The organism is Stutzerimonas stutzeri (assembly GCF_024448935.1).
Classification (GTDB): Bacteria; Pseudomonadota; Gammaproteobacteria; order Pseudomonadales; family Pseudomonadaceae; genus Stutzerimonas; species Stutzerimonas stutzeri_AO.
In genome coordinates this window covers 1-57671 of record NZ_JAMOIE010000007.1, presented here as the reverse complement: position 1 = coordinate 57671, position 57671 = coordinate 1, and the positions used below count along the sequence as shown (strand labels likewise).

46 protein-coding genes and 4 pseudogenes (1 of these 50 running past the window's edge) are annotated in these 57671 nt (G+C 61.8%); 21 read left to right on the top strand and 29 right to left on the bottom strand.

The annotated features are described in order from the left end of the window. A protein-coding gene (lptG, locus tag NA637_RS03510; RefSeq protein WP_256071036.1) for an LPS export ABC transporter permease LptG crosses the window boundary here: on the bottom strand, positions 1–544 show its 5' portion. The gene continues 536 nt to the left of window position 1, outside the view; only the first 544 of its 1080 coding nucleotides appear in the window; its start codon is at positions 542–544; the stop codon falls past the left edge of the window. Continuing rightward, on the bottom strand, positions 541–1608 hold the full coding sequence (gene lptF / locus NA637_RS03505) for an LPS export ABC transporter permease LptF (protein WP_256071034.1): 1068 nt from the start codon (positions 1606–1608) through the stop codon (positions 541–543). Before lptF ends, lptG begins: the two co-directional genes overlap by 4 nt. Positions 1609–1756: 148 nt before the next feature. Between lptF and NA637_RS03500 the strand changes: the two genes are divergently transcribed. Then, a complete protein-coding gene (locus NA637_RS03500) occupies positions 1757–2530 on the top strand; it encodes an NTP transferase domain-containing protein (RefSeq protein WP_256071032.1) in 774 nt (257 codons plus the stop codon). 5 nt (positions 2531–2535) lie between these two features. Here NA637_RS03500 and NA637_RS03495 read toward each other — a convergent pair whose 3' ends face one another. Both NA637_RS03495 and NA637_RS03490 read right to left on the bottom strand, forming a co-directional pair. Beyond that, on the bottom strand, positions 2536–3354 hold the full coding sequence (locus NA637_RS03495) for a nucleotidyltransferase family protein (RefSeq protein WP_256071030.1): 819 nt from the start codon (positions 3352–3354) through the stop codon (positions 2536–2538). A 55-nt stretch (positions 3355–3409) separates the two neighbouring features. Further along, a complete protein-coding gene (locus NA637_RS03490; protein WP_256071028.1) occupies positions 3410–4561 on the bottom strand; it encodes an N-acetyltransferase in 1152 nt (383 codons plus the stop codon). A 443-nt stretch (positions 4562–5004) separates the two neighbouring features. On the opposite strand from NA637_RS03490, the gene NA637_RS03485 reads away from it, so the two are divergent. The 5 genes from NA637_RS03485 to NA637_RS03465 all read left to right on the top strand — a co-directional run bounded on the left by NA637_RS03485 (position 5005) and on the right by NA637_RS03465 (position 10979). Continuing rightward, positions 5005–6732: a fatty acyl-AMP ligase gene (locus NA637_RS03485; protein WP_256071026.1), complete on the top strand. Its 1728-nt coding sequence runs from the start codon at positions 5005–5007 to the stop codon at positions 6730–6732. 2 nt (positions 6733–6734) lie between these two features. Further along, entirely contained in the window at positions 6735–7646 is a 912-nt protein-coding gene (locus NA637_RS03480) for an NAD-dependent epimerase/dehydratase family protein (RefSeq protein WP_256071024.1), read from the top strand. Positions 7647–7677: 31 nt separating this feature from the next. Continuing rightward, positions 7678–7941 carry an acyl carrier protein gene (locus NA637_RS03475; RefSeq protein WP_256071022.1) on the top strand — a complete coding sequence of 88 codons (264 nt, stop codon included), beginning with the start codon at positions 7678–7680 and terminating at the stop codon, positions 7939–7941. After that, a complete protein-coding gene (spt, locus tag NA637_RS03470; protein ID WP_256071021.1) occupies positions 7925–9157 on the top strand; it encodes a serine palmitoyltransferase in 1233 nt (410 codons plus the stop codon). The genes NA637_RS03475 and spt overlap by 17 nt, the downstream gene beginning before the upstream one ends. Before the next feature lie 106 nt (positions 9158–9263). Then, positions 9264–10979 (top strand): ABC transporter ATP-binding protein, encoded by a 1716-nt coding sequence (locus NA637_RS03465; protein ID WP_256071019.1) that lies wholly within the window; start codon positions 9264–9266, stop codon positions 10977–10979. A 244-nt stretch (positions 10980–11223) separates the two neighbouring features. Here the strand turns inward: NA637_RS03465 and NA637_RS03460 are convergent, their stop codons facing one another. The 4 genes from NA637_RS03460 to NA637_RS03445 all read right to left on the bottom strand — a co-directional run bounded on the left by NA637_RS03460 (position 11224) and on the right by NA637_RS03445 (position 13870). Further along, the gene (locus tag NA637_RS03460) at positions 11224–12225 is read right to left on the bottom strand and encodes a 2-hydroxyacid dehydrogenase (protein ID WP_256071018.1); all 1002 of its coding nucleotides are present in this window, start codon (positions 12223–12225) and stop codon (positions 11224–11226) included. Positions 12226–12344: 119 nt separating this feature from the next. Next, the gene (locus NA637_RS03455; protein ID WP_256071017.1) at positions 12345–12764 is read right to left on the bottom strand and encodes a hypothetical protein; all 420 of its coding nucleotides are present in this window, start codon (positions 12762–12764) and stop codon (positions 12345–12347) included. Between the two features lie 9 nt (positions 12765–12773). Further along, complete coding sequence (locus NA637_RS03450) at positions 12774–13025, bottom strand: hypothetical protein (protein WP_256071016.1); 252 nt, start codon at positions 13023–13025, stop codon at positions 12774–12776. 197 nt (positions 13026–13222) lie between these two features. Further along, on the bottom strand, positions 13223–13870 hold the full coding sequence (locus tag NA637_RS03445) for a hypothetical protein (RefSeq protein ID WP_256071015.1): 648 nt from the start codon (positions 13868–13870) through the stop codon (positions 13223–13225). 168 nt (positions 13871–14038) lie between these two features. On the opposite strand from NA637_RS03445, the gene NA637_RS03440 reads away from it, so the two are divergent. The 7 genes from NA637_RS03440 (at position 14039) to NA637_RS03410 (ending at position 20035) form a co-directional block, all read left to right on the top strand. Then, positions 14039–14299 carry a hypothetical protein gene (locus NA637_RS03440; protein WP_256071014.1) on the top strand — a complete coding sequence of 87 codons (261 nt, stop codon included), beginning with the start codon at positions 14039–14041 and terminating at the stop codon, positions 14297–14299. Then, complete coding sequence (locus NA637_RS03435; RefSeq protein WP_256071013.1) at positions 14271–14504, top strand: hypothetical protein; 234 nt, start codon at positions 14271–14273, stop codon at positions 14502–14504. Before NA637_RS03440 ends, NA637_RS03435 begins: the two co-directional genes overlap by 29 nt. A 286-nt stretch (positions 14505–14790) precedes the next feature. Then, positions 14791–16053, top strand: coding sequence for a zinc-dependent alcohol dehydrogenase (locus tag NA637_RS03430; RefSeq protein ID WP_256071011.1), 1263 nt, complete (start codon positions 14791–14793; stop codon positions 16051–16053). 16 nt (positions 16054–16069) lie between these two features. Further along, entirely contained in the window at positions 16070–16987 is a 918-nt protein-coding gene (locus NA637_RS03425) for a DUF72 domain-containing protein (protein ID WP_256071010.1), read from the top strand. Further along, positions 16984–17787 (top strand): endonuclease/exonuclease/phosphatase family protein, encoded by an 804-nt coding sequence (locus tag NA637_RS03420; protein WP_256071008.1) that lies wholly within the window; start codon positions 16984–16986, stop codon positions 17785–17787. Before NA637_RS03425 ends, NA637_RS03420 begins: the two co-directional genes overlap by 4 nt. Continuing rightward, positions 17784–19019 carry a cardiolipin synthase ClsB gene (clsB, locus tag NA637_RS03415; RefSeq protein WP_256071007.1) on the top strand — a complete coding sequence of 412 codons (1236 nt, stop codon included), beginning with the start codon at positions 17784–17786 and terminating at the stop codon, positions 19017–19019. The genes NA637_RS03420 and clsB overlap by 4 nt, the downstream gene beginning before the upstream one ends. Continuing rightward, positions 19016–20035, top strand: a complete 1020-nt coding sequence (locus tag NA637_RS03410) for a lysylphosphatidylglycerol synthase domain-containing protein (protein ID WP_256071006.1) — start codon at positions 19016–19018, stop codon at positions 20033–20035. Before clsB ends, NA637_RS03410 begins: the two co-directional genes overlap by 4 nt. 120 nt (positions 20036–20155) lie before the next feature. On the opposite strand, the gene glgB is transcribed toward NA637_RS03410, so the two are convergent. The 3 genes from glgB to NA637_RS03395 all read right to left on the bottom strand — a co-directional run bounded on the left by glgB (position 20156) and on the right by NA637_RS03395 (position 27843). Further along, a complete protein-coding gene (glgB, locus tag NA637_RS03405) occupies positions 20156–22372 on the bottom strand; it encodes a 1,4-alpha-glucan branching protein GlgB (protein ID WP_256071005.1) in 2217 nt (738 codons plus the stop codon). Continuing rightward, a complete protein-coding gene (gene treS / locus NA637_RS03400) occupies positions 22369–25692 on the bottom strand; it encodes a maltose alpha-D-glucosyltransferase (RefSeq protein ID WP_256071003.1) in 3324 nt (1107 codons plus the stop codon). Before treS ends, glgB begins: the two co-directional genes overlap by 4 nt. A 138-nt stretch (positions 25693–25830) precedes the next feature. Further along, positions 25831–27843, bottom strand: coding sequence for an alpha-1,4-glucan--maltose-1-phosphate maltosyltransferase (locus tag NA637_RS03395; RefSeq protein WP_256071002.1), 2013 nt, complete (start codon positions 27841–27843; stop codon positions 25831–25833). A gap of 342 nt (positions 27844–28185) precedes the next feature. On the opposite strand from NA637_RS03395, the gene NA637_RS03390 reads away from it, so the two are divergent. Beyond that, positions 28186–28350, top strand: coding sequence for a hypothetical protein (locus NA637_RS03390; protein ID WP_256071000.1), 165 nt, complete (start codon positions 28186–28188; stop codon positions 28348–28350). On the opposite strand, the gene fdhE is transcribed toward NA637_RS03390, so the two are convergent. The 8 genes from fdhE to NA637_RS03350 form a co-directional block, all read right to left on the bottom strand. Continuing rightward, complete coding sequence (gene fdhE / locus NA637_RS03385; protein ID WP_256070999.1) at positions 28347–29288, bottom strand: formate dehydrogenase accessory protein FdhE; 942 nt, start codon at positions 29286–29288, stop codon at positions 28347–28349. The two genes, NA637_RS03390 and fdhE, sit on opposite strands and share 4 nt — an antisense overlap. Next, entirely contained in the window at positions 29285–29974 is a 690-nt protein-coding gene (locus NA637_RS03380; RefSeq protein WP_256070998.1) for a formate dehydrogenase subunit gamma, read from the bottom strand. Before NA637_RS03380 ends, fdhE begins: the two co-directional genes overlap by 4 nt. Continuing rightward, on the bottom strand, positions 29971–30906 hold the full coding sequence (gene fdxH / locus NA637_RS03375; RefSeq protein ID WP_256070996.1) for a formate dehydrogenase subunit beta: 936 nt from the start codon (positions 30904–30906) through the stop codon (positions 29971–29973). The genes NA637_RS03380 and fdxH overlap by 4 nt, the downstream gene beginning before the upstream one ends. After that, on the bottom strand, positions 30906–33986 hold the full coding sequence (fdnG, locus tag NA637_RS03370; RefSeq protein WP_256070995.1) for a formate dehydrogenase-N subunit alpha: 3081 nt from the start codon (positions 33984–33986) through the stop codon (positions 30906–30908). The genes fdxH and fdnG overlap by 1 nt, the downstream gene beginning before the upstream one ends. A gap of 151 nt (positions 33987–34137) precedes the next feature. Continuing rightward, entirely contained in the window at positions 34138–35058 is a 921-nt protein-coding gene (ligD, locus tag NA637_RS03365; RefSeq protein WP_256070994.1) for a non-homologous end-joining DNA ligase, read from the bottom strand. A gap of 17 nt (positions 35059–35075) precedes the next feature. Beyond that, on the bottom strand, positions 35076–36086 hold the full coding sequence (locus tag NA637_RS03360; RefSeq protein WP_256070993.1) for a Ku protein: 1011 nt from the start codon (positions 36084–36086) through the stop codon (positions 35076–35078). Between the two features lie 30 nt (positions 36087–36116). Further along, positions 36117–36974 carry an SDR family oxidoreductase gene (locus NA637_RS03355; protein WP_256070992.1) on the bottom strand — a complete coding sequence of 286 codons (858 nt, stop codon included), beginning with the start codon at positions 36972–36974 and terminating at the stop codon, positions 36117–36119. 107 nt (positions 36975–37081) lie between these two features. Continuing rightward, a complete protein-coding gene (locus NA637_RS03350) occupies positions 37082–38098 on the bottom strand; it encodes a zinc-dependent alcohol dehydrogenase family protein (protein ID WP_256070991.1) in 1017 nt (338 codons plus the stop codon). A 268-nt stretch (positions 38099–38366) separates the two neighbouring features. On the opposite strand from NA637_RS03350, the gene NA637_RS03345 reads away from it, so the two are divergent. From NA637_RS03345 to NA637_RS03335, 4 genes and pseudogenes are all read left to right on the top strand, one after another. After that, positions 38367–39284, top strand: coding sequence for a LysR family transcriptional regulator (locus NA637_RS03345; RefSeq protein WP_256070990.1), 918 nt, complete (start codon positions 38367–38369; stop codon positions 39282–39284). A gap of 94 nt (positions 39285–39378) precedes the next feature. After that, positions 39379–39563: pseudogene (locus tag NA637_RS03340) on the top strand (efflux transporter periplasmic adaptor subunit); the annotation flags it as partial. Continuing rightward, positions 39559–39843, top strand: a complete 285-nt coding sequence (locus NA637_RS25615) for a hypothetical protein (RefSeq protein ID WP_423836697.1) — start codon at positions 39559–39561, stop codon at positions 39841–39843. The pseudogene NA637_RS03340 and the gene NA637_RS25615, both read left to right, overlap by 5 nt. Positions 39844–39862: 19 nt before the next feature. Continuing rightward, on the top strand, positions 39863–40855 hold the full coding sequence (locus NA637_RS03335) for a TRAP transporter substrate-binding protein (protein ID WP_256071058.1): 993 nt from the start codon (positions 39863–39865) through the stop codon (positions 40853–40855). A gap of 146 nt (positions 40856–41001) precedes the next feature. Here the strand turns inward: NA637_RS03335 and NA637_RS03330 are convergent, their stop codons facing one another. The 4 genes from NA637_RS03330 to NA637_RS03315 form a co-directional block, all read right to left on the bottom strand. Then, positions 41002–42477 carry an efflux transporter outer membrane subunit gene (locus NA637_RS03330; protein WP_256070989.1) on the bottom strand — a complete coding sequence of 492 codons (1476 nt, stop codon included), beginning with the start codon at positions 42475–42477 and terminating at the stop codon, positions 41002–41004. Beyond that, on the bottom strand, positions 42474–45578 hold the full coding sequence (locus NA637_RS03325; protein WP_256070988.1) for an efflux RND transporter permease subunit: 3105 nt from the start codon (positions 45576–45578) through the stop codon (positions 42474–42476). Before NA637_RS03325 ends, NA637_RS03330 begins: the two co-directional genes overlap by 4 nt. Positions 45579–45696: 118 nt before the next feature. After that, positions 45697–48777: an MdtB/MuxB family multidrug efflux RND transporter permease subunit gene (locus tag NA637_RS03320; RefSeq protein WP_256070987.1), complete on the bottom strand. Its 3081-nt coding sequence runs from the start codon at positions 48775–48777 to the stop codon at positions 45697–45699. Further along, positions 48774–50018, bottom strand: a complete 1245-nt coding sequence (locus tag NA637_RS03315) for an MdtA/MuxA family multidrug efflux RND transporter periplasmic adaptor subunit (protein WP_256070986.1) — start codon at positions 50016–50018, stop codon at positions 48774–48776. The genes NA637_RS03320 and NA637_RS03315 overlap by 4 nt, the downstream gene beginning before the upstream one ends. A gap of 271 nt (positions 50019–50289) precedes the next feature. Here NA637_RS03315 and NA637_RS03310 point away from each other — a divergent pair, with 271 nt between their 5' ends. Beyond that, the gene (locus NA637_RS03310; RefSeq protein ID WP_256070985.1) at positions 50290–51756 is read left to right on the top strand and encodes a lipid II flippase MurJ; all 1467 of its coding nucleotides are present in this window, start codon (positions 50290–50292) and stop codon (positions 51754–51756) included. A gap of 16 nt (positions 51757–51772) precedes the next feature. Further along, positions 51773–52051, top strand: a pseudogene (locus NA637_RS03305) (transposase); the annotation flags it as partial. 294 nt (positions 52052–52345) lie between these two features. On the opposite strand, the gene NA637_RS03300 reads toward NA637_RS03305, so the two are convergent. From NA637_RS03300 to NA637_RS03290, 3 genes are all read right to left on the bottom strand, one after another. Further along, complete coding sequence (locus NA637_RS03300; protein WP_256070984.1) at positions 52346–53794, bottom strand: acetoacetate--CoA ligase; 1449 nt, start codon at positions 53792–53794, stop codon at positions 52346–52348. A 348-nt stretch (positions 53795–54142) separates the two neighbouring features. Next, complete coding sequence (locus NA637_RS03295; protein WP_256070983.1) at positions 54143–54616, bottom strand: hypothetical protein; 474 nt, start codon at positions 54614–54616, stop codon at positions 54143–54145. Between the two features lie 131 nt (positions 54617–54747). Further along, positions 54748–54960: a hypothetical protein gene (locus NA637_RS03290; RefSeq protein WP_256070982.1), complete on the bottom strand. Its 213-nt coding sequence runs from the start codon at positions 54958–54960 to the stop codon at positions 54748–54750. Positions 54961–55154: 194 nt separating this feature from the next. On the opposite strand from NA637_RS03290, the pseudogene NA637_RS03285 reads away from it, so the two are divergent. Next, positions 55155–55529, top strand: a pseudogene (locus tag NA637_RS03285) (IS66 family transposase); the annotation flags it as partial. On the opposite strand, the gene NA637_RS03280 reads toward NA637_RS03285, so the two are convergent. The 3 genes and pseudogenes from NA637_RS03280 to NA637_RS03270 form a co-directional block, all read right to left on the bottom strand. Further along, the gene (locus NA637_RS03280; RefSeq protein WP_256070981.1) at positions 55520–56500 is read right to left on the bottom strand and encodes an aldo/keto reductase; all 981 of its coding nucleotides are present in this window, start codon (positions 56498–56500) and stop codon (positions 55520–55522) included. The pseudogene NA637_RS03285 and the gene NA637_RS03280 sit on opposite strands and share 10 nt — an antisense overlap. Positions 56501–56510: 10 nt before the next feature. Next, positions 56511–57335: an aldo/keto reductase gene (locus tag NA637_RS03275; protein ID WP_256070980.1), complete on the bottom strand. Its 825-nt coding sequence runs from the start codon at positions 57333–57335 to the stop codon at positions 56511–56513. A 166-nt stretch (positions 57336–57501) separates the two neighbouring features. Continuing rightward, positions 57502–57671: pseudogene (locus NA637_RS03270) on the bottom strand (transposase); the annotation flags it as partial.

The following is a 57671-nucleotide window of genomic DNA, read 5'->3' as shown; positions in this document are numbered from 1 at the left end:
GGTTGGGGTCGAACCTAAAAATCTCGATCTGGTTTGGGGATTGGTTCGAGTTCAGGCCTCCGATTCGCACCATCTGGTTTTCCCTGATTGCCCAGATGCTGTGGTCTTTGGCGGAGCGGCTATCAGTTATGGCCAGGGCCAGCGTTCGTATACGCAGGGCCTTCTGTTGCAACGGTGAAGCCACCCACTCGTCGGTCGCCGCAAGAGCCAGGGCCAGGAGCACACCGGCCATGAGCGCGGCGAGCCCAATACGGGCGACCGATATCCCCGCAGCGCGCATCACCGTCAATTCCTGAGTGATTGCCAATTGACCAAGGCCGGCTATGCCGCCCAGCAACGCGATGAAGGGACCGAGGTCTACCGCGCGGCGGGGCAAACCGAAGAGTACGACGGTCACTGCCTGGGTCAGGCGATAGCCGCCTTCATGCAGGTCATCCAGCTCTTCTACCAGCGCGAGCGTACCGAATAGCGGTAGCAGTAGCGCCGCGGCTGCCACGAAGCCGACGAACAGGCTGCTCAGCAGGTAACGGTCAAGATGCCTCATCGCAGCCGTACGCTGCCGACGTCACGCAGCAACAGCATCAGCAGCGCGACGGTCATGATTGACGGGACGAGCCACAGCCCCGGAAATGCGGGAAAACTGCCATTGCTGACGAGGCTCTTGCAGATATCGCCGCCGAAGAAAACCAGTGCGTAGATCGCCGTGACCGGAAAAAGGTTGGCGAAACGTCCTCGCCGTGGCGCCGTCCGGCTCAAGGGTACCGCGAGCAGGGCAAGCAGCAGCGTGCTGAGGCCTCGTGATTGCCGCCATTGCAGTTCGGCTCGATCCGGCAGAGACAGAGATTCCCGTAGTTGGCCCGTTGGGGTGGCTTTCCGGCGCAGTTCGCTCGATGAGTCGATGGGGGCAAGGTGCATCGCCATCGCGCCGAACGAGACGGACTCGTCTCGAGTTCCGGCATGTTCGAGCGCATAGCCGTTGCCGTTGGTGAGCCTTATGACTGGATCATCCGGGTTCGGGTCGGCGATCCATGCCTGTTCGGCCCGAAACACACGGGTACGACGCTGACTGGCGTCATAAATGAATGCGTTGTGTAGCTTGCCGGTTTCATGGTCGATAGTGCGTGCCCAAATCATCCGGCCATTCTCACGGTTGATGTTGAACCGCTCCGGAAGCAGATGGTTGACGTCCAGATCAGTCTTGGATTGTTGCTCGAGAGCGAAGGCCCTGGCATAAGCCCAGGGTCGTGCTTCCACGGAAATAGCAGCCACCAGGAACGAAACGGGTAATGCGAGGAGCGCCACCGCGAGGTAGATTCGCAGGGGACTCACGCCGGAGGCGCTAAGCACGGTCATCTCGGCGTCGTGATACAAACGGCCCAGGCCGAGTACAACCGAGACGTACACTGCCACCGGAATCAGCACTTCCAGTGCAATGAGCACCTTGTAGTAGACAATGTCGAAGACGACGTTCAGGGCAAGATTGCCACTGGCCGCCTGGGCCAGATAACGTTGTGTCGAATAGGTGGCAAAGACAAAGATCAGTATTCCGAGCATGATAATGAGCGGTCGACGTGTTTCGGCAATGACGTATCGCTCGATGAGCAGCATGAACTCAAGGACCTTCAATGGCTCCAATCCGGCTAGCCTAGCCGTTTCGCCTTCGATGCGAAACCACCGGCTGGCGCAGTCTGAAATGTGCGCAAGCACGGGCTATCGACTGGGCAGAGATGTCCCGGTTATTTTATTAGGAGACGGCATGACGCAGAGGAACGGGCTTAATCGTGTGGTAATCCTCGCTGCTGGTCAGGGAAGACGGCTTCTTCCGTACACTGAAAGCAGCCCCAAATGTCTGATCGAACTGGACGGCAAGACAGTCATCGAATGGCAGATCGACGCGCTCCAGGCGACCGGCTTCGATGACATCAATGTGGTCGCCGGTTACGGAGTAAGCCAGGTCGAGCGGCTGCTCGCGCAGCGTTACGGTCAGGGCACCGTTTCTGTCCATTACAACCCGTTTTTCGAGGTGGCCGATAATCTGGCCAGCTGCTGGATGGTGCGGCATGTGATGGTCGGGCAGTTCGTCTTGCTCAACGGCGACACCCTGTTCGATCTTCCGGTACTTGAACGCTTGCTGGCAGCGCCGTCTCGGCCCATCACGCTGGCCGTTGATCAGAAGAGCAGCTACGACAGCGATGACATGAAGGTATGCCTAGAGGGTGATCGGCTCACGCGGGTAGGCAAGACCCTGCCATTGGCCAGCGTCGACGGCGAGTCGATCGGAATGATGCGCTTCCAGCCGGAGGGCGCCGAACTGTTCCGCCAGGTACTGGAGGCCAGCATGCGTACGCCCGAAGCGTTGCAGCGCTGGTACTTGAGCATTATCGATCAACTTGCGCAAACCACCGGTCAGGTATTCGTCCAGTCCATCGCCGGCCTGGGCTGGGGAGAGCTGGACTTCCCGCATGACTTGGAGGCGGCAAGGATCAAGGTCGGGTCATGGAGCCAGCCGCAGGCGCGATCCTATGCCTGACGCGGCTACTCCGTAGTGGGATCTGAGGCGGCCCTCGCGGCCACGATGCGCTCGACCAGCTGCAGATCCGCCGGCGAGTCGACATCGATGGCCGCTTCGGCGAACGGCAGGACAACCGCGCCTATCTTCACGTCGAGTCGATGCGACAGGCGGGCCAGTGCCTGGTCCAGCGTCAGGCGGCCGAGCAGATAGCGAATCACCGCCAAGGGACCAAGTGCCCCGGAAATGACGCGCCGTGGGTGCTTGCGTTCCTGTTCGATTCGTTTCCAGAAATCGGCCAGTCTGCGGCTCCGTTCCGTGGTGAAGGCGAACAGGTTGCAGCCCGAATAAGGCCCGCCTCGCAGGCGTACCGGCGTGCGACGCGTATCGGGGAAGCGCGCCCGGACGGTCTCCAGATGAGCGACGGCCACTACGAAGTCGCAATTGCTGGCGGTAGCCTCGCGCAAGAAGTAGTCGACCATGGCCGTGCTGAGCAACGCATGGTCCGCGGTGGTGACCAGAGCCGGCTGCTGCTTGGGTAGGCTCTGCAGCGCATTCAGCGCGCTCGCGCTGGGCGAGTTGGCGTTCGCTTGCCAGCCGAGCATGTCGGTTATCAGTCCCTGCTCGATGAGTGGGTCCATGCGCAGCAGTTCGCGGTCCGGGCCAATCAGCATCGTTCGGCTGACCTGAGATGAGCCCTGCAATGCATCCACGACCCGACGGATCATCGGGACGCCGCCGACCGGGGCCAGCGCCTTGCAGGGAACGCCAGCGGCGCGTGCGACTTCGTCGCCGGCGTGCCTGTCAGCCGCCAGCACTAGTGCAATGTATCGAGCATCTTCCAATTCATCTATTCCCGGTGGCATGAGGAACGCACAATACGCGCGCTGGACGTCAACTTCAGATTCGCTTCTGGTAGAGGCGATAACGCTTGTATTCGTGTGCACCGATGTGCTCGAGGATGTTGCGCATACCCGCGTTGCCCTCGAGGATCCATGACATTTCAAGCGCCTCTATTCCGCGCCTGACGAAGGCCGCCCTGAGCGCTTCGATCAGGCACAGCGCCAAGGTTGGACCGAGACGGCTGAATTGGTGCGCCTTGCGCACTCCCATCAGCGGTACGCGAGCGCTTTTCGCGCCGCGCACTTTCAGTTTCCAGAGCAACTGCAGCCAGCCGAAGGGCAGTAGGCGCCCCTGCATCGGTGCGATCAGCTCGTTCAGGTTCGGGAGCGCAATGATGAAGGCGCTCGGCTCGCCGTCGACCTCGGCGATGTACAGCAGGTCTTCCGGCACCAGCAGCTTCAGGTTGTTGCCAAGCTCCTCGAATTCCTCTTCGGTGAAGGGAACGAAGCCCCAGTTTGCTGACCAGGCGTCGTTGAATATTTCCCTGAGCAGCTGCATTTCCTCGCGGAACCGGCTGCGATCGAGCGTGCGCAGGCGTATCCGGCCGTGCCAGCGGTCCATCATGCGCCGTAGCGCGGGTGGGAAACTGACCTCGTCGGTACGCATCCAGTACGCCAGCAGGTCGGTCGCCGGTGAATAGCCAAGCGCGGCGATGCGTGAGTCATAGTAGGGCTTGCCGTGGCCCATCATTGCGCTGGGCGGGCTGTCAAACCCTTTTACCAGCAGGCCGCTTTCCTCGTTGATGGTCAGGCTGAAGGGGCCCGTGATGCGAGTTGCGCCACGCTGCCGGAGCCAGCTCTCGGCAGCGCCTAACAAATCCTGGAATACGGCGGGGTCGTCGATAGCCTCGAGCATGCCGAAGTGTCCAGTGTCTTCGCCGTGCAACTGGCGGTGCAGACGGTCGACCTGAGCTGTGATGCGGCCCACAGGACGGCCATGCATCCAGGCGATCCAGCCCTGCCAGTCGACGTGGTCGAACACGGGATTCTTGCTTGACAGATGCAGGCTACGTTCGAAGTGCAACGGCTCGATCCAGTGCGGGTCGTCTCGGTAGAGTAATCCCGGGAGACGAATGAAAGTGTCCAGGGCCTTCTTGCCCGATACCGGTTCGATAGTGGCAGGCGTGTTTCCGTTCGAGGGTTTATCCATGGGCGGGTCTCCGGACTCTTGGCCCGATGATAGGAAGGATGACCGCTTTCGGTCTAGGCTCAGCATGCCGGCCGGCGAGCCGTCGCTTCACGAGCTTGCGAGAAATCGACTCTTGGCCCGATGATAGGAAGCATGGCCACTTTCGGTCTAGGCTCAACCATGCCGGCCGGCGAGCCGCCGCTTCACGAGCTTGCGAGGATCAGCGAGGGCGTCGGCGAAGGAACTAACGGGTTGCCTGGCCAGTCGACGTGTTTAGCTTCTTACGCATATGATATATGATCGCTACGCTCGAGTCGGTCGCTTGTTCAGCCGCTAAACCGGCTTAATGGCCTGTTTCTATTCATAGATCATGTTTCCAATTTTCGGAGACCAAGGGTCTGCCGGCAATTGCGCTGCCGAGTTGCCGTTGCGTTTATCAGGACCGTTTGATGGCTGAACTTTATATGTCTGCAACTTGTACTAGGCATGCGCTACCCCAGCGGCTCGCGGATTTCCCAACGCTCTCGGAAGCTCTCGATTACGCTGCTCTTGGCCAAACCGGCCTGAATTTCTACGACGGTCGATGCCGCCTGACTGCCGTTGTGCAATACGCCACCCTGCGGCGGACGGCGCAGGCGATCGCCAGGCGACTGTGCGGGCTGGGCCTGCAGCGAGGCGACAGAGTGGCGCTGATCGCGGACACCGAGCCAGGCTTCATGGAGGTATTTTTCGGCTGTCAGTACGCTGGGCTTGTGCCCGTTCCGCTCCCGATTCCGTCAGGGCTGGGCAACCACGCGCCATACGTAGAGAAGCTTCGCGGAATGCTGGCCGATTGCACCCCGAGCGCTATCCTGGCACCGAAGGAACTCCTTGCCCTGGCCCGCGAGGCAGCGCCCGCAGGTCTTGGCTTCATCGCCTCGGTCAGCGAACTCAGGTCGCAACCCGTACCGCAAATCGAGCTGCCCCCCTCATGCCCCGAGGATATCGCCTATTTGCAGTACACATCTGGAAGCACGCGTTTCCCGCGCGGCGTGGTCGTCACGCAGCGGGCCGTGATGGCCAACCTGCAAGGGATGATCCGGCATGGTCTGGGCGTGACCCCGCTTGACCGCTGCGTATCCTGGTTGCCGTTCTACCACGACATGGGCCTGGTGGGATTCGTTCTCGGCCCGATGGCATCGCAGCTTTCGGTCGACTACTTGCGGACCCAGGATTTTGCCATGCGCCCCAGGCAGTGGCTGAACTTGATCGACCAAAATGGTGGCAGCATCTCGTTCGCTCCGCCGTTCGGCTATGACATTTGCGTGCGCAGGGCTCGAGCCAGCGATGTCGAGCAACTGAACCTGAGCAGCTGGCGTATCGCCGGCATCGGCGCAGAACCCATTCGAGCCGAGGTGCTGGAACGCTTCGCCCAGCAGTTTGCGCCGACGGGTTTCGATCGCAAGGCGTTCCTTCCCTGCTACGGGCTCGCGGAGAGCACGCTTGGGGTCACCTTCGGTCGCAGGAACAGCGGCGTGCGGGTGGAGGTGGTGGATCGTCGGGCACTAGAGCTTCGTTCCGTTGCGGTGTCCGTGGCTTCCGACGAACAGGCGAGCAGCTTCGTCAATTGCGGCCCAGTCCTTCCCGGACACCAGTTGCAGATTCGTGACCAACAGGGGAAGGCAATAGCCGAGCGGCGTGTGGGCCGTGTAGTGGTGCGAGGGCCTAGCGTGATGTCCGGCTACTACCGGAATCAGCTGTCAACCGCTCATGTGATTGATGCTGATGGCTGGCTGGACACCGGCGACCTGGGTTATCTAAGCAATGGCGAGTTGTTCGTTACCGGCCGTCAGAAGGACGTCCTCATCATCAGGGGGCGCAATATCTGGCCGCAGGATATCGAGTATCTGGTCGAGTCGCGGCCGGAGATCCGCCCTGGAGATGCAATCGCGTTTGTCGTTTCGGCAGATCCCGATCCTGTGGTGGTGGTGCAAGTGCAGTGCCGCCTGACCGAGCCCGAGAAGCGCAATCTGCTGGTCCGTACCTTGGTTAGTCTGATTACCACCGAAATCGGCATCGCGGCGACGGTCGAATTGGTGCCGCCACATTCGTTGCCGCGAACATCGTCAGGCAAGCCGTCGCGCGCGGAAGCGAAGAAGCGTTTCCTGCGGCAGATTCCAGCCGATCCTGGGCTGAGCCTGGCAGCCACCTGACCATGTCGCGAACCGTGGCGTTGACCGGAGCGACCGGATTTATCGGAACTGTGCTGCGTGATCGACTGGTCCGCGCGGGCGTCCGGGTGCGCGCCTTGAGCCGCCAGCATCAGCGCCCGATTGAAGGCGTCGAATGGGTAGTGGGCAGGCTGGAGGACCGAACTGTGCTGGCTGCGCTGGTCGCGGGTGCTGACTCGGTCATACATTGTGCCGGTGCGGTGCGTGGGAGTCGAAAGGAGGATTTCCAGCGGACCAATGTCGAGGGCAGCCTGCGAATGATCGAGGCGGCACGGCTTAGTGGGCAGTGCGAGCGGTTTCTCCTCATCTCGTCGCTGGCAGCCAGGCACCCGCAGCTCTCGTGGTACGCGATGTCGAAGCGTGAAGCCGAAACGCAGGTAATGCAGGCCGCTGGCGACATCGCCGTGACGATCTTCCGGCCTACCGCCGTGTACGGGCCGGGTGACCGTGATGTGCGCCCCCTGCTGGAATGGCTACTGCGCGGCTGGTTGTTCCCGCTGGGCCGTTCGAGTGCCCGGCTCAGCTTCCTGCACGTGGACGATCTGGCTGAGGCCGCGGTGTGCTGGCTCGAAGCCGCACCAGCCCCGACGGGCACCTATGAGTTGGATGATTGCCACCTTGGCGGATATAACTGGAGTGCCATCGCGGCCATGGCAGCACGGGCCCGCAATGGGCCGGTCCGTTGCGTCGCGGTGCCCGTCGGGCTACTGAAGGCGATTGCGCGCATTAATATGTCGCTGGCACGTATCGGCCGCTACTCGCCCATGCTGACTTTGTCTAAGGTTGGTGAACTGGCCCACCCTGATTGGTCCTGCGACAGCCAACCAGCGCAAGACGCGCTTGGATGGCGCCCGCGAACAACCCTGAACAAGGCCCTTGAAGAAAGATTGTTCTGAAAGAGCCACTGATGAAAGTCGAGAGTTTCTGATGATTGCCGAGCAACAAATACTAGAACGGCTCCTCTCCATGATCCGTCGGCTCGCCCCGCCCGGGACCGAGGTTCGAGCGGACGTCGCGCTGGCCGATGAGCTTGGGCTGGACTCCATCAAGGTCATGGACCTTCTGATGGAGCTCGAGGATGAGTTCGACATTTCGATACCGCTCAACGTGCTGACCGATGTCCGTACGCCTGGCCAACTGGCGCAAGCCGTTTTTACCCTGATGGAGCATGCAGATGGCGCTGTTCGATAAGTTCACCAAGCTGGCCCAGGAGCGGGCTGCGCTGGGGCAGAGCGGATTGAACCCCTTCGGTACTCGCATCGACGAGATTCTTTCTCCGACCTTGGGCCGCATCGGTGATCGAGAAGTCGTCCTCGCCGGCACCAACAACTACCTGGGGCTGACTTTTGATCCCGGGTGCATCCAGGCCGGGCAGCAGGCGCTGGCGCTGGAGGGCACGGGCACGACAGGGTCGCGGATGGCCAACGGCAGTTACGGCAGCCACATAGCGTTGGAGGCCGAGCTCGCCGAGTTCATGCAGCGCCAATCGGTTATCGTGTATTCCACCGGCTATCTCGCCAACCTGGGGGTTATCGGCACCCTGGCGGGTCCGTCAGACATCGTTCTGCTCGATGCAGACTGCCACGCCAGCATCTATGACGCCTGCAGGCTGGGTGGCGCCCAGGTCATTCGTTTTCGGCACAACGATGCGAAGGACCTCGAGAGACGCATGTTGCGCCTGCGGGAGCAGGCACGCAGCGCGCTGATCGTGGTTGAGGGCATCTACAGTATGCTGGGCGACCGGGCACCGCTTGCGGAAATTGTCGAGGTGAAGCGCCGGCTAGGCGGATACCTGTTGGTCGACGAGGCACATTCGGTCGGCGTACTGGGGCCGAACGGCCGCGGGCTTGCGGAGGAGCTGGGGGTCGAGGGCGACGTCGATATCGTCCTCGGGACGTTCAGCAAGAGCCTCGGTGCGATCGGCGGCTTTGCCGCGAGTCGCCACGCGGATATGGAGCTGCTGCGCTATGCGAGCCGGCCTTATATTTTCACTGCGTCGTCTTCGCCTGCGTCGATCGCATCGGTGCGCGCTGCGCTGCGCGCCGTGCAGAACCAGCCCGAGTTGCGTGATCGTTTGTGGTCCAATGCACGGCATCTGTATCAGGAACTGAATGCCCTTGGCTATCGCACTGGACCAGAGCCGAGCCCTGTGGTCGCCGTGTTGCTGGGGTCCCCCCACGAGGGGATGGCGTTCTGGCAGCGCCTGATCGAGCTGGGGGTGTACGTAAATCTGGTACTGCCACCGGCGACGCCCGGCGGTCAGGCGCTGGTCCGTTGCAGCGTGAGCGCCGCCCACAGCAGCGAGCAGATCGATCGGATCATCCAGGCATTCGCTCACTTGCGCGATTGTCTTCCGCGGACTGCCGCGGCGGGTGATGATCTGGTGCGGACGGGCGGCCTGGCTTGACGGTGCCCACTCGGAGCTTGATGCAACGCATGTCGGCCGCACTAGACGCTGGCGGGGCGGTACCGCCTGCCTGTGCCGTCCGACCCGAACGTCACGAGCCATAACTATGCGCATGCTCTTCGCCTTCGGCCGCGCCTATCCGGCGCGCACGACCCTGATGCTGGTCAGCCTGCTGCTTGCCGGTCTGGCGGAGGGGGTCGGCTTGACCACCCTGCTCCCGCTGCTGTCGGTCGCCTTGGGAGACCAGGCCCAATCGGACTTTTCGCTCAAGGTGATCGGCGTCCTGGATGCGGTAGGCCTGGAGCCGACCATAGTCACCATGCTGGTCATCATCGTGGCAGGAATGACCGTCAGCAGTATCCTTGTGTTGCTTGGCAATCGCCAGGTCGGTTACACGGTGGCGCGCGTCGCCACCGATCTGCGCCTGGCGCTGATCCGTGCCTTGCTCGGCAGCCGCTGGGAATATTACCTGCGCCAGCCCACTGGGGCTCTGGCCAACGCGGTTGCTACCGAAGCCTACCGCGCCTCTAGGGGCTACGAGCATGCGGCGAACATGGTGGCGCTGGTCATCCAGGCGCTGGTCTATGCCGTCATCGCGCTTTTCGTATCCTGGCCGGCCACGCTGATCTCACTGATGCTGGGGCTCTTGCTGCTCGTCGCCATGCGCCGGCTGGTCAAGGCATCACGCAAGGCAGGCAAAAGCCAGACCCGACTGATGCGCGAACTGCTCGTCCACCTCACCGATACCCTGGGGTCTGTCAAGCCACTCAAGGCCATGGCCCGTGAGGATGTTGCCGATTCCCTGCTGCGTCGCGAGGCGGCGGAGCTCAACACCGCTATGGAACGGGAGGTGATGAGCCGGGAGACCCTGCGGGCCCTGCAGGGACCGATGCTGGCGATGCTGGCGGCCGGAGGCCTGTACGCCGGGCTGATCGTATTCGAGTTGCCGCTGGCATCGGTAATGGTGTTGATCTTCCTTGTAGTCCGTGTCCTTGGTCTGTTGCACAAAGCCCAGCAGCGCTACCATCGGATGGCCGCGCAGGAAGCGGCTTATTGGGCGCTGCAGGGCGCGATCGAAACGGCGACGGCTGATACCGAGCCTCGCGGCGGCGAGCGTAAGCCCACACTGGAACAGGCGATCGTTTTCGAGGGGGTGTCGTTCGGCTATGGCGACCGGTTGGTTCTGGATGCCGTGGATCTTCGGCTTCAGGTGGGTACTTTCACCAGCCTGATTGGCCCTTCTGGCGCCGGCAAGACCACCATTCTCGACCTGCTCAGCCTGTTGCTGGCGCCCCAGGCTGGCAGGATTCTGGTCGATGGTGTTCCGATAGAGACGCTGGACCGGCGACTCTGGCGACGCTTCATAGGCTACGTACCACAGGACACTCTTCTTCTGCATGACAGCGTGCTGGCCAACGTCACCCTGGGTGATCCGGCGCTGACCCGGGAGCAGGCCGAGGCCGCTCTGCGGCAGGCCGGCGCCTGGGCGTTCGTCGAACGGATGCCCGACGGTATGGACAGCATCGTTGGCGAGCGGGGCGGCAAGCTCTCGGGCGGCCAGCGGCAGCGGATCGCCATCGCCCGTGCGCTCGCTCATGGTCCACGGTTCCTCATCCTGGACGAAGCTACCAGTGCGCTCGATCCGGAAGCCGAGGAAGCTATCAGTCAGACCATTCGACGACTGACGCCGGCTATCACCATCATTGCGGTGTCCCACAGACCTGCACTCGTCAATGTCGCCGATCAGGTGTTCCGCCTACGCGATGGCAAGCTGGCGCCTGTAGATCGAGGCCTCGCCGAGCGGGCGTTTAGCCCCGAATAGACGGCCTGCTGTGCTTCAGGTGGGTGCGGCCGCAGACGATTACCTTGCCGCCCAATACCAGCGTACCCACATCGAACGAATGCTCGACAGCGGCGCGGTGATTGCTGAACGAGCGCCACTGACGATCAGACGTGGGAATCAGGTTTATCAGGTGGCATGCGGGATGCTGTTCAGCGAGCAGAGCCCACGCTGATCCGGCCAGGGCTCCGTCTGGCAATCCAGGCACCGAAGCGAACCGTGATGGCTACACCAGCTTGTCGACGGTCACCCGATGCAGGGCACCGCTTCCCTGCTCGAAGGCGCTGATATTCGCCAGCGTGGTCTCGGCGATATGGGTCAGCGCTTCCGCAGTGAAGAATGCCTGATGCCCGGTTATCAACACGTTGGGAAAGGTCGTCAGGCGCATGAACAGATCGTCATTGATGACCTGCTGTGAAAGGTCCTGGAAGAAGAGGTTTTCTTCCTCCTCGTAGACATCCAGCCCCAGCCGTCCGATCCTTCCGCTCTTGAGGCCCTCGATGACTGCGCGCGTATCGACTACACGGCCCCGGCCGGTGTTGATCAACATTACGCCCGGTTTCATCCGGGCGATCGCGCCGGCATCGATCAGGTGGTTGGTTTCCGGGGTCAGCGGGCAGTGCAGCGAAATGATGTCCGCTTCGCCGAACAGTTTTTCTAACGGCACATAGCGGACGAATTCCTTCGCATCGGCGCTGGGAAAGGGATCGCTGGCCAGCACTCTGCAACCGAAGCCATGCATGATGTCGGCGAAGATAAGGCCGATCTTACCGGTCCCGATCACGCCCACCGTCTTGCCGTACAGGTCGAAACCGAGCAGGCCATCGAGGGAGAAATTTCCTTCACGCACGCGGTTATAGGCACGATGGGTCATCCTGTTGAGCCCGAGCACCAGTGCCACCGCATGCTCTGCCACCGCGTGAGGCGAATACGCCGGCACTCGCGCCACCGTCATGCCCAGCCGCTCCGCCTCGGCGAGGTCGACGTGATTGAAACCGGCCGACCGCAGGGCAATGAGCTCCGTACCGCTGGAATGCAAGCGTTGCAGCACCTCGCGGTCGAGCTGGTCGTTAACGAAGGCACATATGCCGGCAAAACCCGCCGCTAGCGGCGCGGTGTCCGCGGTCAGTCGAGCGTCCAGATAGACCAGTTGATGCTGGTGCGCCTGGTTGGCCTGGTCGAGATAAGTGCGATCGTAGGGCTTGGTACTGAAGACGGCGATGCGCATGAACAGGCCTCCGGATGAGACGGATGAGGGGCCAACCAGCCTGTCACTTGATCCATCGAATGACACGGCAAAGGCCATTGACCGACGGCTTCAACGAGGCAGGCGGATACCGTATGACCTCACGCCAGCCCGTCGAACCGGGCGTAAGGGTTGCTGCAGGGCAACCGGTAGCCAAGAAAGCTGACCTTGGGATTGGTCTTGTTCTGCTGCCGCAGAAAATCAGTCGAAACCATGAAATCCGTTAACAAGCGGCGCTCGAAGTTGTCGAGCCGAAGTTCAGTGTAGGCTGTTCCGACACCGGTTTGCTGGCGGATCTTGTAGAGCCCCATCAATGCGGTCAGCTTCTCCGAGCCGTAGTGGTCCGCCATCGCATCGACGAATTTGCGCTGATCGTCGGGATCCATCTGGAAGTTTCCCACCAGCCGTTGCAGCAACTGCGGAACGAAGACCTGACGGTCCTCGAAGACCCAGGCGCCAGACCCGACCGCCACCAGGCCCAGTGCGGCGGCGGACGAAATCAACAACGTACGACGTTTCATGGGCAATCCTTAGCTATAAAGCAGGTCGGCAGCACGGATGGACAAGGCGGCAGCCGTCAGGCTGGGATTCGCCGGCGAACAGCTCGGGTAGGTCGCGGTGCCCACAACGACGAGGTTGCGCATCTCAAGGATCAACGCGCGCCCGGTGAGGTGTTTCAAGGCTTCAGTCAGAAAGAAGCCCGAACCAAAACCTGACCCGACTACAACCAACTCATAGTGTTCTTCGTTGATGCCCTTTGCGCTTACCCGGTTGATCTCCATGACCGATTCCCTTACTGCTGCAGCCTCGCCGAATCCAAGCTGCCCAATCATTTACACGTCAGCAATGTCCTGCTGCGCAGCGCATGTCACGGCTTGAACCCGGCGTATCGCTACGACACGCGCTGGGAAGCCAATTCTACGTGACCTTTGAAACGAAGCGGAGTTCCCAGCCTGCTTAAGCCCATGGGTGCGACGGGTTAGTCATTCAGCCCTTCCGCTAGCCATCCCCGTACCCGGCGACGGTCGCGCCAGGAGCTCAGCTGCTGGGTGAACGGGCTCTCCGGCACCAGACGGCATTGCGGATCGGTGAGGTCGCCCAGCTTGAAGCGGCGCAACACACCCAGCGGGTGGCGCTCTGGCCCGTAAAACGCCACCGCGCGGATTTCCAGGCAATGGAACTGCCAGTCGCCCACTGGCTGATGGCCTTGAAGCTCGATGCCGTTGAGCTCGGCGACTCGCCGCAACATGCCCTGAAAGGTGCCGACGTGAATGAAATCACCACTGCTTAACGGCCCCTGGTGGGTGGTCTGGTGGATGGCGAGATCGGCTGGCACGTCATCTTCCATGCTTTGGCGAATGTCGGTGATATCCACTTCCAAGGGCCCCCGTGACGTCACCACCGAGACCATGAGCTGATTGATGAACATCGGCTCGGCACTCATGTTGGAGATGATGCAAAGCGAGCCGAGTCCTTTGCCTGCGCCTCGATTGATAAGCAGGCTCGGCTGACGCTGCCGTCTGAAGTTTCGCAAGAGCAAATGCGCATAGAACATCCACACCAGAAGCGTGCTCAGGGAGATCAGCAACGAAACGAGCTGCTGGTTGTTCATTAACCAATTGATCATGTGGCGCCTCGGTAAGTGATTCCCGGCTGAGACAGTCCAAACACGACTGGGTGCCACCCCTGTCGGTAGGCGCCGCTCCATGCACGGCCCGTCCAGCAGCAGACACGAACGAACGCAAGCCGCGGCAGGTCCGAAACAGGGAGCCCGCAAACAGTCGAGGGATATCAAATGAAGAGCTTGTGCATCGCTTCATCAGTGTTACTGGCCTTGCTGGCAACCGTCGCATCGGCCAATCAGGAACCGACCGAACCTGAGCCGGCTGACAGAAACAGCCAGACCCAGCAGGACCTCAATAACGAGGCAAGCGCGCATGGCTATCAGAACCCTACCGGCGAAGACCCGCACCCGCGCTTAACCGAGGACACGATCGAAAACGCTCACGGAGACGACGAGCGCGTGGATGACGAAAGGGATTCTCAGAAACGCTGATCGGCTGTCCCTCGCGCTAGCCAGCGCCATCGAACGACTGGCCCGCGAGGGTGGGCCGATGGCGCCCAAAGACCTCGCCAAGTTCGAGCCGCAGCGGCGCTACCCGACCCTGGTCGCCGTGGTACGGGAGAGCACCGCGACCGTGATCGACTACCTGGTCGAAGCCTCTGCCGGCGACCTGCCATGGGATCGCCCGCTCCGTTGACCTCGCCGAAGCTGTAACCCGCCTCCCGAGCCTGAACAGGCGCCCGATACCGAGCGGCCCCGGGTGCCATGCAGCCGAAAAAAAGATGAACCGGGCAAGCCACCATCAGTCCGAATGAAGGGAGCAACGTGCCACGGATCGCGCCGCCTGCAAAGGCTGGCGCGTCCCCGAGGATTCTTCAGCCCGGCTGTAGCAGCCCGGCTGAGCTACAGGATGTCACTCATCATTCGTTCAGCCCAATCGAAGCCTGGCCAGGCGCGATTGGGACCCGTTTATGGAGACGCCCATGAAAGCTGTTGTGTATCACGACGTCGGCGACATACGCCTCGAAGTCGTACCCGACCCCAAGATCGAAGCCCCGACCGACGCCATTGTCCGGATCACCGCTTCTGCCATTTGCGGAACGGATTTGCACTTTGTTCGCGGCACCTTCAGCGGCATGAAGCCCGGCACCATTCTTGGCCATGAAGCGGTCGGCATCGTTGAAGAGCTCGGCGAAGACGTTCGCAATCTGCAGGTCGGTGACCGCGTGGTGATCCCCTCGACCATCGCGTGCGGCAATTGCTCGTACTGCCGTTCGGGCTATTTCGCCCAGTGCGACGTGGCCAATCCCAACGGCAAGGAAGCAGGTACCTCGTTCTTCGGCGGTCCGGCGGCAACCGGTCCGTTCCACGGACTGCAAGTCGAAAAGGCGCGCATTCCCTTTGCCAATATCGGCCTGGTGAAGCTGCCTCCGGAAATCAGTGATGATCAGGCAATTCTGCTCTCGGACATCTTCCCGACGGGCTACTTCGGCGCCGAGATGGCCGAGATCGAGGCCGGTAACACGGTAGCGGTATTCGGCTGCGGCCCGGTGGGTCAATTCGCCATTGCCAGCGCCAAACTGCTGGGCGCCGGGCGCATCTTTGCCATCGACCAGTACGACGACCGTTTACGCATGGCCCAGGGCCAGGGCGCCGAGATCATCGATTTCAATCGCGAAGACCCAATCGAAACCTTAAAGCGTTTGACCGGTGGGATTGGCGTCGACCGCGCGATCGATGCCGTGGGCGTCGATGCGGAACACGGTTGCTGCGGTGGCAAACCTGCCGACGGCGCGAACCTTGAGCAGAACGCCAAATGGCAACCGGGCGATGCCCCATCACAGGCGCTCGAATGGGCTGTACAGTGTCTGGCGAAGGCCGGCACCTTGTCGATCATTGGCGTCTATCCGCCCGATGCGACGACCTTCCCCATCGGCATGGCGATGAACAAGAACATCACCATGAACATGGGTAACTGCCACCACCGCAAGTACATTCCGCGGCTCATCGAAATGATCCAGGCGCGGCGCATCGACCCGACCAAGATGCTTACGCAGGTCAAACCGATGACCGACGTCATGGCGGCATTCGAGGCATTTGATCGTCGCGAAGGTGGCTGGATCAAGGTCGAGCTCAAGCCCCAACGCGAGGGCTCGGAGAACGGCTCGGAAGAGAATCTGGTCGACGAGGCCGTCGCCAACACCTTCCCGGCCAGCGATCCGACCAGCATGCAGCATCCCCGTTAGACCACAGGAGCCAGCGATGGCAGCCATCCATATAGGCATTTCCGGCTGGCGCTACGCACCCTGGCGAGGCGACTTCTACCCCAAGGGGCTCGTGCAGAAGAACGAGCTGAAGTTCGCCTCGCGAGCCGTAAGCAGCATCGAAATCAATGGCTCGTTCTACTCGTTGCAAAAGCCGGAGCGCTATGCCGGCTGGTATGACGAGACGCCCGAGGGCTTCGTTTTCAGCGTCAAAGCGCCCCGCTACATCACCCATGTGCTGCGCCTTCGGGACGTGGAGAAGCCCATCGCCAACTTTCTCGCTTCCGGTGTCCTTGCGCTCAAAGACAAGCTCGGCCCGATGCTCTGGCAATTCCCGCCGTCGTTCAAATTCGATCCCGAGCGTTTCGAAACCTTCCTCGCCCTACTGCCGCATGACACCGAAGCGGCGTTGGAAATGGCGAAAGGGTGTGAAGCGCGCATGGAGGGACGTAGCTATCTGCAGATCGATCGCAAACGTCCCCTTCGGCATGCGGTCGAAATACGTAACGACAGCTTTGTCGATCCGGCGTTCGTGGCGCTGCTGCGCAAGTACAAGGTTGCGCTGGTGGTGGCCGATACGGCCGGCAAATGGCCCTATCGAGAGGACCTCACCTGCGATTTCGTCTATATCCGCCTTCACGGAGCGAAAGAGCTTTATACCAGCGGCTACACCGATGAGGCGCTGGATAACTGGGCCCAGCGCATCACCCTTTGGAGCAACGGCAGCCAGCCTGACGATGCCCACCTGATAAGCTCCGGCAAACCACCGGCGCGCAAGCGGCGCGCCGTCTACTGCTATTTCGATAACGATGTAAAGGTCCGGGCGCCGTATGACGCGCGACAGTTGTTGCGCCGGCTCGGACTGGATAAAGACCTGGAAACCACTCCAGGCCAGTTGGAAGGAGCATTGGCGTGAATCTGGACAAGACCCATCCCCTCGACAGCAGCGATCTCGACGCGCACATGTCCACCGCGGTCAACACGGTCCGCCTGCTGACCGTGAACACCCACAAGGGCTTCACCGCCCTCAATCGGCGGTTCATCCTTCCGGAGTTGCGCGAGGCAGTCAGGGCGGTATCGGCCGATGTCGTGTTCTTGCAGGAAGTGCTCGGCACGCATGAAAAACACGCGTTGCGCTTCCACGACTGGCCCAAGATGTCGCAGTACGAGTTTCTGGCCGACAGCATCTGGACCGATTTTGCCTATGGTCGCAATGCCGTCTACCCCGACGGTGACCACGGCAACGCGCTGCTGTCGAAATTCCCGATCACGCGCTACGAGAACCTCGACATTTCCATTGCCGGGCCGGAACGTCGTGGCCTTTTGCACAGCGTGCTGCAGGTGCCGGGACATGAGGAGTTTCACGCGATTTGCGTGCACCTGGGCCTGCGCGAAGCCCATCGTCAGCAGCAACTGCGCCTCCTCTGCGACCTGCTCGACTCGCTGCCAACGAATGCCCCAGTGATCGTCGCTGGGGACTTCAACGATTGGCGACTCAAGGGTGCGCAGGTGCTCGATCGCTGCGCGGGCATGCACGAGGTTTTCGCGCTGGCCCAGGGCAAGGTGGCCAAGACCTTCCCGGCACGCTGGCCAGTGCTGCGCCTGGACCGTATCTATGTGCGAAATGCCACGAGCCACAAAGCGAGAATACTCGGCAACAAACCTTGGACACACTTGTCTGATCATCTGCCCTTGGCGGTGGAGATACACCTATGAACTTTCACTGGAGAGACGGGAATCGTCTTCAACTGCTGGAAAACGGTGAGGAATTCTTTCCCGCCGTGTTCGGGGCCATTGCAGCTGCGGAAAAGGAAGTCCTGCTGGAAACCTTCATTTTCTTCAAGGATAAGGTGGGACAGGAGTTGCAACAGGCGCTGATTGCCGCGGCCGAACGCGGGGTCAGCGTAAACGTTATGGTGGACGGCTATGGCTCGGCTGATCTGAATGGTGATTTTGCCGCGGCGATGACTCGCGCGGGTGTACGTATCCAGGTCTTCGATCCAGGCAAACGGCTGTTCGGCAAGCGGATCAATGTGTTCCGACGCATGCACCGCAAGATTGTCGTGATAGACGGCGAGTTTGCGTTCATCGGCGGCATCAATTTCTCTGCAGATCACCTGAGCGATTTCGGCCCTGCTGCCAAGCAGGACTACGCGCTGCGGGTCGAAGGCCCGGTGGTGCATGACATCCACCGCTTCGCACTGAGCGCTATCGGTCCAGCCCAATCGGGCCGACGCTGGTGGCACCGACGAATGCGAACGCAGAGCAACGGTTTTGTCGGGGTTAGCCGGGGCGAAGCGCGTGCGCTGTTTGTCACGCGCGACAACCACGACCATCGCAACGATATCGAGCAGCATTACCTGCAGGCCATCCGCGACGCCCGCTCGCGCTTGCTGATTGCCAACGCCTATTTTTTCCCGGGCTACCGAGTGCTGCGGGAGATCCGCAACGCCGCACGGCGTGGCGTTCGGGTCCGGTTGATTCTGCAGGGCGAACCGGATATGCCGATCGCCAAATTCGGCGCGCGGATGCTCTACAACTACCTGATGAACGACGGTGTGGAGATCCACGAATACTGCCGCCGGCCACTGCATGGCAAGGTGGCGTTGGCGGACTACGAGTGGTCCACGGTGGGCTCGAGCAACCTTGACCCGCTGAGCCTGTCGCTCAATCTCGAGGCGAACCTGATCATTCGCGATCACACATTCAATCGCCAACTGCATGAAAATCTGGACCGGTTGCTGCAACACGACTGCCGCCGCATTCCGCTGGAACGCATCATCCGCGGCTACTGGTGGCGCGCACCGCTGGTCTTCATCATTTTCCATTTTCTGCGCCACTTCCCTCAGTGGGTGGGCTTGTTGCCGGCCCATAAACCAAGGGTGCAGTTGCTCGATCCGGAACCGCTTGAGCCCAGCCCTGCCCCCTTGCAGCGAGACCATCAATGACCGAGCGCCAGCACCAGTCGCAGAGTGGGTGGCGTCGTCGCTGGCCGCTGATCAAGAAGATCCTGACCTACTGCTTCTTCATTCTCGTCGCCGGGCTTTTGATCGGGCTGGCACGCAACGTCAACTGGAGCGAGGTCTACCAAACGCTGCGCAATTACAGCGCCCGAACCCTGTGGCTGGCTGGCGCAGCCACTGCAGTGAGTTATGCGGTGTATTGCTGTTTCGACGTGCTCGGCAAACGTTATGCGCAGCACGACCTGCCAGTCCGGCAGATCATCCCGGTGACCTTCGTCTGCTACGCCTTCAACCTCAACCTGAGCGCCTGGGTGGGCGGTATCGCGCTGCGCTATCGGCTCTATTCGCGGTTCGGCCTGCGCACATCGCAGATCACCCGAGTGTTCACCATGAGCGTGCTGACCAACTGGCTTGGTTACCTCTGGTTGGGCGGCCTGATCTTCACCTTGGGCTGGGTCACGCCGCCCGCCAATTGGGAGATCGGACATGCCGCGTTGCGGATGCTGGGTGCCGGGTTGCTGCTGGCCTCGGCCATCTACCTCTGGGCCTGCGGCTTTTCCAAACGCCGCCACTGGACGATCCGCAAGCACGAAATCTATCTGCCGAGCCTGCGCCTGGCGGTCTTGCAGATGCTGCTCGGCGCGAGCAACTGGGCGCTAATGGCACTGGTGGTGTACTTCATGCTGTCGCAACAGGCCCCCTACCCCATCGTGCTAGGCATCCTGATGATCAGCAGCGTAGCCGGCGTGATTGCACACATCCCGGCGGGTCTGGGTGTGATCGAAGCGGTATTCGTGGCGATGCTGGGCGGTGGCGAGCTAAGCCAGGCCAACATCGTGGCGGGGTTGATCGGCTACCGGGTGGTGTACTTCCTCATCCCACTGCTGTTTGCCACGGTTGTCTATGTGGCCTTGGAGATTCGGGCCAAGAAGCTGCGCTCCAATAACCAGGCTCTCACCGAAGACGATGCGCAAGAGGAGCACCCGCCAACCGCCGCCTGATGGGTTCTGCCCTTCTGGCGGGGGAACCGCACAGGCACCAGACCCGATAAAGCCGGGGCGATCACCGCTCCGGCTTTATCGGGTCGGCGCCTGCAGTGCAGGCGCCGTCTGGCAGGCTACTCAGCCCTGGGGTCGAAGGATGACCACGCCGAGTGGCGGCAGCGTCAGCGCCAGCGAAACGTCTTGACCATGCGCCGGAATCTGCTCGGGCAGCCTGCCGCCGCCATTGCCCACGTTGGAACCGCCGTAGCACTCGGCGTCGCTGTTGAAGATTTCCAGCCAGCGGCTGTCTTCAGGCACCCCGACCCGATAGTTCTCGCGCACTACGGGCGTGAAGTTACCCACCACCAGCAGCGGATGGCCCGTGGAGCTCTTGCGCAGCCAGGCAAACACGCTGTTGGCACGGTCGTCGCCAATCAGCCACTGGAAGCCCGCCGGATCGGCATCGAACTCATGCAGCGCTGGCTCGTGTCTATACAGACGGTTTAGATCGCGCACCAGATTCTGCGCCCCGCGGTGGTCTGGCTCATCCAGCAAATGCCAATCAAGCTCGCGGTCATGGTTCCATTCGCGCCACTGGCCGAACTCGCAGCCCATGAACAACAGCTTCTTGCCCGGATGGGTCCACATGAACGAGAGGTAGGCACGAAGATTGGCGAACTTCTGCCAGCGGTCCCCCGGCATCTTGTCGATCAAAGAACCTTTGCCATGCACCACTTCGTCGTGGGAGATCGGCAGCACGAAGTGCTCCGAATAGGCGTACACCATGCCGAAGGTCAGCTTGTCATGGTGGTACTGCCGGTTGATCGGATCTTCTTGAATGTATTGCAGGGTGTCGTGCATCCAACCCATGTTCCACTTGTAGGCGAAGCCGAGCCCGCCTTCGGCAGTGGGCTTGCTGACGCCGGGAAAGGCAGTGGATTCCTCGGCGATGACCAGCGCGCCAGGTGTCTCGGTCGCGACCACATCGTTCAGGTGGCGCAGGAAGTCGATGGCTTCGAGGTTCTCCCGGCCGCCGTGACGGTTGGGAATCCACTCGCCTTCCTTGCGCGAGTAGTCTCGATAGAGCATTGAGGCCACCGCATCCACGCGCAGTGCGTCGACGTGGAACTCCCGCAGCCAGTGCAACGCCGAAGCAAGCATGAAACCATGCACTTCGGTACGCCCCAGATTATAGATGTAGGTATCCCAATCCTGGTGGAACCCCTCGAACGGGTGGGCGTACTCGTACAGCGCAGTGCCATCGAACTCGCCCAAGCCGTGTGCATCGGTCGGGAAGTGTGCCGGGACCCAGTCCAGGATCACGCCGATACCGGCTGCGTGGCAGGCATCGACGAAGGCTGCGAAGTCGTGCGCCGATCCGTAGCGCGCACTGGGTGCGAACTGCGACAGCAGCTGATAACCCCAGGAGCCGCCGAACGGATGCTCCATGATGGGCATCAGTTCGATATGGGTGAAACCCAGGTCGACCATGTAGGGGATCAGCCGCTCGGCCAGCTCATGCCAGTCGTACAGGCGACCGTCATCGCCGCCGTCACGGCGCCACGAGCCTGCGTGCAGCTCGTAAATGGCCATCGGGGCCTTTACCGATTGTTGCGCTGCCCGCTGCTGCAGCCAGGCCTCGTCTTTCCACTCGTATTCGAGCGGGTGCGAAACCACCGATGCGGTGCCCGGCGGGAGTTCCGTGGCCAGCGCAATCGGATCAGCCTTTAACGGCAGAATGCCGTTTGGACCGAGAATCTCGTACTTGTAGGCTTCGCCCGGCTGCAGACGCGGGATGAAAATCTCCCAGACGCCGGCCGGAAAACGCAGGCGCATCGGATGCCGACGCCCGTCCCAGCCGTTGAAGCTGCCGACCACCGAAACGCGGCGGGCATTGGGCGCCCATACTGCGAAGCGGACGCCCTGTACGCCCTCGACTTCCATGGGCTGAGCACCAAACACGCGACCGATCTGACGATGGTTACCCTCGGAGAACAGATACATGTCCATTTCGCCGAGTAGAGGACCAAAGCTGAAGGGGTCTTCGGTAATCTGTTCGCCCCCCGCCCAGCGAATCTTCAACAGGTATGGCTGTTGATTGGTCAACCGGGTGAAAAAGAAGCCGGGCACCTGACCCTGCTCCATTGCTGCCAGCACCTGCCCCCCGCTGCGCTCGAGTACCTCGACGCCCAATGCGTTGGGCAGGTAAGCCCGCACCACCAGACCATCGCCGTCAGGATGTGGGCCAAGGATGGAAAACGGATTGCCATGCTCGGCGCGCACCAGCGCATCGACATCGGCATCGGTTGGCAGCAGGTTTTCACCGGGCATTGTCACGGCCGGACGATCGTTCATTGGGAACCTCCATCGGAAATCTGTTGTGCCAGCGCCGCCAGTCCCTGAAGCGGGACAGACAGCCAGGCCGGGCGGTTCTCTGCCTCATAGGCCACTTCATACGCAGTCTTCTCCAGGCTGAACAGGGCCAGCGCCGCATCGGCCCCAGCGGGGTCTTTCCAGGCGTGAGGCAACTCGGCGGTCGCTTCACGGTAGGCCTCGAGGAACACTGCACGTGCGCTTTGCTGATAGGTATCGGAGGTGTTGCGGCGTGCCTGATGGGCCGTCTCCGAGCTGTCACTGGATTGAGCGTTGCGCAGGGTCATGGCGGTGGCGTATTCGAAAGAACGCAACACCCCGGCGACATCCTTGAAGGGGCTCAGCTTGCTGCGCCGCTCTTCGAGCGAGCGCGCCGGCTCGCCCTCGAAGTCGATGAAATAGGCATCGCCTTGCGCAACCAGTATCTGGCCAAGGTGCAGGTCACCATGGACGCGTGTACGCAGCCCACCAAGGGTACGATCAGCCAGCCGCTTGACCTCTGCGACAAGCTGTTTACGTTGGCCAAGCAACTGGTCGACCAGCGCGGTGGCCTTGCGGTCCAGATCGCCACGGCGAGCCTGCAGCAAATCAAGCGCATGCTCGACCTGCCCGGAGACCAGCTGCGTCCACCCCTTGGCGTCCGCAGGCTTGGTCGGCTCGGCCGCAAAAGCCTGGTTATCGGTCTGCACGGCCAAGGCCATGTGCATCTCACCGAGACGCTGTCCAAGCAAGCGGTTGAAGGCCTCCAACTCCTCGAGCGCACTGAAGTGGTTTTCGTGCAGCGAGACCCCGCCTGCAATCTGGTCGCGCACTGCCCGGTCGAGTGTGTTCAGCGTCCATTCCCAGGCGTCGCCCTGGTTGTCGAGGAAGCGCTGCACGACCATCAGGGCGTATTGCTCGCCATTCTTGTCGAAGCGGCTCACCTGACCCAGCATGGCGGAAACATGAGCGAAACCCTGTTCGGTCAGGAAGCGGCCCATCTCCAGTTCAGGGTGCATGCCTGCCGAGACGCGACGCAGCACCTTGATCATCATGCTGCCACCGACAATCGCCGAGCTGTTGGACTGCTCGGCGGTGAGATAACGCACCTCAGCATCAGCAGGCAGGTCGATATCGGCAAGCTGCGCCATCGGCTGGAAACGTATCTCGCCGTCACCGCATGGCAGCACTTGCTCCTCGCGTAGCCCCTGGATGACCCCAAGTACAAACTGCTTGAGCGCGAAAGCATCTGTCAGCAGGCCTACCTGCGGGCCGCGGCGAACACGTGCCATGGCCAGCTGCTGTGGCAGTGCGGTGTCGAAATCACCTTCGCCCAGGAAGCCCAGCGGCAACTGGTAAAGATCCGTACGCCCGCCCGCCTCGACGGCGATCTCACTTAGCAATACCGGACGTTGTGGGTCGCCGAATGGCACGCTGTAGCAGATCTTGATCGAATCGATCGTCGCATCCTTGCTGGCGAACCAGCGCCGCTTCGGCAGGTAGGCCGGGAGCGACTCGGTTTCGAGAATGCGTTTGTTGGCCGCCGTGAGCGTATCCAGGCGCTTGAGCACCAGCGTTTGAAAGTCAGGCATGGTTTCCACCGGTTCCTGGTGCCAGCTGGGCATCTGGTGACTGGTTGCCAGCTGGAACCAGTAGAAGCCGTAAGGTGGCAACGTCAGCAGATACGGGAGTTGGCCAATCGGCGGAAAGGCGCTGCCGCCGACCATCTCCACCGGCACCATGCCGGCGTAATGCGACAGTTCCAGCTCTGCAGCCTGTGCAGAGCGCGACACGTTGGCGACGCAAAAAATCACTTCGGCCTCGCCAGTTGCTGTCGTGAACTCGCGGATGTATGCAAGAATCCGACGGTTGCTGGGCGCAAGCATCTTGAGGGTGCCACGACCGAATGCCTTGAATTGCTTACGGATCGACAGCAGGCGACGCGTCCAGTTGAGCAGCGAATGCGGATCACGCTGCTGAGCCTCGACGTTGATCGCCTGATAGCCGTACAGCGGATCCATGATCGGCGGCAGCACCAGGCTTGGCGGGTCGGCACGCGAGAAGCCACCGTTACGATCGACTGACCACTGCATCGGCGTGCGTACACCATCCCGGTCACCGAGAAAGATGTTGTCCCCCATGCCGATCTCGTCACCGTAATAGATCACCGGCGTGCCGGGCATCGACAGCAGCAAGCTGTTTAGCAGTTCGATCCGACGGCGGTCCCGCTCCAACAGCGGCGCCAGACGACGACGGATGCCCAGGTTGATCCGCGCGCGCTTGTCCGAGGCGTAGTAGTTCCAAAGGTAGTCGCGCTCCTTGTCGGTCACCATTTCCAGCGTCAACTCGTCATGGTTGCGCAGGAAAATCGCCCACTGGCAGTTCTCCGGAATGTCAGGCGTTTGCCTGAGGATGTCGGTAATCGGGAAGCGGTCTTCCTGCGCCAGCGCCATGTACATGCGCGGCATCAGCGGGAAATGGAACGCCATGTGGCACTCGTCCCCTAGCCCGCCGTCCTCGCCGCCGAAGTACAGTTGGGTGTCCTCCGGCCACTGGTTCGCCTCGGCCAGGAGCATGCGATCAGGGTAGTTGGCATCGATCTCGGCGCGGATCTGCTTCAGCACCACGTGGGTCTCGGGCAGGTTCTCGTTGTTGGTGCCGTCGCGCTCGACCAGATAGGGAATGGCATCCAGCCGCAATCCATCGATCCCCAGGTCGAGCCAGTAGCGCATCACGCTGAGTACGGCCTTCATCACCTGTGGATTGTCGAAATTGAGGTCCGGCTGGTGGGAATAGAACCGGTGCCAGAAGTACTGCTGGGCGACTGGATCCCAGGTCCAGTTCGATACTTCGGTATCCAGAAAGATAATCCGCGTTCCGTCGTACTTGTCGTCGGTATCCGACCACACATAGAAGTCGCGGGCCGCGGAACCCTTTTTTGCCTTGCGCGCTCGTTGAAACCAGGGGTGCTGGTCCGACGTGTGATTGATGACCAGCTCGGTGATTACACGCAGGCCTCGTTTGTGCGCGGCGGCAATGAAGCGTCGGGCATCGGCCATGGTCCCGTATTCAGGATGCACGCCGCGATACTCGGCGATGTCGTATCCGTCATCGCGCCGCGGCGAGGGATAGAACGGCAGTAGCCAGATGGTATTGACGCCCAGATCGGCGATGTAGTCGAGCTTCTCGATCAGCCCTTGAAAGTCGCCGACGCCGTCGTTGTTCGAGTCATAGAACGATTTGAGGTGGACCTGATAGATCACTGCATCCTTGTACCAGAGCGGATCTTTGATAAAGGCGGCTGGTTTGCGCGCTTTGGCCATGTTCTCGTTCCTTTCATGAACTCCATAATCCGCCTCATTGGGAGGCCGAGTGGAGACCGAAAAATGCGTGACCCTAGAAATCAGATTCATTAATGTCCATAAACGACTGATTTCTAAGGCTATTATTGTTCCTAGAATTTACTTTAAGTCTGGATCAGGGGCGTCCGCGCTGAATCGCCAGATGCCGAATGGCTGATACCAAGGCTCGATTCGCATCCACTGCGTCTTGCCGTACCACGTCCAGCGATGCCCGTTCATGAGGTCTTCGCCATGTGTCCCGGCGTGGTCAGGAAGCCCAAGTTCCCATAGCGGCAGCTCGAAATGAGCCTCCTGGGCGTTATGCGGATCGAGGCTGATCGCCACCAGAATGAAGTTCGATCGGTCCGGCGTGCGCTTGCCGAAATACAGGATGTTGTCGTTGTAGGCCGTATAGGCCTTGAAACCGAGGTGGGTTTGCAATGCCGGATTCTGCCGGCGGATGCGATTGAGCTGGGCAATTTCGGCGATGATGTTTCCAGGGGCGTGGTAATCGCGTGGACGTATCTCGTATTTCTCTGAATTGAGGTATTCCTCCTTGCCGGGAATCGCAGCGGATTCGCACAGCTCGAAACCGGAATACATTCCCCATAAGCCTGAGCCCATGGTCGCCAGCGCCGCCCGAATGAGGAAGCCGGGACGGCCGGAGTCGTGCAGGAAGAATGGGTTGATGTCCGGTGTGTTGACGAAGAAGTTAGGCCTGTAGCAATCACGCAGCGGCGGTTCGTTGAGTTCGGTGAAGTACTCGCTCAACTCCGCCTTGTTGTTGCGCCAGGTGAAGTAGGTGTAACTCTGGTTGAAGCCGACCTTGCCCAGGCGTGCCATCATGGCCGGACGAGTGAAGGCCTCGGACAGGAACATCACGTCCGGGTCGCGCTCGCGGATGTCGGCAATCATCCATTCCCAGAACGGCAGCGGTTTGGTGTGGGGATTATCGACACGAAAGATCTTCACCCCCTGCTGCACCCAATGCCAGACCACATCACGCAGAGCGATCCACAGGTCGGGCATGGCGTCTTCGGCGTAGAAGTCGACGTTGACGATGTCCTGATATTTTTTCGGCGGGTTTTCCGCGTAGCGGATGGTCCCGTCAGGCCGCCAGGAGAACCAGCCCGGATGCTCTTTCAGCCAGGGATGGTCCTGGGAGCACTGAATGGCGAAATCGAGCGCAATTTCCAGGCCGTACTCGTGTGCGGCGGCAACCAGCTGGCGAAAATCTTCCAGCGTGCCCAGTTGTGGGTGCACCGCGTCGTGGCCGCCCTCCTCGCTGCCAATGGCATAAGGGCTGCCTGGATCGTTTGGGCCGGCCACCAGCGTGTTATTGGGGCCTTTGCGGTGTTGCCGGCCGATGGGATGAATCGGCGTGAAATAGAGCACATCGAAGCCCATGTCGCGGATCGATGGCAGGCGCTTATGCACATCACGGAAAGTGCCGTGGCGATTCGGATCGTCGGTTTCGGAGCGCGGAAACAGCTCGTACCAGCTGGCGAACTGGGCGAGCGGCCGTTCGACTTCGAGGGGGAACACCGGGCTCTGACTGCAATGCTCCCGTGGGTCGGCATCGGCCATGACCGCGGCGGTCTCTTCGGCCAGCAGAACCGACACGCGCTCGTCGTCCAGATGCGCTGTGCTCAGACGGTGCAGCAGATCGTCGATGATGGCTTTGATTTCACCCTGAGCACGGCCGCTGGCCTGCTCCAGCAGCAGGCGGCCTTCTTCGATCTCTAGCTGAACCGGCACCCCAGCGGCGTGCTTCTTCGACAATTCGTAGCGGTAGGTCTCGTAGATGTCCCACCAGGCCTCGATCATGAATTCGTGCCCGGCAACCTGTGTCGGGGTGAAATGGCCTTCCCAGCTATCGTTGCCGAGCAGTTTGAGCCGTGCATGGCGCCAGGTGCTTTCGTCCTTGGTACGCCAGCAGATCGCGGCGGCCAGTTGATCATGGCCGTCGGCGAAGATCTTGCTGGTAACGTTTACCGGATGACCAATGATGGCCTTGGCAGCGAATCGTCCACCGTCGAGCACCGGCTCGGTCGCCTCGATGGCAATGCGCGGCATCTTCAATGCTTGTTCCAGTCGGGGGTGAATCGTTGCGTGGGGCTGTGCATCGTTCATCGAACGGGCTCCTGGGGCCTAAGTTATTGCAGTACGGCAACCCAACCGCTACGGAAGCGGAAACCGTTCGGGCTGGATCTACCGTGTAAAAACCCCTTTGCAGGCTTTCACGGGCTCTATTCTTCCGAACCAAGGGAGGCTGCAAAAGTTCAGCAGGCCAGACCGCTACGGTGCAGCTGTACGCCGCTTATACGACGGGACGTCGGAAACCGCGGCGGGATCTGGAAGAAGAGGCTGTAATCCAATGGAAAGCCGAATGCGAGATGGCGCCGCCGGTACGCGTGCGTGCACCGCATGATGAACTATTCCTGACGAGACGTATTCCCAGTGATGGAGACAGCCATGACAACCCATGCCCGCCCCGATGTCCCGCAACCCGATCCCGTGGTGCACGACAAGCCGGGCGATCTGCCGCAGGTGCCCTGCCCCGACGACCTCGACAATTTCAAGCCCGGCACGCCCTATGGCGCGCAGGCCGTCGCCGACGAGGCGCCTGAGCCCACTTAGCCTCCAGTGATCAGCAGCGGGTTGTAGCCGCTGCGCGCGTATTCGTCCTGCTCAGCCAGGGCCAGATCCAAGGCCAGGCTGGCAAGATCGTCAGCCACCGGATCGGCGCGCCCGTGAAGCTCGCGGTTCATGACCTTCAGATAGCTGTGGCACTCACTGCAGGCTTCCGCCTGAACCGGCAGGAACGGCTTGCCCTTGTCATCGTCGAGGGTCAGATAGAGCAGCTTGCCGCCGGTGTCGCAGACGCTGCATTTGATACGTTCGAGATGCCATTCGGTCGCACACAGCGAACAGTGCAGGTAGCGCACGCCGCTGCGATGCCGCTCGTTATGCACGACGCTGGCGACAGCAACGGCTCCGCAACAGGGACAGAGCGCTCGCGCCTCGCCGGTGGGGCGCGCCGGTGCGCTGGGCAGGCCGATGGCCAGACGCATCCAGGTCACCTGCAGCGCAGCGCCCACCAGCGGCAGCAATGCACGTGTCGCGTCACTGCCAGGGCGCATTTCGAACACATCATCGGCCAGTTCGTCGAGCTGATCGGTTGACATTTCCCGCAGCGTGCCGAGCAATGGCCGCTGACGCTCTCCCACATGCAGCTCCAGCGCATCGAGAACGGCCAGCAAGTCCTGCTGCCAACGCACGTCCCGGCGCAGCGCCTGGAAACCGAGGGGCGGCATGCCGTGTTTCAGCGCCTGATCGAAGGCATCTGCGGCCGGACGCCAGGCTGGCTCGGATTCCGTCAGAACGTGATGCTGGGCCTGTACCAGGCGCGCCATGAAGGCCAGAAATTCATCCAATGCCGGCACTTGCACGACCAGTTCTCGCAACCGAGTCGCCCGTTTACTGAACACCTTCGTGTCCGGCAGCACCACATGGGGCGCCTCCATTATCCCGGACGGCGCACTCCCATAAGCGTGGTTCGCTGCAGCTCCTTTCATCGGTTGCGGTCCTGCACTTCGCTCGTGGGCGATGCGCTTTGCGAGTCGGATTTCTTGTTACGCATGATGTCCTCATACCAGAGCCCGTGATGGTGTCGTGCCCAGGCGTGGCTGACACGCCCCTGTGTCATCGCCCGCACCGAACCCTTAACCCAGATCGCCGAGTAGACATGAATGACCAGTGTGATGATCGCGATGAAGGCAGCGATCGCATGGATCATCACCGCCCAGCGCAGCGCCCAGACTGGCATGTCATCGGCGATCCAGGGGCGCCAGAGCACGATTCCGGTAATCAGCAAGATCGGCACGGTGGCGAGAAAGATCCAGTACACCAGCTTTTGCCCGGCATTGTTCTTGCCCACCGGTGGCAAGCGCTCGTCACGGTTGCTGAGCACATCGCCGATCTGCTTGACCCATTGGACGTCGTGCCGACGGATCAGGTTGTCGCCGAAGAAGCGCACGGCCTGGATGATGAAGAACAACGACATGAACACGCCGATATAGGGATGCACGATTCGCGTCGGCTCCGGGCCACCGAACAGCGCGGTCAGCCCGAAGAAGGCCGGGTAGAACAGCGCAAGGCCGCTCAGGGTCAGCAATACGAAGGCTATCGCGATGAGCCAATGATTGACTCGCGTCCACCAGCTGTACCGCAGGATGCCGTACCTGACGTTGGAATGGCTCATAACCGCTCCTCCCCACGACGATCCAACTCGCGATCCGATGCAGCCAATTCTGGATCCGGATCGTCCTCGGGCTCTTCCTTCGGCCCCTTCATCACGTAATGGAAGAACCCGGCCAATACCGACATGCCCAGCGCCACGGACATGATCGGCTTGGTCACGCCTTTCCACAGCTCCACCGTCGGGCTGATGTGCGGGTCCTTTGGCAGGCCGCTGTAGATTTCCGGCTTGTCCGCATGTTGCAGCACGTACACCACATGCGTGCCGCCTACACCCGCTGGATCGTAGATGCCGGCATTCTCGTACCCCCTTCCCTTGAGATGCTCGACCCGATGGGCACCGTAGTCGAGCATGTCGTCCTTGGTGCCGAACATGATCGCCGAGGTCGGACAGCTCTTGACGCAGGCGGGTTCCAGGCCGTTAAAGACCCGGTCGGAGCACAGCGTGCACTTGTAGGCCTTGTTGTCCTTTTTCGAGATTCGCGGAATATCGAAGGGGCATCCCGCCACGCAGTAGCCGCAACCGATGCAATGCTCGGAGTTGAAATCGACGATCCCGTTGGCGTACTGCACGATGGCGCCGGGCGACGGGCAGGCCTTGAGGCAGCCCGGCTCGGCGCAATGCATGCAGTTGTCCTTGCGGATCAGCCATTCGAGGTTGCCCTGCTCGTCCTCGTATTCACTGAAGCGCATGACCTCAAAGGATTCCGCCGTCAGGTCCTGGGGGTTGTTGTAAGTCCCGTCGCATTCGCCGACTTCATCGCGCAGGTCGTTCCACTCCGAACACGCCACCTGACAAGCCTTGCAGCCGATGCAGACGGAAACGTCGATGAGCTTGGTCACCTTGTCGACGCCGCCATGCCGCACCTGGGGCGATGGCGTGGTGGTCGCCGAGCGAGCGATGATGTTCTGCAGGTTGATCTGATCTCCACGCATCAGGCGGCTCCTCCAATCTTCTCCACGTTCACCAGAAACGACTTGAACTCCGGCGTCTGTGTGTTGCCGTCACCCACGAACGGGGTGAGGGTGTTGGTCAGGTGCGCTTTTTTCGCCACACCCTTGAAGCCCCAATGGATGGGGATACCGATCTGGTGCACGGTACGGCCATCGATCTGCAGCGGGGTCAGCCGTTTGGTCACCACGGCGACTGCCGTGATAAAGCCCCGCTTGGACGTCACCCGTACTCGCTCACCCGCCACGATACCCAGCTCCTCGGCAAGGACCGTGCTCATCTCGATGAACTTCTCCGGCTGGGCGATTGCATTCAGCCGCGCATGTGTCGTCCAGTAATGGAAGTGCTCGGTGAGACGGTAGGTCGTTGCCGCGTAAGGGAAATCCTTGTTGGAGCCGAACGAGTCGCGATCCTGCTCGAACACTCGGGCGATCGGGTTGTTCAACGCCAAGGGATTGTTCGGGCTCATCGGGTTACGGTCGATGGGTGTTTCCATCGGCTCGTAGTGCTCCGGGAAGGGCCCTTCGTTCAGCCATTCACAGGCGAAGAAATGGCCGCCCCCGCTCTGGGTGATGATGAACGGACCCACGCCTTGAGAAGGTGGCGACGTAAGCGGAAAGTCTGGTACATCCGCGCCCGTCCAGCGCTCGCCATTCCACCAGATGAACGCTTTGTTCGGCGCCCACGGCGTGCCGTCTGGCCGTGCCGAAGCGCGGTTGTAGAGAATCCGTCGGTTCATCGGCCAGGCCCAGGCCCAACCCAGCGTATTGCCGGTGTTATAGGGATCGGAGTTGTCGCGCCTGGCCATCATGTTGCCTTCTTCGGTCCAGGCGCCGGAGTAGATCCAGCAACCGCAGGCAGTCGAGCCGTCATCGCGAAGCTCGCTGAAGTCCTTCAGCAACTCACCCTTGCGACGCACGACATTACCCGCGTCGTCGGTCAGGTCCACCAGCGCGCGGCCGTTGTACTCCTGCGCCAGCTCCGCCGCCTTGGGGAATTTCGGGTCCTTGTAATTCCAGGAGAGGTTCAGGATCGGATCGGGAAACGCACCGCCCTCCTCCTGGTACAGATGCTTCAAGCGCAACATGATCTCGCCGAGAATCTCGGTGTCGGTCATCGATTCGCCGGGCCCCGGTGCTGCTTTCTCGTGCCATTGCAGCCAGCGAGAGCTGTTGGTGATCGAGCCGTCGTCCTCGGCAAAGCAGGTCGTAGGCAAGCGGAAGACTTCGGTACCGATTTGCGACGGATCGACATCGTGGTACTCGCCGAAATTCTTCCAGAACTCGCCGGTTTCCACGGTTAGCGGATCCATGATCACCAGGTACTTGAGCTTCGACAGGCCGTCCATGACCTTGGCCTTGTTGGGGAACGCGGCGAGGATATTGAAGCCTTGGCAGAAGGCGCCGGTCATCTTGCCCAGGGTCATGTCATTGATCGCGTAAAGCACGTCGTAGATCGGCACCGACAGCTTCGGCAGCCAGTCGTAGCACCAGTCGTTTTCGGCCGTGGCGACGTCGCCGTACCAGTCCTTCATCAGGCTGACGAAGAAACGCTCATAGAACTTCCAGTACGAAACCTCGCCTTCCACGAGCGGTTGCTTGATGCGTGTCTTCATGTAATCGGCGTAGGTTTGCAGATTCGCCGACGGCAGGTTCATGTAGCCAGGCAACAGATTGGACAGCAGGCCGATGTCCGTCAGGCCTTGAATGTTGGAGTGCCCCCGCAGGGCGTTCACGCCGCCGCCGGGCATGCCCATGTTGCCGAGCAGCAGCTGCACCATCGCACCGCAACGGATCATTTGCGAACCGATGGTGTGCTGCGTCCACCCCAGCGCGTAGAGGATGGTCATGGTCTTGTCGGGCGCCGAGGTCTGCGCCATCAGGTCCCAGAGCTGCTGCACCTTGTCCTGCGGCATGCCGCAGATGTTTTCCACCTGCTCGATGGTGTAGCGGCTGTAATGCTCACGCATCAGCTGGAACACACAGCGTGGATGCCTGAGGCTGGGATCGGCGCGTGCGAAGCCGCGCTCGTCCAGTTCGAAGTTCCAGGTTTCGCGGTCGTAGGTTTTGTTCTCGGGGTTATAGCCGGTGAACAGCCCTTCGTCGAAACCGAAGCCTTCAGCGACGATCAGGCTGGCGTCGGTGTATTCGCGAACGTATTCGTGAGCGTAGCGATCGGACTCGATCAGATAGTTGATGAAACCGCCAAGAAACACGATATCGGTGCCGGTACGGATCGAACCGTGGTAGTCGGCCACCGCTGTGGTGCGGTTGAAGCGCGGGTCGATCGAAATCAGGATCGCGTTGCTGCGCTCCTTGGCATGCATGACCCAGCGGAAGCCCACCGGATGTGCTTCAGCCGAGTTGCCACCCATCGACAGGATGACGTTAGCGTTGGCGATGTCGACCCAGTGGTTCGTCATGGCACCGCGACCAAATGTTGGGGCAAGACCTGCCACCGTTGGTCCGTGTCAAACGCGCGCCTGGTTGTCGAATTGGAGAATGCCGAGTGCCCGGGTGATCTTCTGCGTGAGATAGGCCGTCTCGTTGGTGCAGGCCGACGCTGCCACCATGGAGGTTGTCAACCAGCGATTGACCAGTTGCCCCTGCTCGTCGTGCGTCTCGAAATTCTTGTCGCGATCGTCCTTCATGTGCCGTGCGATACGCGTGAAAGCCTCGTCCCAGCTGATGCGCTTCCATTCGTTGGTGAATGGCTCGCGCACTTCCGGATACTTCACCCGAGACTCGCTCTTGATGAAATCGAGCACACCCGCTCCCCGTGGGCAGAGCGAGCCGCGGCTGACGGGGTGATCCGGGTCGCCTTCGACGTGGTAGATGTTGTCGATCACGTTGGCGGCGCCATCGCCACGGGAATAAAGCAACATGCCGCAACCAACCGAGCAGTAGGTGCAGATGTTGCGGGCTATTTTCGCGCCGGTCAGTTTGAAATGACGAATCGACGCAACGGCTTCATCAGGCGCAAACCCCATCATGGCCATGCTCGATGCGCCTACACCTGCCGCACCGAACTTGAGGAACTGTCGCCGGGATACTCGCACGGTCATGGTATCTCCTCTTGCTTTTCATGTCTGTCCATCAATGATATCCGACTGAACCGCTCTGGAATGGTTCCTCCGGCGAGACGGACAGGCGCGTTTTCGCTGCGCCAGCATGATGCTAGCTCAGAAGATTGGCGATATCCAATCACCCGTCGCGTCACTGGCGCGCAGCAAGGTCCTTCAACAGCTGGGTTGAGAGCGTTTGGCGGATCGTGGCGTAATCGGCCCAGGGATCGCTCTTCAAGTCATCGAGGCGTTCCTGCAGGTTGAGGATGTTCCATTGATCGGCAGCGCTGATCTGGTCCAGTTCGTCCCGTGTGACCGGCACCGAGACGGGCAGCCTGGGTCGTGCTCGTGCAGAAAAAGCAGCAACCGTGCTAGCGCCTCGCTGGTTGCGCAAGTAGTCGACGAAGATCTTGCCAACCCGATTCTTCGGCCCCATCTTTGCGACGATCTGCTCAGGTGACTGTTTGGCCAGGCGAACCGTGACCATACGGGCGAATTCGTTGGCGCACTCCCAGCTCTGACGACGATCGATCGGCACCACGACATGCAGGCCGCGCCCACCGCTGGTTTTGATGAACGCCTTGAGACCGAGTTGATCCAGCAGCTCAAGGGCCAGATTGGTCGCCTCGACCATGCTTGACCATGGCAGTTTCGGGTCTGGATCCAGATCGAAGACCACCCGATCCGGCTTGTCGATGCGGTCGCTGCGCGCGTTCCAGGTATGAAATTCGACGGTGCCCATCTGCACCGCCTCGACGACCGCGCTGATAGTGTCCGCCTGGATCAGGCGTGCATGATCCGGATCGAGGGATTTATCCAACACGCCCATGTGCGGCATTTTCAGCCGCCCGCAGTGGCGCTGGAAGAAGCTCTCGCCACTGACACCATCAGGCGCACGGACGATGGTCAGCGGACGCCTGGCCAGATGAGGCATGAGCCATTCGCCAACGGCCAGATAGTACTCAGCGAGCTGCAGCTTGGTGGCACCGCTTGCCGGATCGATGACACGTTGCGGATTACTGATGCCGATACCGCCTACATCGGGGCGGTTCCTGGCAGCTTTTTCAGCCATGCATGCTCCTCGTGAGGTCAGCTCGCTTTCTTGCTGGTGGACTTGCTGGCAGCCGGCTTGCTGGTGCTGGTCTTGCGCGCCGTCGAGGTTTTGCTGGTCGAGGGTTTACTGGCTGCAGGCTTCGCCGGGGCCTTCGATTTGCCGGTCGTGCTTTTGCTCGTGGTCCGCTTGGCAGGCGTTGCAGCCTCTTCGCTGTCATCGTCATCGTCGTCAGTCGGCGCAGCTTTCTTGGCGGATGACTTGCCGGCCAGGCTACGTTTGAGCAGTTCGGTCAGGTCGATGACATCGGCGCTGCGACGATCGATCGCTTCCTCCGGCCCGCCCACGGCTTCGAGCTTGCCTTCGCGAGCCTTGGTCTCCACCAGAGCCATGATCTGGTCTTGGAAGGTGTCCTTGTATTGTTCCGGATTCCAATCCTCGCTCATGTCCTCGACCAGCCGCTTGGCCATGTCGAGTTCCTTCGGGTTGAGGTCGGCATTAAGCGCTTCGTCTTTCATTTCAAGGTACTCCACGCCCCTGACTTCGTCGGCCCAGCGCAGCGTATTCATCACCAGCGCCTTGCCCAGCGGCATCACCACCGCGAGGTGCTGCTTGTTGCGCAGCACGACGTTGGCGATGCCGACCTTGCCAGTCTGAATCAGCGTCTCGCGCAGCAATGCGTAAACCTTTTCACCACGACGGTCAGGCGTCAGGTAATAAGGCGTGTCGATGTAGAGAAACGATATGTCCTTGGCATCGACGAATGCGACGATGTCCACCGTCTGCGTCGCTTTCGGGTGGGCTGATTTGATCTCGTCGTCGCTGATCACGACGTAGTGGCCTTTCTCATACTCGACGCCCTTGACGATATTTTCGCTGTCGATGTCTTCGCCGGTGGTCTTGTTGATGCGCTTGTAGCCGACCCGGTCCATGCTGCGCTTGTCCAGCCAGTCGAAATCGATTCCCGAGCGGGTGGTGGCTGGCACCAGGGCGACGGGAATATGAACCAGGCCGAAACTGACGGCGCCTTTCCAGATCGTACGGGGCATAAGCCTTCCCTCCTGTCGACAGTCGTTCGGTCAGCCGTTGACCACCGTACCGCCGTTCACATGGATGACCTGACCGCTAACGTAAGACGAGTCGCTGCTGGCCAGATAAACGTACGCCGGCGCCACTTCGTCGGGCTGGCCGGGACGCTTGAGCGGCACGTTGGCACCGAATTCAGCAACCTTGTCCGCATCGAAGGTGGACGGAATCAGCGGTGTCCAGATCGGCCCCGGCGCGACGCCGTTGACGCGAATGCCGCGCTCGGCGATGTTCATCGACAGCGAGCGGGTAAAGGCCGTGATGGCACCCTTGGTCGATGAGTAGTCCAGCAGCTGTGGGCTGCCTTTGTAGGCCGTCACCGACGTGGTATTGATGATCGAGGCACCCTCCTTGAGATGCGGCAGCGCAGCCTTGGTCATCTGGAACATGCCGAAAATATTGGTGCGGAAGGTCTTCTCCCACTGCTCTTCGCTGATGTCTTCGAGCTTGTCCTGGGGATGCTGCTCGGCGGCGTTATTGACCAAAATGTCGAGCTTGCCGAAGGCGCTCAGCGTTTCGTCGATCACCTTGCGGCACACGTCGCGGTCCGCCACGTCACCGGCGAAAGTCAAACATTTGCGGCCCAGCTCTTCCACTGCGCGCTTGGTTTCCTCGGCGTCCTGATGCTGATCCAGATAGAGAATCGCGATATCGGCGCCTTCGCGCGCGAACAGCACTGCAACCGAGCGGCCGATGCCGCTGTCGCCGCCAGTGATGATTGCGGCCTTGCCCCGGAGCTTGCCGGCGGCTTTGTAGTCTTCGCCACGGTACTCGGGCCTCGGGTTCATCTCGCTTTCTTTACCCGGTTCGGCCTGTTGTTGCGGCGGGAGCGTCTGGTTTTCGTCGGGCATGCCAAATCCTCCGTCAAAGGGATCAATACCTGTATTCGGAGGACTTGGCGCGGATGGGAAAAGTTTCTATGAAGCGATGAGAGGCCCGGTGCAGAGGACTCGAAGAATCAATCGACGCGCAGTACGACCCGCCCGCGCGGGACACCGCTTTCGACGTATTCGTGGGCTGCCACGACCTCGTCGAAGCCGAATACCCTGTCGACCTGCGGCGTGATCAGGCGGTCGGCCGTGAGCTGGTTGAGGTGCAGCAAGGCGTTCTGGACCGCCTCGCGGTTCTGCTCGATGCCCAGCTCGGGTTGCCCGGTGAAATCGCACAGGCAATGCAGGAAGAACTTGAAGTTCTTGGTGAACGCTGCGCAGGCCGGAAACGCCGTTTCGTTGCCACCGTTGAGCCCATAGAGAATCAGCTTGCCACGCGGTGCGATAACGTCACCAAGCAGCTTCATCTGCGAGCCACCGCAACCGTCGAGCACAACTTCGACGCCTGCCCCGCCGGTGACCTTTTGCAGCCGGCCGACCAGATCTTCCTCTTCGGTGGCGATGACGGTCTCGGCCCCCAACTCACGCAGGAAGTCACGATCCTCTGCCATGTTGCAGGTAGCGATTACCCGTCCGCCAAGCGCTTTCGCCAGTTGCACGGCCGCAGGACCGGTGCAATGCCGCGCTTCGGTCACCAGCACGTATTGTCCGGGCTCAAGCTGAGCCAGCTCGACCAGGGCGAAATACGACACCAGCGCCGGCGTGTAATGGATGCACGCCTCGGCGGCGCCGAGCATTTGCGGATAGTGGACCAAGGACGCCTGCGGCAACAGCACCTGCTCGCCGTAGAGCGGGTACTGGTTGAGATCATGCGCGGGGAAACTGGCGACACGATCACCCATCGCGAAGCCGTCCACGTCCTCGCCCACCGCAAGCACTTCGCCGGCGATCTCGCTGCCGAGCCCGGCCGGGAGCTTGGCGTGACGCGGCGCCAGATCCTGCCGCCAGAGCACGTCGTTCCAGCTGACGCCGATCGCCTTGACGTCGACAAGCACTTCGCCAGGCCCCGGCCGAGGGACTTCTCGCTGTTCGTAGCGCAATACGTTCGCGGGCCCGAACTGGTGGAAACGGATGATGCGGGACATGAAAAAGACCCCCTCGACTCCTACTGTACCTGTGACTTTATCTGCAGCATTGGCACAACTCCAGCAGCGATCCTGCATGCCGCTCGATAGTCGCCATGCATGGGAATGATAGTGTGCTGTATGTAATGCCACACCCACTGTTGCAGATGCGCGTCATTGCAAAGTGGAAATGACATGCGGACGTCGCTCCGATCTGCCTAGAATGCAGACGCAACCCTCATTTCGGTCAGCCGCGCCTCATGTCTGACCACCGCTTGAAGTGAAAGGCATGAATCGCAACGACCTTCGCCGCGTGGACCTGAACCTGCTGATCGTCTTCGAAACGCTGATGCATGAGCGCAGCGTGACCCGTGCCGCGGAAAAACTCTTTCTCGGCCAGCCGGCGATCAGTGCTGCACTGGCGCGCCTGCGCACGCTGCTCGACGACCCGCTGTTCGTCCGCACCGGTCGCAGCATGGAGCCGACTGCGCGCGCGCAGGAAATCGCCGGTCTGCTGTCGCCGGCGCTGGATTCGATCTCCACGGCTGTCAGCCGCGCCTCCACATTCGATCCCGCCACCAGCGAGCTGGTGTTTCGCATCGGTCTGACCGACGAGGTCGAGCTCGCCCTGCTCCCGCAGTTGCTCAGGCGTGTGCGCGCAGAAGCGCCCGGCGTGGTGCTGGTAGTAAGGCGCGCCAACTATCTGCTGATGCCAGGCCTGCTTGCCTCTGGCGAGATCTCGGTGGGTGTCTGCTACACCGAGGAACTGCCGGCCAATGCCAAGCGCAAAATCCTGCGCAGGCCAAAACCGCTGCTGCTCCGCGCTGACAGCATCCCCGGCCGCATGACCATGGAAGACTACTGCTCGCGCCCACATGCCATGGTTTCCTTTGCTGGCGATTTGAATGGCTACATCGATGACGAACTGGCGCTCCACGGCTGCAAACGCAGGGTCGTGCTCGCCGTACCGCAGTTCAACGGGCTGGCCAGCCTGCTGGCGGGCACCGACCTGGTCGCGACGGTGCCGGACTACGCCGCGGCGGCCCTGACCGCCAACGGTGGCGTGCGTGCCGAGCCGCTGCCATTCGACACCAGCCAAGACTTCGAACTTTCCATGGCCTGGCGCGGCGCCCAGGACAACGACCCGGCCGAGCGCTGGCTGCGCTCGAGGATTCAGATGTTCGTAGGCGATCCGGACAGTCTGTAGGGTTCGCTCTTTTCACATCGCTGGACAAACAAGTTCACCCTGCGAAGGCCACACCTCAACGAACCGGGTGCTCCGCTGCATGCTCCGTCTTCACCGTTCCATCCAGGCTCGGCTCGATGCGGCGAAGCGGGTGCTCGGTCTCACCCGCGTCACCGCCTCCATTGATGGCCGCGCAGGTCGTGCGCTGATCACCGCGGGCAACCTGGTCAATGCTGGCGAAGCTTGCTGGCGACACCGGTCTCGACCGACCAGGTCTATGCCTACTTCGAGGCAGATGAGCACCTTCCTGATGACCGGCGAGCTGGCCCGTGACGGCAGCTTCACGCCAGGTCTGTATGCGCGCCTGAAGCTGGGCGGCAGCGCCACCCGGCGGCGGTTGGCAGCTGGCCAACGGTTGATCGGCGTCCCGGTCGGCGGTGAAAGTGTGACCTGTTGCAACTCCCGCCGCCTCAATTATGAGTTCTGCGAGAAAGCCCTTTTTGCGGTGCGGTTTATTTGGCATAACGCTTCATTGAAGCCCAATTACATCTGCCTCTCGGATGTCATGCCAACCCACTAAAACAAAGAGCCTTTTCATGATCAAGCCGATCATCACCCTCGCCGGCCTGGTGCTGGCGTTGACCGCAACCGCGGTCGAAGCTGAGCCGATCGTCATCAAGTTCTCGCACGTGGTCGCTGAAGACACCCCGAAAGGCAAAGGTGCCCTGCTGTTCAAGAAACTGGTTGAACAGCGCCTGCCGGGCCAGGTAAGCGTCGAGGTCTACCCCAACTCGACGTTGTTCGGCGATGCCAACGAACTCGAGGCGCTGGCCAACAACGAGGTGCAACTGCTAGCGCCTTCGTTAGCGAAGTTCGAGAAGTACACCAAGCAGGTGCAGGTATTCGACCTGCCTTTCCTGTTCGATGACCTGGAGGCCGTCAACCGTTTCCAGAAGCGCGCCAAGGGACGCCAACTACTGCGCTCGATGGAGAAGCAAAACATCACCGGTCTGGCTTACTGGCACAACGGCATGAAGCAGCTCTCGGCAACAAAGGCGCTGCGGCTGCCAAGCGATGCAATGGGACTGGCTTTCCGTATCCAGCCGTCCGCCGTTCTGGAGTCGCAATTCGCACAGGTGGGAGCGCCGACTAAAAAGATCCCCTTCGCCGAGGTCTACGCCTCGCTGCAGAACGGAACCGTTCAAGGTGCAGAAAATCCCTGGTCGAACATCTACAGCAAGAAAATGCACACGGTGCAGCCTTACATCACCGAATCCAACCATGGCGTGCTCGACTACATGCTGGTGAGCAATACGCGGTTCTGGTTCGGCATACCGCACCAAGTGCGCACCGAGTTGGAAGGCATTATCGACGAGGTCACCTTCGAGGTTAACCGCGCCGCGGAAGAAGCCAACCAGGCCGACCGCGAGCGTATCCGCACGGCAGGCACGTCCGAGATCATCGAACTGACCCCGGTACAACGCGAAGCCTGGCGCGAAGCCATGCGGCAGGTGTGGCAGGAATTCGAACCGGTGATCGGCGCCGATATCATCAAGGCAGCGCAAACGGTTAACCGCAAGCAGCGCGACTGAGGCTCCCCGCCTCACCTTTCAACCGCGGCAGCAACGCCGCGGTTTCCCCAACGCCGCTCGGCGAGATTACCGACCCCTCTATACGCAGCGCACACTCCGCCAGCCACCCATGGCATTTGGGCCCGCGCGTTGGCGCCGTTGAGTTATCAGCGTTCAGGCGTCTCCAGCACCGGTTCGAAATCGAGCTGCGTGTCTTCCCAACCGCCGCCCAACGCTGCGATCAGTTGAACGCTGGCAGCGAGCTGATCGCCCAGCAGGGTCAGGTAGGTGCGCTCGTTGTTCAGGGCGCTGGTTTGCATGGTGGCGACGCTGAGGAAGTCGACTGTACCGGCGCGGTACTGGTTCTGGATCAGACGCAGCGATTCCTGCGCCGCTTCCAGGGCTTGCCGTTGAACCACCGCTTCGGCGGCGAGGTCGCGCAATTGCACCAGGTTGTCCTCAACCTCACGGAAGCTGTCGAGCACGGTCTGACGGTAATTGGCCACCGTCAGGTCATAGTTGGCCTCTGCCGCTTCGAGATCGGCACGCCGGCCACCGAAATCGAGCAGTGTGGCGGCCAACTGCGGGCCCAGCGACCAGAAGCGGTTGGGTAGACTGATCAGGTCGCTAAAGCTGCTGTTTCGATAGCCACCGCTCGCGTTCAGTGTCAGGTCCGGATACCAGGCGGCTTCGGCCACGCCCATTTGCGCATTCGCCGCAATCACTTGCCGTTCAGCCGACGCGATATCCGGGCGGCGTTCGAGCAATTGCGAAGGCAGGGCCAGCGGCACTGTTGGCAAATCGGGGAGTTCATCACGTTCCTCGATGTCCAGCTCCGCCGGTGGTACCCCTATCAGCACCGCAATGGCATGCTCCATCTGGGCCCGTTGCCATCGCAGGTCGATGGCCTGAGCCTCCGTGGTTCTGAGCTGAGTCAGCGCCTGGGTCACATCTGACTTCGGCACGATGCCCGCACGATACTGGTTTTCAGTGAGGCGCAATGATCGCGCAAAGGCTTCGACCGTCTGGTTCAGTAGCCGCTGCTGTTCGTCCATCACGCGCAACTGCAAATAGGTCTGGACCAGTTCGGATTGCAGGCTCAGCCGCACAGCAGCGAGATCCGCAGCTGTGGCCTGCATGTTGGCTCGATTGGCTTCAAGGTTGCGTCGCAGACGACCCCAGATGTCCAGCTCCCAGGCCGCATCGAGCCCCACGCTGTAACTCTCGCTGATGCCGCTGAGGCCGCTTCCGCTCTGTTCGGCTGAGCTGGTCGAACGACCCTGTCCGGCACGCGTCGCGCCGGCGCTGCCCGCCACTGTCGGGAACAGCTGAGAGCGAGCCCCGCGCACCAGCGCGCGCGCCTGGCGGTACTGCGCTTCGGCCGCCGCCAGGTTCTGGTTGGAGACATTCAGCCGTTCGACCAAGGCAGCCAACTTGGCATCACCGTATAGCCGCCACCAACTGCCGCGCTCCAGCATGTCGGCCGGGTTGGCGACCTTCCAACCTTCGGCCTGCTTGAATTGCGCGGCCATTGGCGGCTCGGGCCGCTGGTAGTCTGGACCCAGGGTGCAGGCACCTAGAGAAACAGTCAGGATGACGAGAGCCAGCGTGCGGAGGGAGTTTTCCCGGGACAACGAACTCATAGCGGACTTTCCAGGGCGGCGTCGGTACGTACACCGCGCCAGCGGTTGAAACGGTGGCGCGCACGGTCCAGATAGAGGTAGACCACTGGCGTGGTGTAGAGCGTGAGGATCTGGCTGAGGATCAGGCCACCAATGATGGTCAGGCCCAACGGCTGGCGCATTTCTGCCCCCTCCGCACCTCCGAGCAGCAGCGGCAATGCGCCAAGGATCGCCGCCATGGTGGTCATCAGGATCGGCCGAAAACGCAACAGGCAAGCCCGGCGAATCGACTCGTCCGGTGCCAGATGATCGTTACGCTCGAACTGCAGCGCCAGATCGACCATCAGAATCGCGTTCTTTTTCACCACGCCGATGAGCAGGAACAGCCCGAGCAGCGAAATCAGGCTGAACTCTTCGCCCGTCAGAATAATGGCCAGCAACGCGCCAACACCGGCTGAAGGCAGTGTGGACAGGATCGTCAGCGGGTGGACATAACTCTCGTACAGGATACCCAGCACGATGTAGACGAGCAGCAACGCGCCCAGAATCATCAGCGGCTGGCTGTCCTGCGTAGACTGGAAGACGTCACCCGTACCGCCCAGGCGGCCCTGGACCTCGCTCGGCAGACCGATCGCGGCAACGGCACGTTCGATCGCCCGCATCGCCTGGTCCAGGCTGACGCCGGGCGCCAGGTCGAAATCGATGTTCTCGGCCGCGAACTGCCCGTCGTGACTGACCCGATCTTCCTCGAGGCTACGCTCATAACGTGCAAAGGCTGCCAGCGGGACACGTAGGCCATCGCTGGTGATCACCTGAATCTGCTCCAGTACTTCCGGATGTTGGGCGTAGCTCGGGTCGATCTCCATCACCACCCGGTACTGGTTCAGCGATTCGTAGATGGTGGAGATCTGCCGCTGGCTGAAGGCATTGTTGAGCATCGTCGTCACGGTGCTCATGTCGATGCCGAGCCGCTTGGCGGCATCGCGGTCGATGTTCAGGCTGATCTGCAGTGCGCCCTCACCTTCATTGGCGTCGATGCTGGTCAGCTCTGGCAAGGCCATCAACGCTCGGGTCACTTGCGGCACCCAGGTTCGGAGATCGGCCAGATCGCTGGCCAGCAGGTTGTAGGAATAGGCCGAGCTGCTCTGCCGACCGCCCCCGAACTGCAAATCCTGATCGGCCATCAAAAACATCCGACCACCCGGTACCTTCGGTTGATTCTGGCGAATACGCTCGATCACCTTTTGCGCAGAAATCTTGCGTTCATCCAGCGGCTTGAGCCGGACGATCATGAAGGCATTGTTGATACCACCCTGCCCGCCAATGAAGCCTGCCACGCTTTCCACGGCCGGATCGGCCAGCACTGCCTTGCGGTAGGTCTCCATCTTCGGCTGCATGACCTGGAACGACAGGCCATCGTCGCCGCGAATGAAGCCGGTCAGCTGGCCGGTGTCCTGCTGCGGGAGAAAGGTTTTCGGAACCTGGACATACAGAAAGACGTTGAGCCCAATGGTCGCCAGCAAGGTCAACAGCGTGATCCGATGATGCCGCAGCGCCCAGCCCAGGGACCTGTCGTAATTGCCTAACAACCACTGGTGGGCCTTGTGGCTCCAGCGATGCAGACGACCGTCATGCTCCGGCTGGTTAGGCTTCAGCCAGCGCGCGCAGAGCATTGGCGTCAACGTCAGCGAGACCAGCAGCGAGACCAGAATCGCCGCTGCCAGGGTGATGGAGAACTCGCGGAACAGCCGCTCGACAATGCCGCCCATGAACAGGATCGAGACGAATACGACCACCAGCGAGAGGTTCATCGACAGCAGGGTAAAGCCGACCTCACGGGTCCCGATGTAGGCGGCACGCACCGGTGGGACGCCATCATCGATGTGCCGTGCAATGTTCTCCAGCACCACGATCGCGTCATCCACCACCAGCCCGGCGGCGAGGATCAAGGCCATCAGCGACAGCACATTGAGCGAGAAGCCGAACAGGTACATGACGGCAAAGGTGCCAACCAGCGAAACCGGCACCGCCAGTGCCGGAATCAGCGCGGTACGCAACCGGCCAAGAAAGAGAAATACCAGCACGATCACCAGGCCCACCGCGATCAGCAAGGTCCGTTCGGCCTCGTGGAGGGTGGCACGGATGACCGGGGAACGATCCATCGCCACTGCCATGTTGACGCTGCCGGGCACGATCGCCTGCAGTGCCGGCAGCTCGTTGCGAATGCCCTCGATGGTGTCGATGATATTGGCGCCGGCCTGGCGGTTGATCACCAGCAGTACGGCACGGTCGTTGTTAAAGAAACCGTCGTTATAGCGATCTTCAACCCCGTCTCTGACCTTCGCCACATCGCTCAGACGCAGCGCCGCGCCGTCCTGATAACGGATGATCAGCGGCAAATAGTCAGCGGCTTCATGCAGTTGGTCGCTGGCCTGCACCTGCCAGTGGCGATGGTCGTCTTCGACCATCCCCTTGGGTCGCCGAACATTCGCATTGGCGATGGTATTGCGCACCTCATCGAGCGAGACGCCGTACTGCTCGAGCTGCTGCGGCTGCAGCTCGACCCGCACCGCAGGCAACGAACTCCCGCCCACCTGCACCTCGCCCACGCCTGGAACCTGCGACAACTTCTGCGCCAAGATTGTCGAGCCGATGTCGTAAAGCTGCCCCTTGTTGAGCACGTCGGAGGTTAGCGACAGCACCATGATTGGTGCTTGTGCAGGGTTGATCTTGCGGTAGGTCGGCATGCTGCGCATCCCGCTGGGCAACAGATTGCGCGAAGCGTTGATTGCCGCCTGAACATCGCGGGCGGCACCATTGATATCCCGCTCCAGATCGAACTGGATGATGATGCGCGTCGAGCCCTGACTGCTGCGACTGCTCATCTGGCTGACGCCTGCGATACTCCCAAGGGAGCGCTCCAACGGCGTCGCCACGCTGGATGCCATGATTTCCGGGCTGGCGCCGGGCAGGCTGGCCTGTACCGTAATCACCGGGAAATCCATGTTCGGCAGCGGCGATACCGGCAATAGACCGAAGCTGACCCCTCCCAGCAATAGAATCGCCAGGCTCATCAGCATGGTGGCGACCGGGCGCGCGATAAAGGGGGCGGACAGGTTCATAGCTGCAAGCCGCAAGCTTCAAGCTTCAAGTTAAAGGCGGCTCGCAGCTGGCTGGACGAAATGCGCGGTACAGGATGCACTGCTCTTCTCTTGCAGCTTGAGGCTTGCAGCTTGCAGCTCATACGCGCGCCTTCTGCCCGGCCGCGTCCTTACGAGCAAAGCGATTGCCCAGCCGATCGAAGAACAGGTAGATCACTGGCGTGGTAAACAGCGTCAGCAACTGGCTGAGCAGCAGACCGCCGACCAGCACCAGCCCCAGCGGCTGACGCAGCTCGGCCCCGGAGCCCGAGGCGAGCATCAGCGGTACCGCGCCGAACAGCGCCGCCAGGGTCGTCATCAGGATCGGTCGGAAGCGTAGCAAGGCGGCGCGATAGATCGCGTCCTGCGGACTCATGCCCTGATTGCGCTCGGCCTCCAGGGCGAAGTCGATCATCATGATGGCATTCTTCTTGACGATGCCAATCAACAGGATGATGCCGATGATGGCGATCAACCCCAGATCGTTGCCGGTCAACAGCAACGCCAGCAAGGCACCGACGGCAGCCGAGGGCAGCGTCGACAGAATGGTGATCGGGTGGATGTAGCTCTCGTAGAGCACACCCAGCACGATGTACATGGTGACCACCGCCGCGAGGATCAACAGCAGCGTGCTCGACAGCGAGGCGCGGAACGCTTCGGCGGCGCCCTGGAAGCGGCTCTGGATTCCAGCAGGCAAGCCGATTTCCGCCTCGACGCCCTCGATGACGTCCACCGCCTTGCCCAGCGAAACGCCATCGGCCAGGTTGAACGACAGCGTCACCGCCGGAAACTGGCCGATGTGGTTGATCAGCAGGGGCGCGTTGCGTTGTTCAAGCGTTGCCAAGCTCGACAACCTGACCGGCGTGCCGCCTTCGCTCTGCACGAACAACCGGTCCAGCGCCTGCGCGCCGAGACGGTCGCCTGCCTCCGCCTCGAGCACCACGCGGTACTGACTGGCTTGAGTGAAAATCGTGGAAATCTGCCGTTGACCGAATGCGTCATATAACGCATCGGTGATCGCCGAGACCTGAATACCCAGGCGCGCCGCCGCATCTCGGTCGATATCCAGGAAGATCTGCAGGCCATCGCTTTGCAGGTCGCTCGCGACATCGGTCAGTTCCGGACGCTCGCGCAAAGCTGCAACCAGGCGCGGGGTCCATTCTTCGAGCAGTTCTCCGTCGGGCGACTCCAGACTGAACTGGAACTGCGTGCGACTGACCCGATCTTCGATGGACAGGTCCTGCACCGGCTGCATGTACAGCTCGATGCCCGGCAGTTTGGCCAGCTCCGGCCGCAACCGGTCGATGACCTGGCTGGCGGTGACATCGCGTTCATCGTGAGGCTTGAGATTGATCAGCATCCGCCCGCTGTTAAGCGTTACGTTATCGCCATCAACGCCTATGTAGGACGACAGGCTGGCCACAGCGGGGTCCGCGAGAATCACCCGGGACAGCGATTGCTGGCGCTCGCTCATGGCCCGGAAGGAGATGGATTGAGGGGCCTCACTGATGCCCTGTATCACCCCGGTGTCCTGCACCGGAAAGAAGCCCTTCGGCACCGCCAGATACAGCATCACCGTAAGCCCAAGCGTGGCCACGGCGACCAGCAAGGTCAGCGTCTGGTGGCCCAACACCCAGGTCAGCCAACGTGCATAACCGCCAATCAGCCGCTCGACCCAGCCCGGTGCCGATTTTTCAGCCGCGGCGGGCTTGAGCAACTTGGCACACATCATCGGCGTCAGTGTCAGCGAGACCACCAGCGAGATCAGGATCGCGACGGCCAGGGTGATGGCGAACTCACGGAACAGACGCCCCACCACGTCCTGCATGAACAGCAGCGGAATCAGCACGGCAATCAACGACAGCGTCAGCGATATCAAGGTGAAACCGATCTGCTTGGCCCCCTTGAGTGCGGCTTGCAGCGGCGTCTCGCCCTCTTCCAGATGGCGAGCGATGTTTTCGAGCATGACAATGGCGTCGTCCACCACGAACCCGGTCGCAATGGTCAGCGCCATCAACGTCAGGTTGTTCAGCGAAAAACCGGCGAGGTGCATCACGGCAAAGGTACCGATCAGCGACAGCGGCACCGCAATGGACGGAATGATGGTCGCTGACAAGCGCTTGAGGAAAACGAAGGTGACCATTACCACCAGAAGCGTTGCCATCAGCAATTCATGCTGGACATCAGTGATGGCGGCCCGGATCGTCTGCGTTCGATCGGTGAGCACCGCCACGTCCAGGCCGGACGGCATGCTCGCCGTGATCTCTGGCAGCAGTGCCTGAATGCGCTCGACCACTTCGATCACGTTGGCGCCGGGCTGGCGCTGGATGTTCAGCAGGACTGCCTGGCTCTGATTGGCCCAGGCCGCGAGGCGCTCGTTCTCGGCGCCGTCGATGATGTCGGCGACATCCTTCAAGCGGAGTGTCGCGCCATCCTCGTAGGCCAAAATGAGTTCGGCGTATTCCTCCGGGGTTTTCAGCTGATCGTTGGCATCGAGCATCGAGACGCGCGTCGGGCCGTCGAAATTACCCTTGGGCTGATTGACGTTGGAGCTGGTTACCAATGAGCGTACGTCAGCGAGGGACAGACCGTAAGATGCAAGCGCCTCCGGATTGACTCGAATACGCACTGCAGGGCGCTGGCCTCCGGCGATGCTGACCATGCCCACGCCACTGATCTGCGCGAGCTTCTGCGCCATGCGCGTGTCGACCAGGTCGTGCAGCTCCGGCAGGGCCAGGCTTTCCGAGGTGATGGCCAGCGTCATGACCGGGGTGTCCGCCGGGTTGACCTTATTGTACACCGGCGGTGCCGGCAGATCGTTGGGCAGCAGATTGCTTCCGGCGTTGATAGCGGCCTGGACTTCCTGCTCGGCCACGTCCAGCTCGACTTCGAGCGAGAAACGCAGGGTGATCACCGAAGCGCCGCCGGAGCTGGTGGACGACATCTGCGTCAGGCCTGGCATCTGCCCGAACTGGCGCTCCAGCGGAGCCGTCACGGCGCTGGTCATGACTTCCGGGCTGGCCCCGGGATACAGCGTCATCACCCGAATGGTCGGATAGTCCACCTGCGGCAATGCCGAAACCGGCAGCATGCGGTAGGCAATCAAGCCGGCCAGCAGGATCGCGATCATCGTCAGGGTGGTTGCCACGGGCCGAAGGATGAACAGCCGCGAGATGTTCATCGCGCTGGACGCTCCTTGGCGCTCTGAGGCTCAACCTTCGGATTCTCAGCCGCCTCTTCGGCGAGCTTCTGACGGTCCACCACTTCGACTTCGCTGCCGTCGCGCAGGCGGTCGGTGCCCTCCATGACGATTCGCTCGCCGACGCTCAAGTCGCTGGTGATGACCGTTTGGTCGCCGTTGCCTGGGCCTACTTCGAGAACGCGCAGCTCTACCTTGGAGTCCTCGCCGACGACGTACACGTAATTGCCCCGCGAGCCGAACTGCAGTGCGGCCGAGGGAATCAGGACCGCATCAGGCAGGGTTTCCACACGCAGGCGAACGTTGACGAACTGGTTCGGTATCAGCAGTTCGGCCTCGTTATCGAAGCGCGCCTTCATCTTCAGCGTGCCGGTGGTCGTATCAATCAGGTTATCGACGCTTTCCAGTACACCTTCACCGAGCAGGATGCGTTCGCCACGGTCCCAGGCCTGTACGGACAACTGTTCACCGCCGCGGAACCGGGCAATGACCGGCGGCAACTCGCTTTCAGGCAGGGTAAAACTGATCGCCATGGGTTGGGTCTGGGTAATGACGACCAACGGCGTGGTGTCGTTGGCCGCCACAAGGTTGCCTTGATCCAGCTGACGCAGGCCGACGCGACCGTTGATCGGCGCGCGGATTTGGGTGAACTGCAGGTTCAGCTTGGCCTCGTTGACGGCGGCCTGGTTGGCGGCGAGTGTTCCTTTGTATTGATTCACCAATGCCTGCTGCGTATCGAGCGTCTGTTTGGCAATGCTGTCGTCGGCGAACAGGCCTCGATAGCGATCAAGATCGATCTGCGCGTTCTGCAACAAGGCGCGGTTCTGCTGGAGGGTGCCTTCGGCCTGCTGCAGCGCCACCTCATAAGCGCGAGGGTCGATGACGGCAAGCAGGTCGCCGGCCTTGACTCGCTGGCCCTCCTCGAATCGCACCTCGACCAGCTCTCCCGCCACGCGGCTGCGCACGTTGACCGTATTCAACGGCGTGACGGTGCCGAGCGCCTTGGCATAAACCTCGAATGGACCTTGCTCCACCGGGGCAACCCGCACCGGCGTCGGGCCGCCGAAGGCACCGAACGCTGGCCGACCGCCCGCTCGCTGTGACGGCCGCTCGGCGGTGGTTGGCCATAGCCACCAGAGCAGCAGCGCAATCGCAACCACCACGCCGCCGATGATTAGCCAACGCCACACGGAGCCGGCGAAAGAAGGAGTTGCCTCGGACATGAACTGGGTTCGCCTGAAAATGAGCGTGAACCATAAGCAGTCGCGCTCCGCTCGCAAAGGGGATTTACGGCATTTTTACGTAACCGGCGTTGTCGCAACCAAAACCGATCGGATAACACGCAGCAGTGGCGCAGGAACCATGCTTGAGCCATTCAGTCTATGTACCGTTCGCTCGGTGCCTGACAAGGGTGGCGTACCGGACCACCTGCACACGATGGGATATGCCACTATTTATCAGTCCGTCCGATAATGGCCTGCACAGGATCAAGGAATGAACACATCACTGGTCATCCTGGCGTTAACCGTCGCCAGCTTTCTACTGGGTTTTCTACGCGACCTGTTCATCGCCAAGTCCTTCGGACTGAGCTGGGAAGCGGACCTGATTTTCGTCGCATTGATCCTGCCGATGTTTTTCGAGAACTTCCTCGGTCTCGCCCTGCGCGACGCAATGATTCCGTACCTGCAAAAGCTGCGCAGCCAATCCGAAGCCTTGTTTGAAGCCGTCAGCCGCTGGCTCTATTGGCGGGTCATGCTCATGGGCGCAGCCGTGAGTGCCCTCGCCATCATTGCAAGCTATTGGATTCTGAACATGCTGGCGCCCGGCTGGACGGACGCTCAGGTTGCCGCCGGCCAGATCGTATTCTGCGTAGGGGCGGTGCTGGTCGCTGTTCAAGCTGTTTTGTATTGCCAGGGTGCGCTGCTCAACATGGATGAGGTGTTCATCCTGCCGATGACACGTACGGTGCTGCTCAACGCTGGCGCGATCGTTGGCATCCTGCTGTTCCAACCCACCGGCATGGTGATCTTCATTGGCATGCTGCTGCCCCAGCTGGCGTTGATTCTGGTCCAGCATCGGCGTATCGCCTGCCTGCGCGGCGGCAACAACGTCGAGACGAAGGGGCATGCAGGTGGCTTCGGTCTCGCGTTCGCGCCAGTACTGCTGGCGGCTGGGGCGCAACAAGCCTGCATTCTTGCCGAGCGGATGTTCGCCTCCTACCTGGAGGAGGGCAGCATCACGATGCTGTCGTTTGCGTTTCGCATCGTCACCATTCCGCTCACGCTCTACGCCCTGTCGGTACTTTCGGTGCTCTTCCCCCGCTTCGTCTCAAGCTGGAATGATGGCGACCTCAGCGGCCATGCTGCCGTTATACGCAAGGGCTTGCTGGCGACGCTGCTGTTCCTGGTCCCGGCGTCCGTCGTGCTCTGTTCATTCCCGCAACCGGTGGTCTCGGTACTACTGGAACGGGGTCAGTTCGGCGCAACGCAAACCGACGCCACGGCCTCGCTGGTGGTTCTGTATGCCCTCGGTCTGCCTGCGATGGGCTTGGCGCTGCTATGGGGACGCGCCCTTTTAGCGCAGCACCAATCTCGGTTGTTCCTGATGATCATGCTGGTCAGTTCCGCATTTACGATCGGCCTCGATGCGCTGCTCTACGGTCCATATGGCGCCGAAGGCCTGGCGGTTGCGTTCTCGGGCGGCGTGACCTTGCAGGCGCTTTTCATGGGGCTATACGTTTATCGCGCGTCGCCGGCAGGCCTGGCTCCAGGTGTTCTCGGCCGCTGGATCGCCACAGCCGTTACTGTTGCGGCGGCGCTGCACGGGTTACCCTCACCGCAAGGGCTGTTGCAGTTGTGCCTGTATATCGGGCTGGTGCTCTGTGCGTTTGCGGCGGGTGTGCTGCTGCTCGGTGAACGGGATCTATTCAAGCCGGCCTATTGGTCTATGAAAAAGGCGTAACGGCATTTCCTGCTGAACCATTGATCACGCGTTCCTGGCCATCCACCTGCGCCTGTTCTATGCCTGCGCCGCCTACTGCCTGATCCACAACCTGCGCGAGAACACACTGTGCCATACCGAGTTGGCCCGGGCGCAGCCGATGTCGATCATCCTGAAGCTGTTCAAACTGGCCGTGCGGGTGGTGCAATGCAAGGACCGGATCAAGTTGCACCTGCCGAGCGCCTGTCCGGTCAAGGGCCTGCTGCACCGCGTCAGCGAACTGCTCTACCTCGCTCGCCCGCCTGCCCCGGGCTAGCGGCTGACGCAGAACGCCGCCTCGGCAACCGCAATGGCCTTGCTCTGGCACCGCCAGCGGCACGGGCACGCCTGGAGCCAGCCATTCAGGACGTGCCGCTCCAATAATGCGTACCGCAGCCTTGGTTTTTGTGCACAGCAGATCAACGCCGACCTGGCCGCGCCCGGCCCAGCCTCCAAGCACGCGAGCAAAGACGGCATGTCCAGACGCCAGCATGGCTACCTGTTGAGTTCCGGGAGGCGTCCATAATAAGTTTCCCTAAGCGTAGACAACAGGTCTCGCCGCACTGGCCCATTACCCTTGCCCGCCACTGATGAACGTACCGGAGGGCGCTTGCTGCGCCATCTGTCGGAAGAATTCCAGGCTGTCGGGATTGGCCATGGCATCGGGGTTCGCCGCCTGATCCAATGGCATGCCCAGCAGCAGCTTTTTGACCGGCAGTTCCATTTTCTTGCCGATCAGGGTGCGCGGGATTTCGGTGACGGCGATCACCTCGTTGGGCACGTGGCGCGCCGACAGGTTGTCGCGAATGGCGGCCTTCAGGCGCAGGGTCAGGTCGGCATCCAGGACAGTACCCGCTCGCAGCACCACGAACAGCGGCATGTAGGACGCCCGGCCCAGGTACTCCAGATCCACCACCAGGCTATCGAGCACCTCGGGAAACTCCTCCACCACCCGGTAGATCTCGGCGGTGCCCATGCGGATGCCGTGACGGTTGATGGTGGTGTCCGAGCGCCCATAGATGACGGCACCACCGCGCGGGGTGATACGGATCCAGTCGCCGTGGCGCCAGCGGCCGGGATACATCTCGAAGTAGCTTTCGCGATAGCGCCTGTCGCCCTCGTCGTTCCAGAAGTAGAGGGGCATCGACGGCATCGGGGCGCTGACCACCAGTTCGCCCACGCCGTCGAATAGCGCATTGCCGTCGTCATCCAGCGCCTGGGTCGCCACCCCGAGCGGTCGGCACTGCATTTCGCCGGCGATCACCGGCTTGATCGGACAGGCGCCGACGAAGTTGGCCGCCACGTCGGTGCCGCCACTGATGGCGGCGATCAGCACGTCGCCCAGCTGCGCCTGCAGCCAGTGGTAGCCCGCCTCAGGCAAGGGCGAGCCGGTGGAACCGACACTGCGCAGACGGCTCAGGTCGGCCAGCTTGCCGGGCTCGATGCCGGCCTTCTGGCAATTGCCGAAATAGGCCGCCCCGGTGCCGAAGAAAGTCATGCCGGTCTCCTCGGCGAAGCGCCACAGCGTGCCGAGATCGGGATAGCCGGGATTGCCGTCGTAGAGGCAGATGCTCGCGCCCACCAGCAATCCGCTGATCTGCGCATTCCACATGATCCAGCCGGTGGTGGTGAACCACATGAAGCGATCCTCGGGACCCAGATCGAGGTGCAGCGCATGGCCCTTGAGCCCCTCGAGCAGGGCACCGCCGTGGCCGTGAACGATGGGTTTGGGCATGCCGGTGGTGCCCGAGGAGTACACCACCCACAGCGGATGATCGAAGGGCAGTTGCTCGAACCGCGGCGGCGCGGCGTGGGCGACCAGCTCCTCCCAGGCCAGGCTGCCCGGCAGCGACGCCGCAGGGTTCAGATAGGGCAACAGCACGACCTTTTCCAAGGTGGGCAGGCATCGGGGGTGAAAACCGGAAGACGACGATGCGGCCAGACCCCGCAGGACTGCGCACGGCCCGCTGTTGGGAATCGGTGCGAAATGCCCGCCGATTGTCAGGATCGGCGGCCTCACCGTGCCGAGATCCCACGCGCGGACGCGCGATCCGTGCCCAAACCGGCGCTTGCGTGACCGCAGCCTACCCGCCAGACTTTCCGAAGAGGGCGTTTGAATTTCCTCTACCCGAAGCAGGCGAGTTAAGGATGGAAGGTGGAAGGCTTGTGTCTTGGTCGAAATTCGGCGCGCCAGCAGATGCGGCCCAGGCCCCGAGCACCGTCGGCATGCCGGTCAGGACCGGCGCAGCACGCATCTTCGGGGTCAGGGAGCCGGTGATCCTTCTGTGGGGGCGTCGCGATCGTGCGTACACGGCGCCGGCATGGCGCCGGCATGGCGCCCTGCCCGTCGCGGCGCGTACGAACGCCGTCAGCCGACCCGCGAGCGCGTCGCCAGGGTCACCACCGCAATGCCGGCCGCGACCACCAGTGCGTCTTCGATCAGGCCGCTCTTGGTCTGGCCGATCTGCGCCATCGCCTTCTTGCGGCCGGCCAGCGTGGCATAGGCCAGCGGCACGGCGGTGGCCACCGCGACCACCGCCCCGGCCTTTTCACGGCCGCGCGGCGCCAGCGCGGCGCCAGCGATCGCGGCGCTCATCACGCGCGCCAGCAGGCCCAGGAACACGGTGCGGTCGGGCGCCGATTTCATCTTGTCGCCGTACAATTCACCCGCGCCCATGGCCAGCGCGCCGTATTTGAATAGCGGGCGGTCGAGCAGGAACACTTCGCCGCTGGTGCCGCGGCCCGCCATGCGCGCCGCCGCGATGGTGGCCATGGGGGTCATCGAACGGGCGCTGGCGACGGCGCCGATCAGGGCGGAAGAAAGCAGGCTGCGATTGGTCATTTTATTCGCCCGTGCAATTGAAGGTTGCCCGGAGCGGCGTCCGGCCCCGGGTCGTATGGATTAGGCTACCAAAGCAGGACCGATGTCGCCACACGATGCGCACCGACGCCAGCAACGCGGTGCGTCCGGCGCTAATGAGCGGGCCGCACTGGCCAGCGCCAGCACCACCACCATGCCGAATACGCGAGGAAGGCCTTGTCGATATCGGCGCCACTGGCGCTGGAGAAGCCTTGGTCGATCATCTGCTTGAACGCGTGCGGCAGGCTCAAGGTCGTCGCCGAGGCCACCGCCAGTGCGACCAGCCACGACACGAACAGGCCCATGTGCCGGCGCACGAACAGCACGTGGCTCGCTGCTTCTCTCGGTTGCCGTCCGGCAAGCGATAGTCGTGGAATCCTGGCGTAGCCGAGCCTTCTGCAGCTTGCCGATGGGGCTGCGTAATCGCTCGTCGACGAGCACCACGTCATTGGGCAGCCATAATCCGCGACCCGCACCTTTCTGAGCGACTGGAAAGGGCAGCTGGCATGCCGGCTACAAGGCGCTGTTCGCCCTGGGCGTCACCGAGGTCGGCTGCATGGCCCATGCCCGGCGCAAGTTTCTCGAGCTGCATGCGGCCAACCAAAGCCCGGTGGCTGCCGAGGCCTTGCGGCGCATCGCCGAAATCCTTGCCATCGAAGGGCGCGCCCGCACGCTCGATGCGGCCGCCCGGCAGTTGCTGCGTGAACAGCAAGCCCTGCCCAAACTACAGGCCCTGCACGACTGGCTGCACCTGACGGGGCAAGGCGTGGCCAACGGCAGCAGCCTGGCCAAGGCCATTGGACTACAGCCTGAAACGTGGACGGCGCTGCACGCTCTTCCTGGCCCGCAAAGAGGATGCTGGGCGCCGTTCGGCGCCCAGGGTCGTCACTGGTAGCCCACCACCGGATGAGGCACGTAAGGGCCCTCCAGTTCGGCGATGTCCTCACTGCCAAGCTTAAGAGACAGCGCCGCAACCGCATCATCCAGGTGCTGGGGCTTTGAGGCGCCGATGATCGGTGCGGTGACCTCGTTCTTCTGCAACAGCCAGGCCAGCGCCACCTGGGCGCGCGGCACGCCATGCCGCTGGGCGACCCGCGCCACCGCCTCGACCACCTGGCGATCAGCGTCCTCGGCCTGACGGTAGAGCGTCTTGCCGAAGATGTCGGTCTCCTGGCGCTGGCTGCTGGCATCCCAGGCGCGGGTCAGCCGGCCGCGGGCCAGCGGGCTCCAGGGGATCACGCCGATGCCCTGGTCCTTGCACAGCGGCAGCATCTCGCGCTCTTCCTCGCGATTGAGCAGGTTCAGGTGGTTCTGCATGCTGACGAAGCGCGTCCAGCCGTGGAGGTCGGCGCTGTACAGCGACTTGGCGAACTGCCAGGCGTACATCGACGAGGCCCCGATGTAGCGCACCTTGCCGGCCTTGACCAGGTCGTGCAGCGCTTCGAGGGTCTCCTCGATGGGGGTCTCGTAGTCCCAGCGGTGGATCTGGTAGAGGTCCACGTAGTCGGTGCCCAGGCGGGTCAGGCTGTCGTCGATGGCATTCATGATCGCCTTGCGCGACAGCCCGCCGACGTTGGGCGCCGGGCGCAGCGCGCCATGCACCTTGGTGGCGAGGACCACCTCGTCGCGGCGGGCGAAATCCTTCAATGCGCGGCCGACGATCTCCTCGCTGGTGCCGTCCGAGTAGATGTTCGCCGTGTCGAAGAAATTGATGCCCATGTCCAGCGCCTGTTTGAGCAGCGGGCGGCTGGCTGCTTCGTCCAGCGTCCAGGGATGGGTGCCGCGCTCGGGCACGCCGTAGGTCATGCAGCCGAGGCACAGTCGCGACACCTTGAGGCCGGTGCGGCCAAGTCGGATGTGGTCCATGGTAGGTCCTTTAATTGAGGGTGGATGGGTCCGGGCCGATGCGCTGACCGCGCTCCAGGCCGTCGATGCGGGCGAGGTCGCTGGCCTCCAGGCGGAAATCAAACAGCGCGAAGTTCTCCTGCAGCCGTTCGCGATGCATCGATTTCGGAAAGATCACCAGCCCGTGGTCGATGTGCCAGCGCAGCACCACCTGGGCCGGGGTCTTGCCGTACTGGGCGGCCAGCTCGGCGATCACCGGGTCATCAAGGATTTCGCCGCCACGGGCCAGCGGGCTCCAGGCCTCGGTGACGATCCGCTTCGCCGCGTGGTAGTCGCGCAGCTGCCGCTGCTGCAGGTAGGGGTGTAGTTCGATCTGGTTGACCGCCGGCACCACACCAGTCTCGCCGATGATCAGGTCGAGGTCCTGCGGGCGGAAGTTGGACACCCCGATGGACTTCGCCCGCCCTTCGTCCCGGAGGCGGATCAACGCCTTCCAGGTGGCGAGGAACTGGCCCTTCTGCGGGCACGGCCAGTGGATGAGGTAGAGGTCCACGTCGTCGAGCTTGAGCCTCTTCAGGCTCGCATCGAAGGCGGCCAGGGTGCTGTCGTAGCCCTGCTCGGCATTCCACAGCTTGGTGGTGACGAACAGCTCGCCACGCGGCAGCCCGGCGCCGGTGATGGCCTCGCCGACGCCGGCCTCGTTCTGGTAGATCGCCGCGGTATCGATGTGCCGGTAGCCGATTTCCAAGGCGCTGGTCACCGCGCGGGCGGTGTCCTGCGGAGGGATCTGGAACACACCCAGGCCGAGTTGCGGGATGCGGCGGCCGTCGTTCAGTTCAAGGGCGGGTATCGCCATGGTTTTCTCCTCGTGATCAGCGGATCGGTGGACGGGGTCCGACCACCGAGACAGGCAGAGGATGGGACCCTGCCAATGGTCCTTCGGTCGCCGTCGAGGCGACCGCCGGTCGTGGCCATCCGGGAGCAAAGGTGTTTACCCGGCTGACCGGCGCGGTGGTGCGCATTTCCTGCGCCTTGTGCACTAGCTGCACGAACAGGCCGGCCAGCTCGGCGAGAAAGCGGCGGCGGAAGCTGGCCAGGGTATCGTGATCGGGATCAGCGTCAGCGGCGATGAAGCGGAAGGCCACCGAGTCAGGGGTGGCGCGCTCGATCTTGCGGCTGGAACACACGCCAG

Coding starts and splice junctions, on each gene's coding strand:
- NA637_RS03350 (WP_256070991.1), bottom strand. CDS start 38,098: ATGTCCCGCATCATCCGTTTCCACCAGTTCGGGCCCGCGAACGTATTG.
- NA637_RS03490 (WP_256071028.1), bottom strand. CDS start 4,561: ATGGATAAACCCTCGAACGGAAACACGCCTGCCACTATCGAACCGGTA.
- NA637_RS03475 (WP_256071022.1), top strand. CDS start 7,678: ATGATTGCCGAGCAACAAATACTAGAACGGCTCCTCTCCATGATCCGT.
- NA637_RS03380 (WP_256070998.1), bottom strand. CDS start 29,974: ATGAGCCATTCCAACGTCAGGTACGGCATCCTGCGGTACAGCTGGTGG.
- NA637_RS03395 (WP_256071002.1), bottom strand. CDS start 27,843: ATGAACGATGCACAGCCCCACGCAACGATTCACCCCCGACTGGAACAA.
- NA637_RS03485 (WP_256071026.1), top strand. CDS start 5,005: ATGTCTGCAACTTGTACTAGGCATGCGCTACCCCAGCGGCTCGCGGAT.
- NA637_RS03275 (WP_256070980.1), bottom strand. CDS start 57,335: ATGGCGATACCCGCCCTTGAACTGAACGACGGCCGCCGCATCCCGCAA.
- clsB (WP_256071007.1), top strand. CDS start 17,784: ATGAACTTTCACTGGAGAGACGGGAATCGTCTTCAACTGCTGGAAAAC.
- NA637_RS03280 (WP_256070981.1), bottom strand. CDS start 56,500: ATGGACCACATCCGACTTGGCCGCACCGGCCTCAAGGTGTCGCGACTG.
- NA637_RS03355 (WP_256070992.1), bottom strand. CDS start 36,974: ATGCCCGACGAAAACCAGACGCTCCCGCCGCAACAACAGGCCGAACCG.
- NA637_RS03425 (WP_256071010.1), top strand. CDS start 16,070: ATGGCAGCCATCCATATAGGCATTTCCGGCTGGCGCTACGCACCCTGG.
- NA637_RS03440 (WP_256071014.1), top strand. CDS start 14,039: ATGAAGAGCTTGTGCATCGCTTCATCAGTGTTACTGGCCTTGCTGGCA.
- NA637_RS03330 (WP_256070989.1), bottom strand. CDS start 42,477: ATGAGTTCGTTGTCCCGGGAAAACTCCCTCCGCACGCTGGCTCTCGTC.
- glgB (WP_256071005.1), bottom strand. CDS start 22,372: ATGAACGATCGTCCGGCCGTGACAATGCCCGGTGAAAACCTGCTGCCA.
- NA637_RS03450 (WP_256071016.1), bottom strand. CDS start 13,025: ATGGAGATCAACCGGGTAAGCGCAAAGGGCATCAACGAAGAACACTAT.
- NA637_RS03430 (WP_256071011.1), top strand. CDS start 14,791: ATGAAAGCTGTTGTGTATCACGACGTCGGCGACATACGCCTCGAAGTC.
- fdhE (WP_256070999.1), bottom strand. CDS start 29,288: ATGAAAGGAGCTGCAGCGAACCACGCTTATGGGAGTGCGCCGTCCGGG.
- NA637_RS03315 (WP_256070986.1), bottom strand. CDS start 50,018: ATGTCCGAGGCAACTCCTTCTTTCGCCGGCTCCGTGTGGCGTTGGCTA.
- NA637_RS03460 (WP_256071018.1), bottom strand. CDS start 12,225: ATGCGCATCGCCGTCTTCAGTACCAAGCCCTACGATCGCACTTATCTC.
- NA637_RS25615 (WP_423836697.1), top strand. CDS start 39,559: ATGAGCACCTTCCTGATGACCGGCGAGCTGGCCCGTGACGGCAGCTTC.
- NA637_RS03360 (WP_256070993.1), bottom strand. CDS start 36,086: ATGCCCCGTACGATCTGGAAAGGCGCCGTCAGTTTCGGCCTGGTTCAT.
- spt (WP_256071021.1), top strand. CDS start 7,925: ATGGCGCTGTTCGATAAGTTCACCAAGCTGGCCCAGGAGCGGGCTGCG.
- NA637_RS03445 (WP_256071015.1), bottom strand. CDS start 13,870: ATGATCAATTGGTTAATGAACAACCAGCAGCTCGTTTCGTTGCTGATC.
- NA637_RS03325 (WP_256070988.1), bottom strand. CDS start 45,578: ATGAACCTGTCCGCCCCCTTTATCGCGCGCCCGGTCGCCACCATGCTG.
- NA637_RS03455 (WP_256071017.1), bottom strand. CDS start 12,764: ATGAAACGTCGTACGTTGTTGATTTCGTCCGCCGCCGCACTGGGCCTG.
- lptF (WP_256071034.1), bottom strand. CDS start 1,608: ATGCTGCTCATCGAGCGATACGTCATTGCCGAAACACGTCGACCGCTC.
- treS (WP_256071003.1), bottom strand. CDS start 25,692: ATGGCCAAAGCGCGCAAACCAGCCGCCTTTATCAAAGATCCGCTCTGG.
- NA637_RS03390 (WP_256071000.1), top strand. CDS start 28,186: ATGACAACCCATGCCCGCCCCGATGTCCCGCAACCCGATCCCGTGGTG.
- fdxH (WP_256070996.1), bottom strand. CDS start 30,906: ATGCGTGGAGATCAGATCAACCTGCAGAACATCATCGCTCGCTCGGCG.
- NA637_RS03295 (WP_256070983.1), bottom strand. CDS start 54,616: ATGACCAATCGCAGCCTGCTTTCTTCCGCCCTGATCGGCGCCGTCGCC.
- ligD (WP_256070994.1), bottom strand. CDS start 35,058: ATGGCTGAAAAAGCTGCCAGGAACCGCCCCGATGTAGGCGGTATCGGC.
- NA637_RS03465 (WP_256071019.1), top strand. CDS start 9,264: ATGCGCATGCTCTTCGCCTTCGGCCGCGCCTATCCGGCGCGCACGACC.
- NA637_RS03310 (WP_256070985.1), top strand. CDS start 50,290: ATGAACACATCACTGGTCATCCTGGCGTTAACCGTCGCCAGCTTTCTA.
- NA637_RS03320 (WP_256070987.1), bottom strand. CDS start 48,777: ATGAACATCTCGCGGCTGTTCATCCTTCGGCCCGTGGCAACCACCCTG.
- NA637_RS03410 (WP_256071006.1), top strand. CDS start 19,016: ATGACCGAGCGCCAGCACCAGTCGCAGAGTGGGTGGCGTCGTCGCTGG.
- NA637_RS03500 (WP_256071032.1), top strand. CDS start 1,757: ATGACGCAGAGGAACGGGCTTAATCGTGTGGTAATCCTCGCTGCTGGT.
- NA637_RS03435 (WP_256071013.1), top strand. CDS start 14,271: ATGACGAAAGGGATTCTCAGAAACGCTGATCGGCTGTCCCTCGCGCTA.
- NA637_RS03480 (WP_256071024.1), top strand. CDS start 6,735: ATGTCGCGAACCGTGGCGTTGACCGGAGCGACCGGATTTATCGGAACT.
- NA637_RS03345 (WP_256070990.1), top strand. CDS start 38,367: ATGAATCGCAACGACCTTCGCCGCGTGGACCTGAACCTGCTGATCGTC.